At 60.7% G+C, this 55,081-nt stretch carries 58 protein-coding genes (2 of these 58 running past the window's edge); 31 read left to right on the plus strand and 27 right to left on the minus strand.

The annotated features are described in order from the left end of the window. The 8 genes from ACN19L_RS05530 to ACN19L_RS05565 all read right to left on the minus strand — a co-directional run. Window positions 1-885: the 5' portion of a hypothetical protein gene (locus ACN19L_RS05530; RefSeq protein WP_426492529.1), read on the minus strand. 222 nt of this gene lie to the left of the window's left edge; the window shows 885 of its 1,107 coding nt (coding positions 1-885); its start codon is at window positions 883-885; the stop codon falls past the left edge of the window. Window positions 886-1,103: 218 nt separating this feature from the next. Further along, window positions 1,104-2,792: an ABC1 kinase family protein gene (locus ACN19L_RS05535; RefSeq protein ID WP_426492530.1), complete on the minus strand. Its 1,689-nt coding sequence runs from the start codon at window positions 2,790-2,792 to the stop codon at window positions 1,104-1,106. Window positions 2,793-2,982: 190 nt separating this feature from the next. Beyond that, window positions 2,983-3,471, minus strand: coding sequence for a phasin family protein (locus ACN19L_RS05540; RefSeq protein ID WP_426492531.1), 489 nt, complete (start codon window positions 3,469-3,471; stop codon window positions 2,983-2,985). A 209-nt stretch (window positions 3,472-3,680) separates the two neighbouring features. Then, window positions 3,681-4,604, minus strand: coding sequence for an alpha/beta hydrolase (locus ACN19L_RS05545; protein ID WP_426492532.1), 924 nt, complete (start codon window positions 4,602-4,604; stop codon window positions 3,681-3,683). A gap of 129 nt (window positions 4,605-4,733) precedes the next feature. After that, a complete protein-coding gene (locus ACN19L_RS05550; RefSeq protein WP_426492533.1) occupies window positions 4,734-5,894 on the minus strand; it encodes a hypothetical protein in 1,161 nt (386 codons plus the stop codon). A gap of 132 nt (window positions 5,895-6,026) precedes the next feature. Next, window positions 6,027-7,304, minus strand: a complete 1,278-nt coding sequence (locus tag ACN19L_RS05555; protein WP_426492534.1) for a PDZ domain-containing protein — start codon at window positions 7,302-7,304, stop codon at window positions 6,027-6,029. Between the two features lie 123 nt (window positions 7,305-7,427). Next, window positions 7,428-8,495, minus strand: coding sequence for an o-succinylbenzoate synthase (locus ACN19L_RS05560; RefSeq protein ID WP_426492535.1), 1,068 nt, complete (start codon window positions 8,493-8,495; stop codon window positions 7,428-7,430). 142 nt (window positions 8,496-8,637) lie between these two features. Beyond that, window positions 8,638-8,871 (minus strand): KGG domain-containing protein, encoded by a 234-nt coding sequence (locus ACN19L_RS05565; protein WP_426492536.1) that lies wholly within the window; start codon window positions 8,869-8,871, stop codon window positions 8,638-8,640. A gap of 274 nt (window positions 8,872-9,145) precedes the next feature. Here ACN19L_RS05565 and egtB point away from each other — a divergent pair, with 274 nt between their 5' ends. From egtB to ACN19L_RS05595, 6 genes are all read left to right on the plus strand, one after another. After that, a complete protein-coding gene (gene egtB, locus ACN19L_RS05570; RefSeq protein WP_426492537.1) occupies window positions 9,146-10,444 on the plus strand; it encodes an ergothioneine biosynthesis protein EgtB in 1,299 nt (432 codons plus the stop codon). A gap of 60 nt (window positions 10,445-10,504) precedes the next feature. Then, window positions 10,505-11,542: an L-histidine N(alpha)-methyltransferase gene (gene egtD, locus ACN19L_RS05575; protein WP_426492538.1), complete on the plus strand. Its 1,038-nt coding sequence runs from the start codon at window positions 10,505-10,507 to the stop codon at window positions 11,540-11,542. A 76-nt stretch (window positions 11,543-11,618) separates the two neighbouring features. After that, window positions 11,619-12,728 (plus strand): pyridoxal phosphate-dependent aminotransferase, encoded by a 1,110-nt coding sequence (locus ACN19L_RS05580; RefSeq protein ID WP_426492539.1) that lies wholly within the window; start codon window positions 11,619-11,621, stop codon window positions 12,726-12,728. A gap of 99 nt (window positions 12,729-12,827) precedes the next feature. Then, window positions 12,828-14,204: an MATE family efflux transporter gene (locus ACN19L_RS05585; protein WP_426492540.1), complete on the plus strand. Its 1,377-nt coding sequence runs from the start codon at window positions 12,828-12,830 to the stop codon at window positions 14,202-14,204. A 67-nt stretch (window positions 14,205-14,271) separates the two neighbouring features. Beyond that, window positions 14,272-14,829 (plus strand): DUF922 domain-containing protein, encoded by a 558-nt coding sequence (locus ACN19L_RS05590; protein ID WP_426492541.1) that lies wholly within the window; start codon window positions 14,272-14,274, stop codon window positions 14,827-14,829. 106 nt (window positions 14,830-14,935) lie between these two features. Beyond that, window positions 14,936-15,268: a tRNA-binding protein gene (locus ACN19L_RS05595; RefSeq protein WP_426492542.1), complete on the plus strand. Its 333-nt coding sequence runs from the start codon at window positions 14,936-14,938 to the stop codon at window positions 15,266-15,268. Window positions 15,269-15,358: 90 nt separating this feature from the next. On the opposite strand, the gene ACN19L_RS05600 is transcribed toward ACN19L_RS05595, so the two are convergent. Further along, window positions 15,359-15,745, minus strand: coding sequence for a DUF4296 domain-containing protein (locus ACN19L_RS05600; protein ID WP_426492543.1), 387 nt, complete (start codon window positions 15,743-15,745; stop codon window positions 15,359-15,361). Between the two features lie 37 nt (window positions 15,746-15,782). Between ACN19L_RS05600 and ACN19L_RS05605 the strand changes: the two genes are divergently transcribed. The 5 genes from ACN19L_RS05605 to ACN19L_RS05625 all read left to right on the plus strand — a co-directional run bounded on the left by ACN19L_RS05605 (window position 15,783) and on the right by ACN19L_RS05625 (window position 20,064). After that, complete coding sequence (locus tag ACN19L_RS05605) at window positions 15,783-16,682, plus strand: DUF58 domain-containing protein (RefSeq protein ID WP_426492544.1); 900 nt, start codon at window positions 15,783-15,785, stop codon at window positions 16,680-16,682. Continuing rightward, window positions 16,675-17,601: a hypothetical protein gene (locus ACN19L_RS05610; RefSeq protein ID WP_426492545.1), complete on the plus strand. Its 927-nt coding sequence runs from the start codon at window positions 16,675-16,677 to the stop codon at window positions 17,599-17,601. The genes ACN19L_RS05605 and ACN19L_RS05610 overlap by 8 nt, the downstream gene beginning before the upstream one ends. A gap of 223 nt (window positions 17,602-17,824) precedes the next feature. Continuing rightward, entirely contained in the window at window positions 17,825-18,868 is a 1,044-nt protein-coding gene (locus tag ACN19L_RS05615) for a vWA domain-containing protein (RefSeq protein WP_426492546.1), read from the plus strand. A gap of 11 nt (window positions 18,869-18,879) precedes the next feature. Beyond that, window positions 18,880-19,548 (plus strand): YggS family pyridoxal phosphate-dependent enzyme, encoded by a 669-nt coding sequence (locus ACN19L_RS05620; RefSeq protein WP_426492547.1) that lies wholly within the window; start codon window positions 18,880-18,882, stop codon window positions 19,546-19,548. Between the two features lie 138 nt (window positions 19,549-19,686). Further along, entirely contained in the window at window positions 19,687-20,064 is a 378-nt protein-coding gene (locus tag ACN19L_RS05625) for a DUF423 domain-containing protein (protein WP_426492548.1), read from the plus strand. 80 nt (window positions 20,065-20,144) lie between these two features. On the opposite strand, the gene ACN19L_RS05630 is transcribed toward ACN19L_RS05625, so the two are convergent. The 5 genes from ACN19L_RS05630 to ACN19L_RS05650 all read right to left on the minus strand — a co-directional run bounded on the left by ACN19L_RS05630 (window position 20,145) and on the right by ACN19L_RS05650 (window position 25,666). Further along, window positions 20,145-20,684, minus strand: coding sequence for a DUF1573 domain-containing protein (locus ACN19L_RS05630; protein ID WP_426492549.1), 540 nt, complete (start codon window positions 20,682-20,684; stop codon window positions 20,145-20,147). Between the two features lie 208 nt (window positions 20,685-20,892). Further along, complete coding sequence (locus tag ACN19L_RS05635; RefSeq protein ID WP_426492550.1) at window positions 20,893-22,317, minus strand: ATP-dependent DNA helicase; 1,425 nt, start codon at window positions 22,315-22,317, stop codon at window positions 20,893-20,895. A gap of 64 nt (window positions 22,318-22,381) precedes the next feature. Then, window positions 22,382-22,933 carry a hypothetical protein gene (locus tag ACN19L_RS05640; RefSeq protein WP_426492551.1) on the minus strand — a complete coding sequence of 184 codons (552 nt, stop codon included), beginning with the start codon at window positions 22,931-22,933 and terminating at the stop codon, window positions 22,382-22,384. A 1-nt stretch (window position 22,934) separates the two neighbouring features. Continuing rightward, window positions 22,935-25,151, minus strand: coding sequence for an ATP-binding protein (locus tag ACN19L_RS05645; RefSeq protein ID WP_426492552.1), 2,217 nt, complete (start codon window positions 25,149-25,151; stop codon window positions 22,935-22,937). A 95-nt stretch (window positions 25,152-25,246) separates the two neighbouring features. Further along, window positions 25,247-25,666 (minus strand): PaaI family thioesterase, encoded by a 420-nt coding sequence (locus ACN19L_RS05650; RefSeq protein WP_426492553.1) that lies wholly within the window; start codon window positions 25,664-25,666, stop codon window positions 25,247-25,249. 134 nt (window positions 25,667-25,800) lie between these two features. Between ACN19L_RS05650 and ACN19L_RS05655 the strand changes: the two genes are divergently transcribed. The 4 genes from ACN19L_RS05655 (at window position 25,801) to coaD (ending at window position 28,487) form a co-directional block, all read left to right on the plus strand. Further along, window positions 25,801-26,418 (plus strand): DUF4126 domain-containing protein, encoded by a 618-nt coding sequence (locus ACN19L_RS05655; protein ID WP_426492554.1) that lies wholly within the window; start codon window positions 25,801-25,803, stop codon window positions 26,416-26,418. Between the two features lie 50 nt (window positions 26,419-26,468). Beyond that, window positions 26,469-26,975, plus strand: coding sequence for an NUDIX domain-containing protein (locus tag ACN19L_RS05660; protein ID WP_426492555.1), 507 nt, complete (start codon window positions 26,469-26,471; stop codon window positions 26,973-26,975). 87 nt (window positions 26,976-27,062) lie between these two features. Further along, complete coding sequence (locus tag ACN19L_RS05665; protein WP_426492556.1) at window positions 27,063-27,944, plus strand: DUF3822 family protein; 882 nt, start codon at window positions 27,063-27,065, stop codon at window positions 27,942-27,944. Window positions 27,945-28,025: 81 nt separating this feature from the next. Continuing rightward, complete coding sequence (gene coaD / locus ACN19L_RS05670; RefSeq protein WP_426492557.1) at window positions 28,026-28,487, plus strand: pantetheine-phosphate adenylyltransferase; 462 nt, start codon at window positions 28,026-28,028, stop codon at window positions 28,485-28,487. Window positions 28,488-28,579: 92 nt separating this feature from the next. Here the strand turns inward: coaD and ACN19L_RS05675 are convergent, their stop codons facing one another. Both ACN19L_RS05675 and ACN19L_RS05680 read right to left on the minus strand, forming a co-directional pair. Next, window positions 28,580-29,062, minus strand: a complete 483-nt coding sequence (locus ACN19L_RS05675; RefSeq protein ID WP_426492558.1) for a hypothetical protein — start codon at window positions 29,060-29,062, stop codon at window positions 28,580-28,582. A 40-nt stretch (window positions 29,063-29,102) separates the two neighbouring features. Next, a complete protein-coding gene (locus ACN19L_RS05680) occupies window positions 29,103-29,795 on the minus strand; it encodes an NUDIX hydrolase (RefSeq protein ID WP_426492559.1) in 693 nt (230 codons plus the stop codon). 253 nt (window positions 29,796-30,048) lie between these two features. On the opposite strand from ACN19L_RS05680, the gene ACN19L_RS05685 reads away from it, so the two are divergent. Beyond that, window positions 30,049-30,543 (plus strand): metallophosphoesterase family protein, encoded by a 495-nt coding sequence (locus ACN19L_RS05685; RefSeq protein ID WP_426492560.1) that lies wholly within the window; start codon window positions 30,049-30,051, stop codon window positions 30,541-30,543. Between the two features lie 302 nt (window positions 30,544-30,845). Here ACN19L_RS05685 and ACN19L_RS05690 read toward each other — a convergent pair whose 3' ends face one another. Further along, complete coding sequence (locus ACN19L_RS05690; protein WP_426492561.1) at window positions 30,846-31,016, minus strand: hypothetical protein; 171 nt, start codon at window positions 31,014-31,016, stop codon at window positions 30,846-30,848. 99 nt (window positions 31,017-31,115) lie between these two features. Between ACN19L_RS05690 and ACN19L_RS05695 the strand changes: the two genes are divergently transcribed. From ACN19L_RS05695 to ACN19L_RS05715, 5 genes are all read left to right on the plus strand, one after another. After that, on the plus strand, window positions 31,116-32,141 hold the full coding sequence (locus ACN19L_RS05695) for a threonine aldolase family protein (protein WP_426492562.1): 1,026 nt from the start codon (window positions 31,116-31,118) through the stop codon (window positions 32,139-32,141). A 217-nt stretch (window positions 32,142-32,358) separates the two neighbouring features. Then, a complete protein-coding gene (locus ACN19L_RS05700) occupies window positions 32,359-33,621 on the plus strand; it encodes a cation:proton antiporter (protein ID WP_426492563.1) in 1,263 nt (420 codons plus the stop codon). Between the two features lie 89 nt (window positions 33,622-33,710). After that, window positions 33,711-34,193, plus strand: a complete 483-nt coding sequence (locus tag ACN19L_RS05705; RefSeq protein WP_426492564.1) for a GNAT family N-acetyltransferase — start codon at window positions 33,711-33,713, stop codon at window positions 34,191-34,193. Next, a complete protein-coding gene (locus ACN19L_RS05710; RefSeq protein ID WP_426492565.1) occupies window positions 34,190-34,852 on the plus strand; it encodes a metallophosphoesterase in 663 nt (220 codons plus the stop codon). The genes ACN19L_RS05705 and ACN19L_RS05710 overlap by 4 nt, the downstream gene beginning before the upstream one ends. Before the next feature lie 12 nt (window positions 34,853-34,864). Beyond that, entirely contained in the window at window positions 34,865-35,515 is a 651-nt protein-coding gene (locus ACN19L_RS05715; RefSeq protein WP_426492566.1) for a DNA-3-methyladenine glycosylase family protein, read from the plus strand. Between the two features lie 90 nt (window positions 35,516-35,605). Here ACN19L_RS05715 and ACN19L_RS05720 read toward each other — a convergent pair whose 3' ends face one another. From ACN19L_RS05720 to ACN19L_RS05730, 3 genes are read right to left on the minus strand one after another with little or no spacing between them, the layout of a single operon-like run. Continuing rightward, complete coding sequence (locus ACN19L_RS05720) at window positions 35,606-35,815, minus strand: hypothetical protein (protein WP_426492567.1); 210 nt, start codon at window positions 35,813-35,815, stop codon at window positions 35,606-35,608. Between the two features lie 11 nt (window positions 35,816-35,826). Then, the gene (locus tag ACN19L_RS05725) at window positions 35,827-36,084 is read right to left on the minus strand and encodes a hypothetical protein (RefSeq protein ID WP_426492568.1); all 258 of its coding nucleotides are present in this window, start codon (window positions 36,082-36,084) and stop codon (window positions 35,827-35,829) included. A gap of 27 nt (window positions 36,085-36,111) precedes the next feature. After that, window positions 36,112-37,035 carry a DUF58 domain-containing protein gene (locus ACN19L_RS05730; RefSeq protein ID WP_426492569.1) on the minus strand — a complete coding sequence of 308 codons (924 nt, stop codon included), beginning with the start codon at window positions 37,033-37,035 and terminating at the stop codon, window positions 36,112-36,114. 338 nt (window positions 37,036-37,373) lie between these two features. On the opposite strand from ACN19L_RS05730, the gene ACN19L_RS05735 reads away from it, so the two are divergent. The 3 genes from ACN19L_RS05735 (at window position 37,374) to ACN19L_RS05745 (ending at window position 39,412) form a co-directional block, all read left to right on the plus strand. Beyond that, window positions 37,374-37,715, plus strand: coding sequence for a DUF3276 family protein (locus ACN19L_RS05735; RefSeq protein WP_226269532.1), 342 nt, complete (start codon window positions 37,374-37,376; stop codon window positions 37,713-37,715). A 379-nt stretch (window positions 37,716-38,094) separates the two neighbouring features. Further along, window positions 38,095-39,192: a redox-regulated ATPase YchF gene (gene ychF / locus ACN19L_RS05740; RefSeq protein ID WP_426492570.1), complete on the plus strand. Its 1,098-nt coding sequence runs from the start codon at window positions 38,095-38,097 to the stop codon at window positions 39,190-39,192. A 10-nt stretch (window positions 39,193-39,202) separates the two neighbouring features. Continuing rightward, complete coding sequence (locus tag ACN19L_RS05745; protein WP_426492571.1) at window positions 39,203-39,412, plus strand: alkylphosphonate utilization protein; 210 nt, start codon at window positions 39,203-39,205, stop codon at window positions 39,410-39,412. 93 nt (window positions 39,413-39,505) lie between these two features. Here ACN19L_RS05745 and ACN19L_RS05750 read toward each other — a convergent pair whose 3' ends face one another. From ACN19L_RS05750 to ACN19L_RS05765, 4 genes are all read right to left on the minus strand, one after another. Beyond that, window positions 39,506-39,994 (minus strand): Uma2 family endonuclease, encoded by a 489-nt coding sequence (locus ACN19L_RS05750; protein ID WP_426492572.1) that lies wholly within the window; start codon window positions 39,992-39,994, stop codon window positions 39,506-39,508. 7 nt (window positions 39,995-40,001) lie between these two features. Next, complete coding sequence (locus ACN19L_RS05755) at window positions 40,002-41,438, minus strand: M48 family metalloprotease (RefSeq protein ID WP_426492573.1); 1,437 nt, start codon at window positions 41,436-41,438, stop codon at window positions 40,002-40,004. Window positions 41,439-41,517: 79 nt separating this feature from the next. Then, window positions 41,518-42,825, minus strand: a complete 1,308-nt coding sequence (locus ACN19L_RS05760; RefSeq protein WP_426492574.1) for a cation:proton antiporter — start codon at window positions 42,823-42,825, stop codon at window positions 41,518-41,520. A 126-nt stretch (window positions 42,826-42,951) separates the two neighbouring features. Beyond that, on the minus strand, window positions 42,952-44,298 hold the full coding sequence (locus ACN19L_RS05765) for a DUF5103 domain-containing protein (RefSeq protein ID WP_426492575.1): 1,347 nt from the start codon (window positions 44,296-44,298) through the stop codon (window positions 42,952-42,954). Window positions 44,299-44,729: 431 nt separating this feature from the next. Between ACN19L_RS05765 and ACN19L_RS05770 the strand changes: the two genes are divergently transcribed. The 5 genes from ACN19L_RS05770 (at window position 44,730) to ACN19L_RS05790 (ending at window position 47,885) form a co-directional block, all read left to right on the plus strand. Next, the gene (locus tag ACN19L_RS05770; RefSeq protein WP_426492576.1) at window positions 44,730-45,197 is read left to right on the plus strand and encodes a hypothetical protein; all 468 of its coding nucleotides are present in this window, start codon (window positions 44,730-44,732) and stop codon (window positions 45,195-45,197) included. Next, window positions 45,194-45,730: a hypothetical protein gene (locus ACN19L_RS05775; RefSeq protein WP_426492577.1), complete on the plus strand. Its 537-nt coding sequence runs from the start codon at window positions 45,194-45,196 to the stop codon at window positions 45,728-45,730. The genes ACN19L_RS05770 and ACN19L_RS05775 overlap by 4 nt, the downstream gene beginning before the upstream one ends. Then, on the plus strand, window positions 45,702-46,412 hold the full coding sequence (locus ACN19L_RS05780) for a metallophosphoesterase (protein WP_426492578.1): 711 nt from the start codon (window positions 45,702-45,704) through the stop codon (window positions 46,410-46,412). The genes ACN19L_RS05775 and ACN19L_RS05780 overlap by 29 nt, the downstream gene beginning before the upstream one ends. Window positions 46,413-46,480: 68 nt before the next feature. Beyond that, entirely contained in the window at window positions 46,481-47,428 is a 948-nt protein-coding gene (locus tag ACN19L_RS05785) for a hypothetical protein (protein WP_426492579.1), read from the plus strand. A gap of 175 nt (window positions 47,429-47,603) precedes the next feature. Beyond that, window positions 47,604-47,885: an Imm32 family immunity protein gene (locus tag ACN19L_RS05790; RefSeq protein WP_426492580.1), complete on the plus strand. Its 282-nt coding sequence runs from the start codon at window positions 47,604-47,606 to the stop codon at window positions 47,883-47,885. A gap of 70 nt (window positions 47,886-47,955) precedes the next feature. On the opposite strand, the gene katG is transcribed toward ACN19L_RS05790, so the two are convergent. Together katG and ACN19L_RS05800 are read right to left on the minus strand one after the other, a co-directional pair. Continuing rightward, a complete protein-coding gene (gene katG, locus ACN19L_RS05795; RefSeq protein WP_426493565.1) occupies window positions 47,956-50,166 on the minus strand; it encodes a catalase/peroxidase HPI in 2,211 nt (736 codons plus the stop codon). 513 nt (window positions 50,167-50,679) lie between these two features. Beyond that, window positions 50,680-52,590 (minus strand): ABC-F family ATP-binding cassette domain-containing protein, encoded by a 1,911-nt coding sequence (locus tag ACN19L_RS05800; protein WP_426492581.1) that lies wholly within the window; start codon window positions 52,588-52,590, stop codon window positions 50,680-50,682. Between the two features lie 89 nt (window positions 52,591-52,679). Between ACN19L_RS05800 and ACN19L_RS05805 the strand changes: the two genes are divergently transcribed. Together ACN19L_RS05805 and ACN19L_RS05810 are read left to right on the plus strand one after the other, a co-directional pair. After that, window positions 52,680-53,306: a PH domain-containing protein gene (locus ACN19L_RS05805; RefSeq protein ID WP_426492582.1), complete on the plus strand. Its 627-nt coding sequence runs from the start codon at window positions 52,680-52,682 to the stop codon at window positions 53,304-53,306. A gap of 156 nt (window positions 53,307-53,462) precedes the next feature. Next, on the plus strand, window positions 53,463-54,005 hold the full coding sequence (locus ACN19L_RS05810; RefSeq protein ID WP_426492583.1) for a hypothetical protein: 543 nt from the start codon (window positions 53,463-53,465) through the stop codon (window positions 54,003-54,005). Between the two features lie 180 nt (window positions 54,006-54,185). Here ACN19L_RS05810 and ACN19L_RS05815 read toward each other — a convergent pair whose 3' ends face one another. After that, window positions 54,186-55,081 carry the 3' portion of an amidase gene (locus ACN19L_RS05815; RefSeq protein WP_426492584.1) on the minus strand. Its footprint extends 736 nt past the window's final position, so the window shows 896 of its 1,632 coding nt (coding positions 737-1,632); its start codon lies beyond the right edge, outside the window; the stop codon is at window positions 54,186-54,188.

A 55,081-nucleotide genomic window follows, 5' to 3' on the forward strand; every position in this document is an offset into this window, starting at 1 on the left:
GGTGTACAGGTTGAGGTAGCGGCGCCGGCCCCGCCCGAAGTTGCGCGGGTAAAAATCCTGGCCGAAGTTGATGACGAACAGCTCATTCACGAAAGCCGAATCCGTTTTGTTCGTAGTGGTAGGCTTGTACACGCCCAGGTTGAAGTAGCTCTTGCCGCGCGTGAACAGGTATTTGATGGCGTAGCCCTGGTAGCCCTGGTAGCCCTGGCTGGTGAGGCTCACTTTGGGGTTATCCAGCCGCAGATAGGCGTACTCCACGCCCGGCATGTTCACAAAGCTCACGCGCCGGTTGCCCGTGGGGAAGCTGATTTCATCGAACAGCCGGAGCGACACGTAGGCTTGGTTCTCGTGGCTGGTGAGCAGCTGTTGCCGCTGCTGCAACTGCCGCAGCCGGGCTTCCTGCTGCACTATTTCGTTCTGCAGAGCTATCCGCTCCTCGGTTGTCAGCTTCGCTTCCTGCATCCGGGCTTGGCTATTGGTCAGCCGGGCTGCTTCCACTCGCTCCTCGGCTTTCAGCTCCTGCAGGCGCGAGGTCAGGTTGTGCGTGTTCAGGTTGTTTTCCAGCACGTAGCCCAAGCCCGTTACGAGCGAGTCCAGCCGGGGCAAATCGGTAGTGGTCAGGCTGAACTCGGCGGTGAGCTGCTCGGGCGTTTCTTCCTGCTTTTGCACCCGCACCGCCCGCTTCCGAATGAAGCCGGTAAGGGCCGCGCGGGCCTCGGCGTACTTGGTAACGCCCACGCTCAGGCGCTTCTGGGTTTCATAAGTATCCTGGCTGTCAGTGGTCTGGGCCTGGACTGAAAGCACCGCACTGACCAGCAGACCGGGCACCAACAGGGACATATTACGGAAGCGGCACAGGCCAGACGGGGGTATGCAACGGGCCATAGAGCAAGGGGCTTACGGGTTGTTGGTAAACCCCGGCAAGTTGCTCTACCCCGGCTTCCGTTGATAGCCTGAATTTGGTATTATCAGACTTTTAAATCCAACCTCAAACCAACAGTAAATTAACATAAAATATTGAATCAAAATCTGTTGACTCAATTTTGAATTAGACCTTAAAATTCCATCTTACAAGCATGGCTCAGGTCTAACTTCCTGGCATACTACTCCCGCCGCTTCTCCCGGCGGCCATCCAGCAGCAGCAATACCAGCACCAGAAACGCCGCTACTGCCAGGCTCCAGAGCGTAATGCCGGGCAGCCCCTTGTAGTAGGGCATGGCCGGGGAATAATTCCCCAGCAGGCTCAGCCCCGCAAATAGGATAACGGCCACTGTAATAGCCGCTAGGATGCTGCGGCTCACCAGCTGGTCAGCTTTGCGCAGGAGCAGCTGGTAACCGCTCAGCTCCACCCGCACGCGTAAATCCCCACGGGAGATTTTGCGCATGATCTGCCGAATGTCGCCGGGCAGGGTTTGCAGCAGGGCCAGCAGCTGGGTGCCGGTGTACAGGGCCTCGCTCTGGATGTTCTCCATGGAATACTGCTCCCCGATGATGCGCGCACCATAGGGCCGCACAAACTCAAACGTGTTGAAGCGCGGGTGCAGCACCTTGCCAATGCCTTCCAGAATTACCAGGGCCCGCAGAATCAGGAATACGGCTCCGGGCACCTGCAGCTTGTAGCGGTAAATGATGCCCTGCAGCGCATCGGCCAGGTCCGACATGCTCATTTCCTTCACGTCGAGCAAAGCAAAATCTTCAATCAGCTGGCTCAGGTCGGCCTCGAAGGCGCGCATGTCGGGAATTTCGGCCGTGATGGCCAGCCGCCGGAAATTCAGGGCCATGCTGCGGGCGTCCTGCCGGGCCATACCGATAAACACGCCCGCAAAGGCGTATTTCTGCTGCCGTGTGAGGCGGCCCACCATTCCGAAATCAATGAGTACCAGCGTACCATCGGGGCGCACCAGCACGTTGCCGGGGTGCGGGTCGGCGTGGAAGGCCCCGAACTCGAAAATCTGGGTCAGGTAGATGTCCATGCCGGTTTCGGCCACCTTCTCGGGGCTCAAGCCCCACGCCAATAGCTGCGGCTTATCGGTGATTTTGCAGCCGCTCACAAACTCAATCACCAGAATGCGGTTGGTGCTCAACTTCCGGTAGGGCTTGGGTATATAGAAGCTGTCGTAGTCCTCGTAGAGCTTGCGGAACTGCTCCATTGAGCGGGCTTCGGAGGTGTAGTCCAGCTCCTTCATCATACTCCGCTCAAAGGCATCCACAATATCCTGGGGGTTGCTCAGGCCCTGGCGGCGTAGAAAGTTGGCCGTCAGGCGCACCAGCTCATGCAGCAAACTCAGGTCGGTGCGCACCTTTTCCTGCACGTCGGGGCGCTGCACTTTCACCACTACCTGCTCGCCTGTGAGCAGCCGGGCGCGGTGCACCTGCCCGATGCTGGCCGAGCCCAACGGCACCTCATCGAATTCCGAAAACACCTCCTCCAGCGGCCGCCCCAACTCCTGCTCAATAATGCGGCGGGCCTGGGCCACCGGAAACGGCGGTACGTTGCTCTGCAGCTTCTCGAACTCGTCAATCAGCGCTTCGGGCAGCAAATCGGCGCGGTTGCTCAGGGCCTGGGCCAGCTTGATGAAGGTGGGGCCCAGCTCCTCAATTATCATCCGGATGCGCTGCCAGCGGGTGGTTTCGAACACTGCCTGCTCACCTTCCTGCCAGGAGCGGCGCCGGCTCTGGGGCACCAGCCGCCGCAAAGCCGTACTCGTCACCACATCCTCAAACCCGTAGCGAATCAGCACCTCGGCTACCTGCCGGATGCGCGTGAGGTTGGAAATGGTGTTTTTAAACATGCAATACGGAGTTAAACGGACTGAGCGGATTTTATGGATAGGATGCTGCTGGCCGGGCGTTTACCGCTTGATACTGCGGCGCAGCCGCCGCGGGCACGCTGAAATCTTTCCCAATCTGCGAATTAAGCGCATAAAAAAGCTCCGTCCGCTAAGCCGCTGACGGAGCTTTTTTATGCGCTGAGCGGGACAACTACGCGTTGCTTTCCGAAGAAGCGGCGCCGGTGCTTTCCTTTTTGGCGGCTCCGGCTTTGGCAGCGGCCGATTTTTGCGTTTTGCTGGCAGCGGCGCTGGTGGCATCCGCAGCTTTCTTCACGGCACCGGCGGCTTTGCTGGTGGCGCTGGAGGCAGGCTTGGCCGCTTTAGGGGCTGCCGCTTTTTTGGGGGCCGATGCAGGAGTAGCTTTTCCGCCTTTCACGGTGCGCTTGAGTTCCTCCACCTCGGCGTTGGGTGCCACGCCAACCGTTTTCAACAGCCGGGCAGCCAGGCCCTGAGCCTGCTTTTCCAGCTCCTTGCGCTTGGCGTCGGTATTTTTCTTCAGGTCGTCCATGATTTTGGCGCCTTCCTGCTCCGACAGCTTGCTTTCTTTCACCAGCGCATCGATGCTTTTCTGCACCCGGTCACTGGTCAGGGATGCGAAGCCAACGCCGGCGTTGATAAACTTCTTAAACAGATCTTCCATACGGCTGAAGAGTTAAAGGTAAAGGGGGATGAGAATGGAATGAACAGCCAAGCAGGCGGGCACCTGACCAGCAAAGTAGTATGCAAGCCGACTACTTTCAGCAAACCTACGAAAACACAGCTATATAGTTGAAGATGAGTGCAATTTTTTGTGTTCTCATCCAGCAAATTTTGGTTTCGCAACAGGATCAAAGTGACAGCCTATAGCCGCTAAGCTGCTTTGGCGGCTGTTTGTCCCCAAATCTCCGCAGTGAATACAGCCACTTGGTCGAGGGCGAGGCGAGCCTCGGGCAGAAAGCGCCAGAACAGGTGCCACCAGTGCACCAGCCCGTCGAATACCTGCAGCGTGACGGGAGTGCCGGCGGCGCGGGCTTTTTCGGCAAACCGCTGCACATCATCGCCCAGCACCTCGGCGTTGGAAATCTGGATGAGCAGCGGCGGCAGGCCATGCAAACGAGCGTGCACTGGCGACACCAGCGGGTGCGTGAGAGCAGTAGTGGAGGCGTACAGCGGCCCCCACCCGCGAATTTCCAAAGCTTCCAGCACCTGGCTTTCCTCCTGACACACCCGGCGCATCAGCCCCGAGGGAAGCATTAAATCAGTCCAGGGCGACAGGCCAATGGCGGCGGCGGGCAGGGCCTCGCCCCCGTCCCGCAGGGCCACCAGCAGCGACAGCGCCAGCCCTCCCCCGGCGGAGTCGCCGGCTACCATGATGTCCTCCGGCCTGTAGCCCTGGGCCAACAGCCAGCGGTAGGCCAGCAGGGCGTCTTCCAGCGCGGCCGGAAAGGGGTACTCGGGGGCTTTGCGGTAGTTGATGGCCAGAGCCACGACGCCGCAACGCTGGGCCAGCGTACCCACCAGCGCCCGATGCGTGTTGAGGGAGCCCAGCACGTAGCCGCCCCCGTGCAGATATAAAATTACCCGGCGGGTATCAACGCCGGCAGGACGCACCCACTCGGCGGGCATACCCTCCACGGAGGCGTCCTCCAGAAATACGTTCCAGGGCATCAGCTGCCCGAAGGATAGCAGTTCAAACGCCAGCCGCATGGCGGTCAGGCGGGGCCGCCGCCGGGCCAAAGGGCCGGTAGCTGCCGTTAATAACTGCTTTAGCAGCAGGTGTTGGGTGGAGGGCATTGGGGGAATTTTGAAGTAATCAGAGCGGGCAGACGAATGCTGAGAGATGAATGATGAGTTATGAATGCTGAATTGTAGTAAAAGTGTAGCGGTGCTCCTTGCCACCATTCAGCTCTCATCATTCATAATTCAGCTCTTATTTTTTCCCAGGCGGTGGCCTTTGTAGCCCCGAATGGCAATGGGAATCCAGCCTAGTACGGGAATAAAGAATGTGAGGGTGAAGGGGTTGCGCCACAGCATCCGCCAGTACGCGCCGGGGCTGCGCAAATCCAGGTCGAAGTCGCGCTGGCCGTGGCGCAGGTACTGGCGCTCAAACTCCTGAAACAGGGCCGGCCAGGCCCAGGGCAGAAAAAACGGGAAGTAGCGCCAGTTGGCTTTGATACGCTGCCACAGCTCCCGCCAGCGGTACGGGTGCTGCCCGTGCTGCTGCACGGCGGCATCCAGCTCCTGCTGCATGCGGCTGCGTACTTCGTTGGCCAAGGCTTCGTACTCTTCACGCGTCAGCTCGTCGCTAGTTTTTTCCGTCAGCTCGTAGGGCTTGATGCGGGTGCCCAGCACAAACGTGAGCTTGGCCGGAAACGCCATGTAGAAAAACCAGGGCTGCAGCAGCACCAGCAAGATAACCGGCCCCATTGGGATAAACGGAATACCGATTTTCTTGCTCAGCCGGTTTACCCAGGCCCAGCTGTAGGTGTAAGGGTTCAGATACTCCCCGTTGATGGTATAAAATGGAATGATATCGGTGCGGTGCTGGATGCCCAGGCGCACAATGCTGGTGGCCAGCCGCTGCAGCTGGTACTTGTTGTTGAACCCTTTGCCAATGCCGGGCACGCCCTCGGGGTACAGCATCAGGTTGTGGTCGTTGTAGAACATCATGGTTTCGAAGTTCAACGTCGTGGCATCCACGCACCCGGCCCGTTTCCAGAAGTCCTTTACCAGAAACGGGTTCATCAGCACCGACTGGGAGAGCATGGGGGCCGACAGCGGCCGGGGCAGGTCGCGCAGGTTGGGCAGCACGCGCCACAGGTGCGAAAGGGCCACAATGGCATCCCAGGGGAAGGCCATACCCGAGTGGTTGGAGGCAAAAATCAGGGGCCGCTCGGGGTTGTTGCGCTGGGGATACTTCTCAAACCCGACTAGCTGGGAGCGAAACCACACCCGGTCGAGCAGTTGCAGCACGTTGCGGTCCAGGGTTTCCACAAAGTGCTCATCAAAGTAGTCGGAATAGATATGCTGGTTGGCCAGAACGGCGGGCGGCGGCTGGGGTACGGCAGCAGAAGGGTGGGCCATGAGGGAAGCTTACGAACCGGCGACTGAAGCGGCCGGGGTGGGATGCGCTTCCAATGTACTGAATTTGGGCAGGTGCAGGTTACGACCGGGCTACTTGCCAGCAACCGGCCCGGCCGCTGGCCGCAAGGGCGGCTATATCTGTCGCCTCAGCCGTACGGTGGTGGTGTACAGCTCCCCATCGGGGCGCCGAACCACGAACAGGAGTTGGCGGCCATCGGCGGAGTGCAGCAGGCGGCTAAACTGATGTAGAGAGAAAAATTCGGCCGGCATCAGGTTAATTGACACGATTTCGTCGCCGGGTTTCATGCCGGCCTGCGCGGCTGGCCCACCGGGCTCAATGCGCATTACTTTGAAGCGGCGGTAGGTGGGCCCCAGTGCCAGCATATCAAAGCCACACATATCGTGCTCAAAGGGCTCTTTGAACAGGGCATTGGGGCGTAGCAGCAGCCGATTATGGGTATAGTCAATAACCACCCGGAACCGTTTCAGCAGCTCGAAACCCAGGTTGCCGTTGCGCGGGGCGTCCGTCCGCTGGGCTACATCGGCCGCGTCCGGGAACGAGGTGAGCAACGCCGGCAACCGGTAGCGGCCCAGCTGCAGTGCCGGTACCCGCCCCAGGTACCCGTTAATGTTGCCGCTCAGGCCCCGGCCCAGCGACGTGCGCAGGCGGTTTTCCGGCAGCACCAACCGCGCATCCGAAGTAGTTTCCAGGGACAGGGCGTGCCCGGCACCGGTATCCAGCACCAGCTTCAGGGGCAGGGTGAGGGAGCTGCTGACCTGTACTGGCAGCGTCAGGTAGGATTTGCGGCCCTCCATATCCAGCGGCAGGCGGGCCCAGCGTTTGCCGGCAGGGGCTTTGTACCGCTCCGGTTGATGGAAGGTAAGCAGCTGCTGCTCGGGGTCAATTTCTACCGCGAAGCTGCGGAACACATCGGAGCCCAGCAGGCCATGGACAGGCATGCCCACGTAGCCGGACAGGTCCAGCACATCCTCCGACAAGATCAGGAACGACAACTCGGGGGCTTCAATTTCTTTCCCGAAGCGCACACTCACGCCCCGGGTCTGGAACGCCTCCAACGGGCGCTCTTCCCCGGCCCCGGCCACCAGAAACCGGCCATGTAAAGACAGGTTCAGTTCCTGCCCCACGTTGGGGTCGGTGATGAGCGAAGTGCCGATGCCGGTATCCAGCAGAAAATTATACGGCCCCCGGGAATTCAGCCACACCTCCATCACAATCAGGTTGCGCTGCAGCAAAAACGGCATCCGCACGTGCCGGACGGTGGGCTTGACAAACCGGAACGGGCCCGGCTGGGCCTCCACTCTGCCACTGCCCATAGTCAGCACACACAACACGCTCCAGGCCACCCAGACCCGGCCCATGTACAGCCGCATTGCCCGCACAGTCAGCATTTTAACGCAGAGTAGAAGTTCTCTGGTAATTTACTAAAAAAGCGTTGCTCCCGCCCGCGCCTGAACAGGAAATATTCCTACTCCGGGCCCGCACGGAAACAGCGCATGGCGGAGGTTTCGGCCTCAGGGCTGCTCCCAGTAGCCCGGCGCGGCGTAGAACAGCTGTCCGGCCTGAATATGGAGCGGAGAAGCTACGTTGTTGTGGTAAAGCTGACCAGTGCCCAGGCCCTGGGGAAAATCGGGTGGGGCGCACTGGGCCGCCAGCTGGCTGATGGCATTCAGGCCCACGTTTGACTCCAGCGCGGAGGTTAGCCACCAGCCGATGCCGGCCGCTTCGGCCAGCTGCATCCAGTGCTGGCTGGCCCCCAGCCCGCCCAGCAGCGTGGGTTTCAGGATGAGGTAGGCCGGTTGGGTACGCTCCAGCAGCTCCTGCTGCCGGGCAGGCTCGGTCAGACCAATCAATTCTTCATCCAAAGCCACGGGCACCGGCGACTGGCGGCACACCTCGGCCAGCGCTGCCCACTGCCCGGCCCGGATGGGCTGCTCGATGGAGTGGAGCTGGAACCGGGCCAGTTGCTCCAGCTTGGCCAGCGCCTCCTCGGGGCGGAAGGCCCCGTTGGCATCTACGCGCAGGGTCAGCGTTTCGGGCCCGGCTACCGCCCGGATTTCCGCCAGGATGGCCAGCTCGGTGGCGAAATCCAAGCCGCCAATCTTCAGCTTCAGGCAGGTGTAGCCCTCCGTGAGCTTTTTCTCTATCTGCTCCCGCATGAAGGCAGCCTCCCCCATCCACACCAACCCGTTGATGGGAATACCTGCCTCCCCGTGACTGAAGGCATTGGTGTAAAGCTGCCGCCGCCCGCCGTGCTGCCAGTCCAGAATAGCTGTTTCGAGGGCGAAGCGCAGAGCGGGCCACTCCGGCCCCACCAGCTCCAGGGCTTGCCCGGGCTGCAAGTTTTGCAGTTGGCGGTGGTTGAATTCCCGCACAAAACCGGCCAGGGTAGCCGCGAAATCGGGCCGGTGGTCGGGGCTGAGGCCGGCCAGCGGGGCCGCTTCGCCCCAACCTACGCGTTCGGGCTGCTGGTCGTCGGAGAGGTAGAGGTAGTGGGCGGTATGCTCCGTGAGGGCCCCGCGGGAGGTGCGGGCCGGAAAGTTGAAGCGCAAATCGCGCTGGGAGGAGCGCAGCTGAAGCATAAGCACGGCGAAAAGGTGAGCAGGGAGCAATATACGGGCCGGCCGAACACACTACTGCCCCTAGTTGGCCGATGGCCAGCCGGGGGCAGTAGTATAGTTGGCCGATGGGGCCGATTACCGGGCTCCGTCGTGCTGTGTGGCGCTACTCGGCGGAGTTGGCCTGCGGGCCGCGGGTGCGGCTGGCCTGGCCCCCTTTGCGGCCGGCGGCGCGGGCTTCTTCAGAGGTGAACCGGTGGCCCCGGCCGCTCAGGTGCGAGGCCCGGCCACCCTCACTGGCAATGCGGCGCTGGGTGGCAGCATCCATGGCCGCAAAGCCCCGGGGGCGCTTGGCGGCGGGAGTTTCGGGCGTGGTACGGGAAGTTGGCTTGGTCGGCATCTTGCTCAGCGGTGAATGAAGTGGAAAAGGAAAGAACTGATTTGCGGGAAAGTCGTCAGGATACGGCCTAAAGTTGCCTTTTGTCTTGGTTTTATCGACTGAATACCCACTTTTACCGGGCAAAATACCGCTTTGTACTGATGAGCTACTCCGTATTACTACGGATAAACCCGTACTCCTGCCGGGCCAGGGTAACCGGGGCCTTCCTACTGAGAAAAACTACTCCTGCACTTCGCCGTTATGCACTATACTTGTTTGTCCTACCCGATTTTCTATGCTGCCTGTATCTGCCCTTGCTCCGCCCACAGTTTCCGCTTCCAGCCTGTCACCCACTGCCCGCTATGCGGCCGTGCGCCACCAAACCGAAAGCCTGTGCCGGCCGCTGCTGCCCGAAGATACCGTGGTGCAGCCCACGCTGGATGTAAGCCCCCCGAAGTGGCATCTGGCTCATACTACCTGGTTCTGGGAAACCTTTCTGCTTCGCCCCTACCTGCCCGATTATACCCTTTATCACCCCGATTACGCCTTCCTGTTCAACTCCTACTATAACTCCCTGGGCTCCCGCGTAAATCGCGCCGACCGGGGCACTCTCTCACGGCCGGCTTTGCACGAGGTGTACCAGTACCGGGCGTACGTGGATGAGCAGATGGCGCGGCTGCTGGCCTTGCCGGGGGCGCTGCCAGCGGCCGGGCTGGAAATATTTGAGCTGGGCCTCCAGCACGAGCAGCAGCATCAGGAGCTACTGGCCACCGACATCAAGTACATTCTGAGCACCAGTCCGCTGGCCCCTGCTTACCAGCCCGCCCTGCCCCAACCGGCCGCAACGGGAGCTCCCGAGGCCCACTGGCTCCCAGTGGCGGGGGGTGTGCACCGCATTGGCTTTCAGGAAGAGGGCTTCTGCTTCGATAATGAGCTGGGACCCCACGAAACCTACGTAGCCGATTTTGAGCTGCAGAACCGGCTGGTAACCAACGCTGAGTACCTGGCGTTTATGGAAGCTGGTGGCTACCGGGACTTCCGGCACTGGCTGGGCGAAGGCTGGGATTTGGTGCAGCAGCAGGGCTGGGAAGCGCCTCTGTACTGGGTGCTTCAGAACGGGCAATGGCACCGCTTCACGCACGGCGGCCTGCAGCCGGTGCAGCCCAACGCGCCGGTTACACACATCAGCTTTTACGAGGCCGATGCCTACGCCCATTGGCGGGGCTGCCGCCTGCCCACTGAGCAGGAGTGGGAAATAGCCGCCCGCCAGTTTCAGCCAGACCCGGCCGCCGGCACTTTCCTGGAAAGCCAGCTCTACGACCCCCAGCCCCTACCTGCCGATGCCGCCCCCGACCAGTGCCACCAGCTACTTGGGGACGCCTGGGAATGGACCTACTCCGCCTACCACCCCTACCCCGGCTACCAGCGGGCGGCCGGGGCCCTGGGTGAGTATAACGGCAAATTTATGATCAACCAGCTGGTGCTGCGGGGCGGCTCCTGCGCTACCCCGGAAAGCCACATTCGCATTACGTACCGCAACTTTTTTCAGGCCGACAAGCGCTGGCAGTTCACGGGCATCCGCCTGGCCCGGTAGGGCCGCCGCTGCTTGCCTTGCTCGTTGCCGGTTCTGTTTCGCCTCCAGATTTTCTTGTTCATGCCCGTTTCTGCCTTTCCAGCTTCCGCTCTTTCCTCTGCCACCACCGGTAACCCACCGCCCGCCGCTGCTTCACTAGTCAGTCCGCAGCTGGCCCAGCACGTGCAAGAGGGCCTCAGCCGCCCGTTCAAAACCCTTTCGTCTATGTATTTCTACGACGATGAGGGCAGCCGGCTGTTTCAGCAGATAATGGCCCTGCCGGAGTATTACCCCACCCGCACCGAATTTGCCCTGCTCACGCGTCATCAAGTGGCCATTGGCGAAGCGCTACGCCCGCACGACCCAGCCGAGCACTTTTTTCTGCTGGAGCTGGGAGCCGGCGACGGGCTGAAGACCAAGATTCTGTTGCGGCAGCTGCTGGACACGGCGGCACGCTTCACCTACGTACCGGTAGATATTTCGCAGGCCGCCCTGGATGGTCTCACGGCCAGCCTGCAGGCGGAACTGCCGAACCTGCAGGTGGAGCCCGTGGTGGCCGACTACGCCGATGCTCTGCGCCTGATGGCCGCCCGGCCCGGCCGGAAGGCGGTACTGTTTCTGGGCTCGAACATTGGTAATTTCTTCCCCGACGACCGGCTCCGGTTTCTGCGTGACTTGGTTCAGCCCCTCACCTCTGATGACCGGCTGCTGGTGGGCTTTGACCTGCAGAAAGATCCGCGCCGGATTCGGGCCGCTTACGATGACAGCCAGGGCGTAACGGCTGCTTTCAATTTCAACCTGCTGCACCGCCTGAATCGGGAATTGGGTGCCGATTTCGACCTGACCCACTGGCAGCACTACACTGACTACGACCCGCTGAGTGGGGCCGTCCGCTCGTTTCTGGTAAGCACCCAAGCCCAAACTGTGCAATTTGCGGCGTTAAACTGGGCCGTTGAGTTTGCGGCCTGGGAGATGATTCACACCGAAAACTCCTATAAGTTTACGCCCTCGGGTATTGCCGAAACCGCCCGCCAGGCAGGCCTGGCTGTGCAGCAGCTATTCACTGACGACCAGCGCTTTTTTGCCGATGCGCTGCTGCGGCCCATGGACCTGGCCTGATTACCGTTGCGGCCCTCCCACTACGTTAGTTCTTCCTCGGCCACCCTTCTGAAGGAACCGGCCTAACCCGCTCCATATGTCCGATGTTCTTAGCCTGGCTTCCGGCTACGGCACATTTCTTACCCCGGCCGTGGCGGCGCAGGCCGCCATCCGCAGCATTGAAGCGGGGCAGTTGCCCGTGGTGCCCGCTGCCGGCTTACCCGCATTGCAGGAGGCCATTGCCCGCCGCTATCAGCAGTTGGAGGGCACGTACGTGGCTCCGGAGCAGGTAGTGGTTACGCCCGGGGCCAAGGTGGCTTTATCGGTGCTGCTGAGCACGGTGCTTCGGGCCGGCGAGGAGGTGCTGCTGCCTACACCCAACTGGTTTGGCTTCGGCGAACTGGTAGCCCAGGCCGGGGGCGTGGTGCGGCCCCTGCCGCTTCGGGCCGCTGACACCTACACCCTGGACCCCGAGCAGCTACGGGAGGCCCTGTCGCCCCGTACCCGGGTGCTGCTGCTCTCCAACCCCAATAACCCCACCGGACGGGTATATCACCGGGAAGAACTGGCGGCCCTGCTGGCCGTAACCCAGGAATTTCCGGATCTGTACGTGCTCAGCGACGAGATATACGATCTGATCAGCTTCGCCGCCAAGCCTACTCCCTCCCTGCTGGAATTTCCGGACCCGCACGGCCGCCACCTGGTTGTGAACGGGTTCAGCAAGTCCCTGGCCCTGATTGGCTGGGGTGTGGGCTACCTGGTAGCCCCCGAGCCGGTAGCGCGGCAGTGTGCTGCCCGCCTACACGCCGGCGGCGGGGCCGTGGCCGTGCCGGCGCAACAGGCGGCTCTGGCCGCCACGCAGGCGGCCTTCAGCATTGCCAGCGGCTTGGTAAGCCAGCTGCACAACACCCGCCGCCTGCTGCTGGAGCGCCTGGCCGAGCTGCCCGGGGTGCTGCCCGTGGCACCCGAGGCCACGTACTACGCCTTCCCCGATTTGCGCGCCTACCTCCCCCCTGCCCCCGGCCCGGCGGAGGCGGCGGCCCGGTTGGTGGCGCATTTGCAGCGGGCCGGCGTAGAGGTAGTGGATGGTACGGCCTGCGGGGCTCCGGGCTTCGTGCGTCTCTCGTACGCGGTACCCGAGCCCGTATTGCAAGAGGCACTCAACCGGCTGCTGGGTACGTTGCGGCAGCTGGAGCCGGCCGGCTAGTCCGCCCACCTGCCGCGTTGCTCCGGCCTCATAAATCTTCGGCGGCAGCCGTTGCCGGGTGGCTTCCGCGTACCTTTGCGGCTGATTGTTTTTTGCCGTATGCCTCGCTCCGCTTCCTTCCGCTCCCACCTGCTGCCCACCCTCGACTTGGCCTACCCGGTTATGCTCAGCCAGCTGGGGCACGTACTGGTGAATGTCTGTGACAGCATGGTGGTAGGCCAGACGGGCAAGATTCCGCTGGCGGCCGTATCGTTGAGCGTGAACGTGAGCACCGTGGTGATGATGCTGGGCCTGGGTACCACCATGGGCATTACGCCGCTGGTAGCCGCCGCCGATGGCCGCCGCGACGTGCCGGGCCTGGGCCGGCTGCTGGTGAACGGGGTCTGGCTGAGCGTGGGTGCGGGCCTGCTGCTGGCCTGCCTGGGGCTGCTGGTGCCGCTGCTGCTGCCCTACCTGGGCCAGCCAGCGGCCGTGGTGCGCCTGGCCACGCCCTGGGTGCGGGTACTGTTCCTGTCTTTTTTCCCCCTGATGCTATTTCAGGGCTTTAAGCAGTTTGCCGAGGGGCTGGGCCTTACCCGCCAGGCCATGCTGCTCTCGGTGCAGGCCAACGTGCTCAATGCCGTGCTCTGCTACGGGCTGGTGTTCGGGAAGCTGGGCCTGCCCGAAATGGGCATGATGGGCGCAGCCTGGGCTACCCTGATTGCCCGGGTGCTGATGGCCATGCTGATGGCGGCCTACGTGCTGCTGGCCGTGCGCCTGCGCCCCTACCGGGAAGCCGCCGCCCACCAGCTGCTGCCCGATGCCGCCGGTCTGCGCCGGCTGGTGGGCCTGGGGGCTCCCATTGGCGTGCAGATGACCTTTGAAATGGGCGCGTTCAGCTTCGCGGGGCTGATGATGGGCTGGCTGGGCATTACGCAACAAGCAGCCCACCAGATTGCCATCAACGTGGCCTCCGTTACCTACATGGCCGCCAGCGGCATTGCCGCCGCCGCCACGGTGCGGGTGGGCAAATACTGGGGCAGCCGCAACGGTCCGGGAGCCCGCCAGGCCGGCCTGATGGCGTATCTGGTTACGTTCCTGTTTATGAGCCTGATGGGCTTGGTGCTGATTCTGGCCCGCCACCACATTCCGCAGTATTACAACCACGACCCGGCCGTACTTACCCAGGCTGCCACGCTGCTGCTCATTGCCGCTGCCTTCCAGATTTCGGACGGGCTGCAGGTGGTGGGGCTGGGCGTACTGCGCGGGTTGGAAGACGTGAAGGTACCCTCCGTGGTGGCGCTGCTGGCCTACTGGGCCGTGGCGTTGCCGCTGGGGTACGTGCTGGGCTTTCCGCTAGGCTGGGGTGCGCCTGGTATCTGGGCGGGGCTGCTGCTGGGCCTCACGCTGGTGGCCGGGGTGCTGCTCATCCGTTTCCGCAGCCGCCCGGCACTACGGCAGGCGGCCGTGAACGAACCGGCCCTGACGACGCGTTAAGCAGCCACCAGCCCCGGGCGCGGCCCGGGTTTCGGCCTTTATCTTCTGCCTACTCTATACAAGCTACATGCTGTTCTCGCTTGCCCCGCTCTGGCTGTTTAGCCTGCTGTCCGCCACTCCGGCGCAACCCGTGGCCCAGGTGCCCGCCAAGCCGCCCGTGCTGGCCTGGAGCGCCAACCGCCCACTTACCTGGGACGACTTCAAAGCTCGCCCCACCACCGACCGGCTGGAGGCCCTGACTTCCTCCACCATTGATGCCAAAGTGGGCTGCGTGGATTACCAGTTTTCGGCGCAGGTCAAGGCCGTATTTACGCCGTCCGAGTCGTGGGTACGCAACGTGGGCCGGGCCACCCCGGCGCTGCTCCGCCACGAGCAGCTGCACTTCGATCTGACGGAAATTCACGCCCGCCTGCTGCGCCAGAAGCTGAGCTTGGTGAAGCTGGATTGCGAGCATCTGCAGCCGGCCTTCAACAACATCACCAAAATGGCGTTTCTGACCTGGCAGCGCGAAGAAGCCCGCTACGACCAGGAAACCAACCACGGCCTCAATGCCGCCCGTCAGCAAGCCTGGGATCAGCAGATTCAGCAGCGGCTGGTACAGCTGGAGGCGTTTGCGGTGAAGTAATACTGGTTAACTGGTTAGATAGTCAGGCGGCTGGATAGCGAAAACTAACATCTATCCATTCAGCAGTTCAACAAGTCAACCACCTAACTACCCAACCACCCATCCTATGCTTACTTGGGCCGAATTTGAACAAGTGGACATCCGCGCCGGCACCATCCTGGAGGCCCGGGAATTTCCGGAAGCCCGGCGGCCAGCCTACCAGCTCCTGATTGACCTGGGGCCGGAAATCGGCCGGAAAAAATCCAGCGCCCAGATAACCCACCATTACACGCCCGCCGAGCTGGTGGGCCGGCAGGTGCTGTGCGTGGTCAACTTTCCACCCAAGCAAATCGGCCCGTTCCGCTCCGAGGTGCTGGTAACGGGCCTCCCTGATGCCGAGGGCCACATCGTGCTGACCGCCCTGGCCGGCCCCGTGCCCGATGGCAGCCGGCTGATGTAGGATGGTGAGATGGTGAGTTTGACGTTCAATCCGCCCGAACGGCGCTAGTAGAATATCAACCTCACTATTTCACCATCTCACTAAATCACCTTACGGATGCGGGGGTGGGCTGCCGGGCGTGGTGAGGCGGGCTTCGCGCAACGACAGGCTATCAACCACGGCGGCGTAAATAGCGTCAAGGTCCTTGTCGTGCACAGCGTAGTAGCGGTAGCTCTGCACGAAGGTGGAATCATCAATATTGTGCCGCCAGTACACGGCTTTCTGCGCCTGGCGGAACAGGGCCCGGGCCGAATCCTGGGGCAGGGCGGCGGCCTCAGTGCGGGCCTCCAGCAGGTGCATCTCAATCAGCACGCTAATCATCTTATCCTGGGGGATAAGCTTGGCGGGCACGGGCACTTCTTCGGGCTTCTGACAAGCCGTAACCAGCAGAGCCAGCGCGCATAAGCCGCTCAATAGGCGGCGGGAATATCGTTTCACGGTAGCAAAGTTAGGAGGAAGCCGTAGTTTAGAGGAAATGAAGCCTGCCGATTCGCCGTTCCAGCTCCTTGTACGCAAGCTCCGCCAGATGGAAATCCGCATTCTGAAAACCGTGGATGCCCAGCTGCAGGGAGATTTTCACTCGGTGTTCAAGGGCACCGGGCTGGAGTTCGACGACGTGCGCCTGTATCAGTACGGCGACGAGGTGCGGGCCATCGACTGGGCCGTTTCCAGCAAGGGCCATGGCACCTTCGTAAAGACGTATAAGGAAGAACGGGAGCAGCAGGTGGTGTTATTGCTGGACGTGAGTGCCTCCCAGCAGGTAGGGGCCGAAGGCCGGCGCAAGCTGGATGTGGGCCGGGAAATTTGCGGAGTGCTGGCCTTGGCGGCTGCCCGGCAGGATGCTCAGCTTGGCATTCTGGCCTTCTCCGATCAGAAGGAGCTGTACATGGCTCCTGGCAAGGGTACGCACCACGCCTACGGGCTCATCAAGCGGCTGTTTGCCTTGGAGCCCCGCAGCCGCCAAACGGCCGTGGCGGCCGGCATCAAACAAGCCCTGAGCCTGCTCAAGCGCCGCACCATTGTGCTGCTGATTTCCGATTTCATTGATGCTGACTACGAGCGGGAATTGACGATGCTGGCCCGCAAGCACGATTTGGTGGTGCTGCAGCTGCTGGATAAGCGGGAGCGGGAGTTTCCGCCGCTGGGCATCATTCCGCTGCACGACCAGGAATCGGGCCGCACGGTGTGGGTGAATACGTCTTCGGCGGCTTTCCGGGACCGGTACCGGGCCACCTACGAGCAGAACCGGGAGCAGATTGGCCAGATTTGCCGCCGCCACCGCACCGAATACCTCTCCATTGCCACCGACACCGACTTCGTTCCGCAGCTGGTGAATCTGTTTCGGCGGCGTAACCAGCGCGGGGCCCGTGGGTAAGTGGTGGGGGCAGTTGCGCCGGAGCTTGTGGGTGCTGGGCGGCGTGCTGCTGCCTTGCCTGGGCCTGGCCCAGGCCACCGACACCCTGCCCATGGGGCGCTTTCAGCGGCCGGGCGTGCGCGTGGGCGAGGTGCTGGAATATGAGCTTATCTACCGGCACGCACCCAGCCTGGCTGTCATCTTCCCCGATTCGGCGGCCGATTTTGCGCCGTTTGAGTATGTGAGCCGGCGCTACTACCCTACCCGCACCCGCCGGGGCCGCAGCCTCGACCGGGCCATTTACCGCCTGCGCACCTTCCGCCTCGATTCAGTTCAGACCCTGAGCCTGCCCGTTACCATCCTGCGCGGCCGGGATACGCTGCTGCTGCAAACCCCGCCCGCCCAGGTGCGCCTGGTGCGGGTGCTACCCGCCGGAACGGTACCGGAAACTCCGCCGGTGCTGCGCCAGAACCTGCAGCTGCAGCCCGTGGCACAGCAATTTAACTACCCGTACTGGCTGGCGGGGCTGGCCTCGGTGCTGCTGCTGGCCGGGGGGTTGGTGCTGGGTTTTCGCCAGAACCTGCGCCGCCGCTACCGCCGCTACCGGCTGCGCAAAAACCACGCGTACTTCCTGGCCCAGTACGCCCGGCACGTGGAGCGCTTCACCCTGTCCCGCTCTCTTACCAATATGGAGCGGGCCATCACGCTCTGGAAAAACTACCTCTCCACGCTCGAAGACAATAACATCAGCAGCCTGACCACCCGCGAAATTGTGGCCCACTACCAGAACGACGCCGACGTAGGCCTGGCCCTGCGCCTCACCGACCGGGTTATCTATGGCAATCAGGAGTCGGAGGATGAATCGGAAACCGACCTGGCGTTTGTGCTGCTGCGCACGTTTGCGGAGCGGCAGTTTCAGAAAGTGTACGCGGTAAGCTAACGGCGCAACCGGTTGATTAGCGCGCAGTTCCGCTACGCGCACAAGCGAAGCGAGTAACAGGCGTACGGTCCTTACGCTCCGGAACTCGCCGGCGGCTCGTGCGCGAAGCGGAGCTGCGCGCTACCTGTCGTATTGGCTACCCACGTTGCGCGCACGAAGCAGCGCTGCGGCACTGCAACCCGCGTTTCCTGCTTACTTTTGGCTTCTACTCTTTCCCCCGTGCATGCCCTGGCCTACTGCCCTGACGTATTTACTGGATAGTGTGCGCTACAGCACCCTGGCCAGCTATAGTTGGGAGCAGCCCCGCCTGCTGCTGCTGGTACCGCTGGTACCGCTGCTGTTTGCGCTGCGCTGGGTGCTGGCCCGGCGCCGCCGCTCCCGGCTGGGCGTGGCCTTCGTGGCCGGGCAGCTCCCCCGCGACTGGACTACCCTGCTGCGCTTCATGCCCGATGTGGTGCTGGCCCTGAGTCTGAGCTTTGGTATTGTGGCCCTGGCCCGTCCTCAGCGCACCGATGAGCGCGTAGTGCAGAATGGCGAGGGCATTGATATTCTGCTGGTCCTGGACGTCTCCAGCTCTATGGAGCTGCAGGATTTGCGCCCCAACCGCCTGGAAGCGGCCAAGCGCGTAGCCCGGCAGTTTGTGGATGGCCGCCGGGGCGACCGGATCGGGCTGGTGGTGTTTGCCGGCGACGCCTACTCCCTGGCCCCGCTGACCACCGACTACGACCTGCTGCGCGACGACCTGCAGAGCCTGCGCCTGGGCATGATTCCGAACGACGGCACGGCCATTGGCACGGCGCTGGGCGTGGCCACCAACCGCCTCCGCGACTCCCGCTCCCGCACCAAGGTGTGCATTCTGATTTCGGACGGCGAAAATACGGCCGGCTCCCTCGACCCGCTTACCGCCGCCCAGCTGGCCCACGCCTACGGACTCAAAATCTACACCATCGGGCTGGGCCAGGATGGGACTGTGCCCTACGGCACCGACGAGCAGGGCCGCCCCCGCTACGTGGAAACCCGCCTCGACGAAACCACCATGCGCCAGCTGGCCCAGGCCGGGGAAGGCCGCTTTTTCCGGGCCACCGACAACGCCGGCCTGCGCCAGATTTTCACCCAGATCAACCAGTACGAGAAATCCGAAATCAAGCAGACCCGTTACCGCAACACCCAGGACTATTACCGGTTGTACCTGTATTGGTGCGTGGGACTATGGCTGCTGTGGCTGGCCCTTAAAAACACCTTCCTGACGAATGCGCTGGAAGATTAACCCCGTTTCGTATGGCAATTGCCGATAATCTGCAGCAAGTAACCAGCCAGCTCAAAGGCACCAGCGCCCGGCTGGTCGTCGTCACCAAAACCCACCCCGTAGAGCGTTTGCAGGAGGCCTATGCTGCCGGCGCCCGCATTTTTGGCGAAAACCGGGTGCAGGAAATGGCAGCCAAGCAGCCCGAGCTGCCCGCCGACGTGGAGTGGCACCTCATCGGGCATTTGCAGACCAACAAGGTCAAATACATTGCCCCCTTCGTGCACACCATCCAGAGCATCGACAGCCTGAAGCTGCTGCTGGAGATTGAGCGGCAGGCGGCCCGGCACAACCGGGTAATTGCGGGCCTACTGCAGTTTCACATTGCCGAAGAAGAAACCAAAACCGGCCTCACGCTGCCCGAGGCCGAAGAAATTCTACGCTCCGAGGAGTACCGCGCATTGCGCCACGTGCGCCTCACCGGCGTGATGGGCGTGGCCACCTTCACCGACGACGAAGACCAGCTGCGCCGCGAGTTCCGCACCCTACGCGGCTACTTCGACAAGCTCAAGGCCCTGTATTTTGCCGATAACGACACGTTTCGGGAGGTTTCCATGGGCATGAGTGCCGATTTCCCGCTGGCCCTGCGCGAAGGCAGCACGCTGGTGCGCGTGGGCAGTGCTATTTTCGGAGCCCGGGGATGATTCGTTTTTCGGTATTGGCGGTTCGTTGTTCGTATCCGGATAAAGCAGCGTCAATTCGCCTCCTTCCCCGAAAACGAACCGCCAAGAACCGATTACTGACTTGCGAGCATCAATAAACGAACCACCAACAACCCAATAATGACCGCACGACTCATTCTTCAACTGGCCGCTTTGCTAGGAGCCCTGAGTGTGGGCATCGGCGCTTTTGCCGCCCACGGACTGCGCAAGATGCTGGAAGCCGCCGGCCGCTTCGAAACCTTTGAAACGGCGGTGCGCTACCAGTTTTTTCATACGCTGGCGCTGCTGGCCGTGGGGGTGCTGTGGTACCTGAAACCGGAGCTGCGTAGCCTGGGCACGGTGGCCTGGCTATGGCTGGGCGGTATTCTCATCTTCAGCGGCTCCCTGTACGTGCTCTGCCTCACGGGCATCACCAAGCTGGGGGCCGTTACGCCCATCGGCGGGGTGCTGTTCATTGCCGGCTGGATTGTATTGCTGCTGGCGGCCCGGCAGCTGTAATCTGCCCTGAGTACCCAATACAAAAAGGGCTTGCCAGTACTGGCAAGCCCTTTTTGTGTAAAATGCTTGTGAAGCGCTGCTTACGAAGCTTTCTTCTTAGCCTTGATTTTGTTGTCGCCGGCTTTCACTTTCTGCTTGGCGTCCTTTACATCAACGGGAGCCGAAACATCGGTGGTAGCCGGAGCGGCCGATACGGTGGCACCGGCCTCTACCACATTCCCTACCAGGGAAACCATGGCGTTGCCGTCCGCGGAATTCGACTCCACGGTGAGCACCTTATTCTGCATATTCAGCTTGCCGGCCGAATTAAACTTGGCGGTAATGGTGCCCGATTTGCCGGGCATAATGGGCTCCCGCGTCCAATCGGGGGTGGTGCAGCCGCAGCTTACCTGAATGTTGGAAATGATGAGCGGCTGGGTGCCTACGTTCTTGAATTTGAATGTGTGCTCCACCACGTCGCCGGTATGAATGGTACCGAAGTCATACTTCATTTCCTCGAACTGGATCTGGGGGCCAGCTGCTTTGGTTTGCGCGTTGGCAGGCTTTACGGCGGCCGTCTGGGCCTGGGCGCCGAGGCCCATCACCGACAGCGACAAGGCCAGGAAAAGTGCTTTTTTCATGAGTTGCGTGCGTGAATGCAGTTGGAAGGTAAGCAAAAGAAGGTAAGCAAAAATAGACGTTTCGGACGCCCGGCCAAGTTACGTGCCAGTTTTCACGCCGATGCGTGAAGCCACCGTGAAGTGTAACACACAAGCGGCCAATTTGGGTTCTGATTAAGTAGCTGTCCCGCCCCAGCAACTATCCGCCGCCGGGCCGGGATACTACCGGCTAGTCTTCCGGCTGGTCGCCGAGGAGGTTTTTGTTGAAGTTAAGCAGAAACAGCTTTTCCGAGGAGCGGGTAACGGCCGTGTACAGCCAGCGGGCAAACTCCGAGTTCACCATATCCTCCTTCAGAAAGCCGTGGTCCACGAATACGGCCTGCCACTGGCCACCCTGGGCTTTGTGGCAGGTAAGGGCGTAGGCAAACTTCACCTGCAGCGCGTTCAGGAATGGGTCTTTGCGCAGGGCGGCGGTACGCTCCTTTTTGGTTTCGAGGTGAGCATAATCCTCGCTGATGGCATCGTAGAGGGCCTTGTTGCGGTCGGCGGGCAGGGCGGGGCTTTCGGTGTGCAGGGTGTCCAGCAGCAGCTTGATTTCCATGTCCGGCTCGTCGGGGTAGTCCACCAGCCGCACGCGGGCATCAGCGAAGCGGAACCCGAACTCCTCGGTCGTCCGCAGGATTTTCACTACCTGCACAAAGTCACCGTTGGCCAGGAAACCAATGTCGGAATCTTTGGGCAGCCAGTAGTAGTTGTTGCGCACCACCATCAGGTAGTCGCCCGATTCAATTTCATCTTCGGCCTCAAACAGAATGCGGCGGATGTACTGGTTGTACTGGTTGGCGTTCTTGTTGGAGCGGCAGATGATGGTGCTGTTCTCGTGGCCGAAGTTCTTGTAGGCCCAGCGCAGGCCGTCCTCCAGCTTGTCGCCGCCCATCGAGAAAATATCGGGGTAGCCTTTGGTGAAGAATTGAATGTGGGGCTGCTCCTCGCGCAGCTCCTCCCGCAGCACGGTGGCGTTCATCAGAATCCCCGACGACTCGGCCTGGCGCATTACCTGGCGCAGCTCCACGGAGGCCACCTCGGCCCGGAAACGGTGGCGCAGCAGCTCGGCATCCAGGGCGGGGCTGAGCAGCTGGCCCACCGGGGGCAGCTGGGCCGTGTCGCCAATGAGCAGCAGGCGGTTGGATGGTTTCTCGAACACGTAGTTCATCAGGTCGTCGAGCAGGCCATTTTCCCCAAAGGCCTTTTCGTCGGAAATCATGGAGGCCTCGTCCACGATGAACAGGGTATCCTGGGCGCGGTTGGGCTGGCGCTGGAAGGCCAGGCCCTGGGCCGGCGTGCCGCTGGTCTGGCGGTAAATTTTCTTGTGGATGGTGCTGGCGGCCACCCCCGAGTAGGTGCTCATCACCTTGGCGGCCCGGCCAGTGGGGGCCATCAGCACGTATTTGCGGCCCATCTGGTGCAGCCACTGCACCAAGGCACTGATGACGGTGGTTTTGCCGGTACCCGCGTAGCCGCGCAGCACAAACGCCTTCCGCCCCGGCAGCGCATCGCCCAGAAACTTATCCAGCTGCTTGAACAGCGTGGCTTGGTCCTGGGTGGGCTCGTAGGGAAAATGGTCGCGGACGGAAGGAGTTCGGAGGGAAAGCATAAGCGGGGTATTCGGCTACAACAAAGCTACGCCGGTTTAGGCTCCCGATAAGTCCGGACTGTTTTTATTCAGTAGAGGCGGGCACGACGTACGTGTACCGCTCCCACAACCGAAACCCTTGCAGCAGAATCCGCCGCAGCACCTTCAGTTCCTGCCGACGCCACCGGGGCTTCCACGGGTGCGTGTGCGGCCCGCGGAAATCCATCTGCCCTTTCTGATTAAGTTGGATGATGCCGTCGTTCAGGTACAGCTTGTCGAACAGTCTGTTTCGGATGGTGCCTTTCTGATTGCCCAGAAACGGCTTGCCGATGCCGCTGCTCAAGTCATCGAACATATTCCACACCGTGAGAGTCTCCGTTGGCGGATTCTTTGCCGGGTGGCTTAGCCAGTTGAAGACGTCATCCATTTTTTGCAGTAATGGCTCTTCCGGCGCCAGCTGCACGCCCAAACCATCGGCTAGCTGCCGCACTCCGGCCGGTGAGGTGTACCGGGGCACCTGTCCGGCTTCGTCAGCCCACAGCCCGTCATCCTCCTCAGCAGTCCACCACAACGAATACCAATCCTGGCCCTGCCAACGGCACCAGCTGATGTAATACTCGGCGTCTGGTGGCGGCATGTTACTCTACCGGCAATGTAATGGTAAACTCAGTGCCCTGCCCCTCGGCCGACTCTACGCTGATGGTACCACCGTGGCCCTTCACGATGTCGTGCGACAGGGACAGGCCCAGGCCGGTGCCCTCGCCCAGCGGCTTGGTGGTGAAGAAGGCTTCAAATACTTTACGGCGCACTTCCTCGGGCATGCCGGTACCGTTGTCCGACACGCGTACTTGCACGGCGCCGGGCAGCAGGCGGCTATCTACGCGCACCTGGGGGGCGTAGTCGGCCTCGCCGGAGCGGTGGCGCTGCATTACCGCGTAGAAGGCATTGGTGAACAGGTTCAGCAGCACCCGGCCCATATCGGGCGGTACCACGGGCACGGCGGGCAGGTCGGGGGCCAGGTTGGTTTCCACTCCCACCACGGCCGCCGACTCCTGAAACTCCTGGCTCTGGCGGGCCAGGTGCAGATACTCCAGCACCAGGGCGTTGAGGTCGGTGGTGGTGCGCTGGCCGGTGCCGGCGCGGGCGTGCTCCAGCATATCCTTAATGATGGCCGAAGCCCGCATGCCGTGCTGGCTGATTTCCTGCAGATTCTGCCGCAGGCCCACCAGGATTTCGTGTTCTAGCTTTGGGCTATCAGGCTGATGGTCCATATTATCCACCAGCGACGTACTTACTTCCGCAAACCGCTTCATGAAGTTGAGCGGATTTTGCAGCTCATGGGCTATGCCGGCCGATACCTCACCCACAAACGCCCATTTCTCGGACTGCACCAGTTGATTTTGGGTTTGGCGCAGTTGGGCCAGGGTGCGCCGGTTGATGTGCAGCTGCCGGTACACTACTACTCCCAACCCCGAAATCAGGGCCAGGGCTATTAGGCTTATCAGCAGCAGTTGGTTGCGCTGACGCAGGCGCAGGGCCTGCACGGTTTTTTCTTGGCGAAGCTGGGCAATCTGGTCCTGCTGGGCTTGCTCTACCCGCTCGCCCTCGTACTGCGCCAGCAGGTTGTGGCCCTGCATACGGTTGAGCGTATCCTGAAGCGTGAGGTAGGCCAGGCTGTATTGCTGGGCTTTAGCGGGCGTACCGTGGGCGGCTTCAAAACGCACCAGCTCCCGCAGGTACTTGGGGCGAAGCATCTGAAAATTAGCGGCCGTGGCCATGGCGTAGGCCTTTTGCCAGTGCTTTTCAGCCGCGGGATAATTGCCGCGGGCCACGTAATAGCGGGCCCAGGTGGCATCCAGCGCAAACTCGCCAGGACGGCCGGTTATGTCCATTTTCAGGGAATCCGACAGGTATTGAGCCCGGGTGAGCAGCGGTAAAGCGGCGGCGGCTTGCCCCCGGGCCATCAGCAGCTGACTCTGCAGCAGGAAGGCGTAAGCCGTATATGTGCCCTTGTTGAGCGCATCGGCCCGGGCAGTTTGCAGGGCTTTGGCAATGTACTGCTCGGCGGCATGCAGGTTGCGCAGCTGCAAATACAAGCTGGCTACCGCGTGTTCGGAGTAGAACCGCTGCAGACCGGCTATCTGGGATTTATCGTTCCACTGCGCCGCCTGCTGCAGGTAATACAGCGCCCGTTGCGGATTGCCCCACTCGGCGTAAGTGCTGCCGGCCACCATCAGCTCGTTGCTGTACAGGCGGCGGTTGAATTTCTTCAGCAGGTCGGCGGCGTGCAGGTAATGGCTGATGGCCTGGTTGTAGTCGCCGCGGTGGCGGTAGGTACCTCCCAGTACCAGGTAGCAGGCCGCCTCGTTTTCCAATGGGCCGTGCACTTGGTACTGGCGCAGCTTGCGCTGGAAATACGCAAACCGGGTATCGGTCTGGCGCAGCTTGTTATACAAGGGTGCCAGGTCGCTGAGCAGAAACGGAACAGGCTGCCCGGCTTCATCAAACAGCTCAATGGCCTGCTGCATGGCACCAAGAGCCCCCGCGTACTGTTCCCGCTGCCATAGCCGCAGGCCGGTTTGCAGCTTCTGATACGGAGCTGCCGTAGCCAGCTGATGGGTACTGGCATTGAGGCGCAGCAGTTCAGCCACCAGTTCCACGGCCTGCTGCCGACGCACGGGCTCCGATAGTTCTGTGATGAGCACCAGGTGTGCTAACCGGGGTACGCGGGCGGTATCGGCGGCGTGGCGGTACAGTGTGCGGTGCAGCGAGTCATAATCCGCATTCCAATAGTGCCGCTGGGCCAGCCCGGGGCCGGCCAGCAGTAGTAGCAGCAGCACGCTAATCCATTTCATAGTAGCTATAATCTAAGCCTGAAGAACCGGGGCCGGTCAGCAGCAGATAATCAATGTGGGAATTATTTGGCACAATCCGGCCCCGGATCAGGCCCTTAGCTGGCAACCGGCTCCACCACGGCCATGGTAGCGGTGGCTTTAGCTATCAGCAGGTCATCGCACCACACTTCCGCTTCGCAGAAATGCAGCCGACGGCCGGCTTTCAGTACCCAGCCCACGGCCCGCAACTGCCGGCCTACGCCGGGATGAAGGTAGCTGGTTTTTAGCTCAACCGTAACTACGCCGGTACCATCGGGCACCAGTGTAACAGCCGCGAAGCCGGCCACCAAGTCGGCCATGGTGGCCACCAGCCCGCCGTGAGCAAAGCCGACGTGCTGGGTGTGCTGCTGTTGCAGCGTTAGCGCCGCCTCCACCCGTCCTTCTTCAATGAGGGTCAGGTCGGCGCCGATGTGGTGCATGAAATGCTGGCGGGTGAGTTTGCGGCGGATGCGGGTTTCCAGGGATTCAGTAGTCATAGGCCTGCAAAGGTAGCCGGCCTACGGCAGGCAGCCGCCCCGCGTGGCCCCAGGCAAGGAAACCGGCCGGATTGTGGATATTTCTTTACCTTCCCTGTGCCCGGTCCTGCTACTTCCCACCTCAGCTCCTTGTCATGCCGCAACTCGACTTTTTACTGGCCGGTGCTTTCGGCCTGGCCCTGGCCGCCTGCAGTGGTTTTCGGGTATTTGTACCGTTGCTGGCCGCCGCCCTCGCCTACCGCACCGGCTACTTCACCCCCGCGCCAGGTTTTGCCTGGCTGGGGAGTTGGCCGGCCGTAGCGGCCCTGGGTACGGCTACCGTGGCCGAAATTCTGGGCTACTATATTCCGGTGGTTGATAATGTGCTGGATGCCATCACCGGCCCGGCGGCCGTCATTGCCGGGGCCATTCTCATGACGGCGGCACTGCCGGATCTGCCGCCCATGCTGCGCTGGGGCCTGGGCATTCTGGTAGGAGGCAGCACGGCCGGCATCATCCAGACCGGCACAACCCTGCTGCGGGCGGGTTCCACCGCCACCACGGCCGGGCTGGGCAACCCTGTGCTGGCTACACTGGAGAATTTGCTGGCCATTGTGGGCTCAGTGCTAGGGTTGCTGGCTCCGCTGCTGGTGGCCGCCGTGGCCGTGGCCGTAGTGGTGTGGATGCTCAGCCGCCTGCGCCGCTGGCGGCAGCGGCAAGCGGCCCGCCGGGCGGCGCATTTGGCCAGTCTGCGCACTACACCGGCCGAATGAGCGTTTGGGCGGAAGCTCGTAGCTTTGCCCCCCCCTCAACTCCTTTGCGTATGCCTCCTGCCAATCCTTCCGCCCCCGACTCGCTGCTGCAGGCCTATACGGGGGTGGCCCGGGTGCGGGTGTGTGGCCTGCTGGTGCAGGACGGGGCCCTGCTGCTCACGGCCCACCGGGGGGTGCTGGCCAATGAGCTGCCATTCTGGTCGCCTCCGGGCGGGGGCTGGCAATTCGGCGAAACGCTGCAGCAGTGCCTGGAACGGGAATTTGCGGAGGAAACCGGTGTGGCGGTGCGGGCCGGGCGCTTTCTGCACCTGCACGAGTTCCGCAGCCCGGGCCTGCAGGCGCTGGAGCTGTTTTTTGCGGTGGAACCCCTGGAGGCCAGCCCGACGCCCCGGGTGGGCCACGACCCCGAACACCACCCCGATGCCCAGCTGCTCACGCACGTGGAATTTGTGACGCCCCGGCAGTTAGGCCAGCTGCTACCCACGCAGGTGCATCCGGTCCTGCGGGATATTATCAGCACCGACGACGTGTTCATCCCGCAGGTGCGGTTTCAGTAGGCGGGCTTTTGTACCTTTAGCGGCCGGAACGGTGCTGCGGTGCCGGGCCGGCGGTTTTTATTCTGCCTGTTTGCCTGCCCGCTAGCTATGTCCACTGCCACTGTCCCGATGTCTCCGGTTGCCCTGCACCGCCTGCGCGACGAAACCCTGGACCTGAGCACCCCCGCGGCCTATAATCTGTATCTGACAGCCGGCACGGCTGGTTTACGTGTGGGCGTGGCCGATGCCCGCCGCAATAAGTTTGTGGCGCTGGATGAATACGCTGCTCCCGAGGCCGACTCGTCGCTGGTCCAGCAGCTGCAAATGCTAAGCACTGAGTCTGATCTGCTGGGCCTCACGGGCTGGAACCGGGTGCGGCTGGCCGTGCAGAACCGGGCCTTCACGCTGCTGCCGGCCCCGCTGTTCCGCCCCGGCGACGAAACGGCTTATCTGCGCCTGCACCACGCCTTCGCGCCCACCCACGAATCGGTGCACCACTACACCCACGCCGGCCTGGACATCAGCAGTGTGTTTGCCGCCGATACTCGCCTGGCTACCTGGTTTGCCCAGCAATATCCTACCGGACGCCTGGTGCATCAAACCAGTGCGCTGCTACAGGGTGTAGCCCACCAGAGCGAGCAGGGAGCCGGTCGGCGGGTATATCTCAGCATTGGCTTTCAGGAGGTTACCATCTTGGTGCTTCGGGGCAAGCAGCCGGAGTTTCTGAACGTGTTTCCGTTCAGCACGCCCGAAGACCTTATTTACTACACTATTCTGGTGATGCAGGAGCTGCAGCTCAACCCCGACCAGGACACCGTGGTAGTGTGGGGAGATTTGATGCACGACTCCGAGCTGTTTACCATTCTGCGCAAGTACATCCGCAACCTGCGCTTCGGTAACCGCCCGTTTGATCTGAGCTACAGCTACCGCCTCAACGACCTGTTCGAATACCGCTACTTTGAGCTGTACGCCCTCCACCTCTGCGAGTAGAGTAACTGCCGCGGAGGTCCGCCAGTTCGACTGGCTCCTCTCCTCCTTACTCAGATGCTCCCCTACTCAGTTACTCTCCCCATGCGCGTTGCCCTGTTTCCTGGCTCCTTCGACCCCTTCACCAATGGACACCTGGATGTGGTGCGGCGCGGGGTAGATTTATTCGATCAGGTTATCATTGCCATCGGCAACAACAGCAGCAAGCAGCGCTACCTGCCCGTGGAGCAGATGGTAGCCCTGATTGAGCAGGTGTTTCAAGATGAGCCCCGGGTGTCGGTGCAAGCCTACAAAGGCCTCACCGCCGATTTTGCCCGGGAGACCGGGGCCCGGTACCTGTTGCGCGGCCTGCGTAACACCACCGATTTTGAGTACGAAAACACCATTGCTCAGGCCAACCGGCACGTCAATCCCGCGCTGGAAACCGTATTTCTCATCACCTCTCCCACCCTGGCCGCCATCAGCAGTACCATCATCCGCGAGATTCACCGCTTCGGGGGCAACGTGGATGACTTTGTGCCTTTTGCCCTGCCGGCTCCGCACTAGCCTCACGTAGGACCCGTACACGGCGCCGCGCGCTTCTGCCAGCGGTAAGGTTGCTGGCAGAAGCGCGCGGCGCTGTTGGCAGATACAACGGACTACTTTCGAGTCAGTACCCGCATCCCGATGATGGAGCGGCTATCCTTAGGGTCGGCAACTGGTAGCACCATGTAGTTGGGGGCGGTCAGGCTCAGATTGGCATTGCGCAGCAGTTCGTCCTCGTCCGAGCCTACCACCACCAAGTCGCGCACTTTGCGGGTGCGGGCGTTGAAAGTGGCAATAATAGTGGTGCCGTTGCGCTCGAAAGTGTTAATCCAGTCCTCGCCGCGGGTGCTTTTCATCTGCTCGGCGGTGGGCTCCAGGCCAATCTGCTGGGTTTTGGTTTCTCGGGGCGGGCCTAGTGCCCGGCGGACTTGGTCAATGTTGCGTCCCATCAGTTCGGGCACATCTACGGCCGCCGTGCGGGCAGCAGCAGCCGAACCTGCCGCAGGCGTGGTGGATTCGGACACAGACTGTGAGCCGCTGCACGCGGCCAACCCGGACACTAGCAACAAAGCGGGAAAGTAAAGGAGTTGACGCATGCCGAAGGAAGAAAGGGGGCGAAAAAATGACGAAAATTGGTTATTCCTGGGGGGCCGGCGTCTGGCCGGCTACCTCGCTCAAGTAGTGGCGCACCACTAGGGCAATGCTGGCATACGACTCATCAAGCACTTTGAGAGCTTCCTGCGGCGACATCCAGCGCACTTCCTCAATGTACTCCTCGGCCTGGGGCTTCATGAGAGCATCGTTGAGGCAGCGCATGATGTACCAGTTCGTTTTTTTCAGGATTTTGTTGCCGTTATACGCGTAAGAGTGCCAGGTGCTGGGCAGTTTGTCGCCCAGCTCCACGTCAATGCTGCACTCCTCTTCTACCTCCCGCAGAGCTCCCAGAGCCGGATCTTCCTCTTTTTTGAGTTTGCCCTTAGGCAAATCCCATTTACCGAGGCGGTAGATCATCAGTACCTGCCCGTCCTTCACCACTAGACCGCCAGCGGCTTTCACAATTTTGAACTGATCTTTCAGGTGCAGAATGAGCCGCTTTTTTTTGCGGGCCAGCAGCGTCAGCGACGTGAGCTTTTTCAGCTTTTTCACCTCCATCAGGCGCAGCAACCGATCCACAAACACATCCGTTACGTCGCGCACCAGCACATCGCCCACTAAATCCTTAGAAATGAATTCATCCTCGGGATTCAGAATCAGGTCGTACTTGTGCTTGTACACTTTTTCGCTGTTTTTCTTGATAATCAGCGGAATATCGTTGATGAAAACGTTCATCGCGGGGTAATCTGGAGGGGGGCAAAAAGGACTACGGGCGGGGTGCTGCAAAACACAGCATATTTCTCCGGATAGGAAAGCACCGGGGGCCGGGCAAGATACGGGATGTACGCGGTTCAGTTGCTGGCGGGGAGTGATGAGTTATGAATGAGGAGCGTTAAGGGATGAATTAAACGGGTAGCCAATTGTGCCCAACTCATTTCTCATCATTCGTAACTCCGCTCTCATCATGCACACTCCCTACCTTCACCAAATGAAAAAAATCGGTTTGCTTTCCGATACCCATAGTTACCTCGACGAGCGCATCCTGCATCATTTGCGCGGCTGCGACGAAATCTGGCACGCCGGCGACTTCGGCACGGCCGAGGTAATTGACACGCTGGAAACCGTGGCCCCGCTGCGGGGCGTGTACGGCAACATCGACGGCCGCGACGTGCGCCTGACCCAGCCGCTGGTGCAGGAGTTTGAGCTGGAAGGCCTGCGGGTGCTCATGACGCATATCGGCGGCTACCCGGGCCACTACAGCCCTGCCGGCCGGGCGCTGGTGCAGGAGCGGCGGCCGGGCCTGTTCATTAGCGGCCACTCCCACATTCTGAAAGTCATGCCCGATCCGCGCCTGGGCCTGCTGCACCTCAACCCCGGTGCGGCCGGCCGCCACGGCTTCCACAAAGTGCGCACCCTGCTCCGCTTCGACGTAGCCGACGGCCGCGTGCAGAACCTGCAGGCCGTGGAGCTGGGGCCGAAGTGAGTGAGTGAGTGAGTGAGTGAGTGAGTGAGTTGCTGTCATTGCGAGCAGAGCGAAGCAATCCGTCCTTTTCAGGGTGCAAAACACTGGCCTACGCAAAAGTCCTTGGCGTCTGTGCAGAAGTCAGGGGTTTTCTGCTTTTTCGGAGCTTGTCACCTTGAACAGGACGGATTGCTTCGCTCCGCTCGCAATGACAACTGGTATGCACAAAAAAAGCGCCTTCCCTGTTTCCAGGAAAGGCGCTTTTGGAAATTCTGACTTAGGACCCACCGACACCGGGACGGGCAAGTCAGCGGGAAACGCGCTTAGGCGGCGGCTTCAGCTTTGGCTTCGCTCTTGGTGAAGCGCGACTTCAGCTCATCGAGGTCCACGTTCTTCAGAACGGGGGTGAGGAGCAGTTGCTTGATGATGCGCTGCTTGTTGTTAGCGCGGGCAATGTTCTTGCGGTGCTTCCGCTTCAGACGGGTAACGCTCATTTTTCCGGGTCGGTTAAAGTCTTTCTGTAAATGAGGGGCAAAAGTAACGACTAAATTTGACACCGGGAAACCTTTCCCACTTTTCCCTTGCCAACTTCTATGACTACCCCCGTAATCGACCTGCGCTCCGACACCGTGACGCGCCCCACTCCGGCCATGCTGGAGGCCATGTTTCAGGCCCGCGTGGGCGACGACGTGTACGAGGAAGACCCGACCGTGCGCGCTCTGGAACAGGAAACGGCCGACCGGTTCGGGCTGGAAGCCGGCCTGTTCTGCCCCAGCGGCACCATGACCAACCAGATTGCCATCAAGGCCCACACCGAGCCGCTGAGCGAGGTGATCTGCGAGCAGACTTCGCACATTTACCTCTGGGAGGTGGGCGGCATTGCCTTCCACTCGGGGGCCTCGGTGGCGCTGCTGCCCGGCAACCGGGGCCGCCTCACGGCCGCGCAGGTGGAAGCCGCCATCCGGCCCCAGAACGTGCACTACCCTACCACCAGCCTCATCAGCCTCGAAAACACCCACAACCGCGGCGGCGGCAGCTGCTACGAGCTGGCCGAAATCGGGGCCATTGCTGAGGTAGCCCAGCGCCACCGCATTCCGCTGCACCTGGATGGGGCCCGCATCTTCAATGCCCTGGTAGCCACCGGCCAGGACGCCCGCGAGTACGGCCGCCTGTTCGATACCATTTCGGTGTGTCTGAGCAAGGGCCTGGGCGCGCCGGTGGGCTCGGTGCTGCTGGGCAGTCAGGCGTTCATCCAGAAAACCAAGCGCATCCGCAAGGTGATGGGCGGGGGCATGCGCCAGGCCGGCTACCTGGCCGCCGCCGGCCTCCATGCCCTGCACCACCACGTGGAGCGGCTGGCCGACGACCACCGCCGCGCCCGGCAGCTGGGCACCGCCCTGGCCGCCCGCCCCTACGTGGCCGAGGTGCTGCCCGTGGAAACCAACCTGGTCATCTTCCGCCTCCACGACACCACGCCCGCCGACGGCTTCCTGGCCCATTTGGAGCAGCATGGCATCAAAGCATCCTCCTTCGGCCCCCAGATGATCCGCTTCGTGACCCACCTCGACGTGGACGATGCTATGGTTGCGCGCATTGAGGCAGCCCTGGCAGCGCTGTAACTCGGCGCTTTGTCGTCGTTAAGCATTCCGCGCATTAAACGGCCGCAACAGAACCCTATCACGCAACAGCGAGTGGTTGTAGCGTGATAGGGTCCGTTGTTGCTACTCAGGATGACGGGCCATCGTTTCTTTCTCAAATGGGCCCACTTTCCGGTTTTTCCAACGAAGCAGCTCCGGCGTACGTCTGGGTAGTATTCTTTTCCTTTCTGCCTAACGAATGGAGTTATACAACACGCTTGCCCTGCTGCTGGTCGCGGCGGCCGTTTTCGGCTACATCAATCACCGGTTTCTGCGGCTGCCGGCCACCATCGGGCTGATGGTGCTGGCGCTGGTTTCCTCCCTGGTGGCTATTGGCCTGGGCCGGTTGGGGGTGCCCTGGGTGGTAACGGCCAGCCGGCTGGTGCGCGGCCTCGATTTTCACACCATTCTCATGCAGGTGATGCTGAGCTTCCTGCTGTTTGCGGGGGCCATTCACGTGGATGTGCGCACCCTGGGCCGCGAGCGGGTAGCCGTGGCGGCCCTGGCCACGGTGGGCACGCTGCTTTCCACCATCATCGTAGCCACGGCCGTGTACGTGGTGCTGCCGCTGCTCTATCAGCCCGTCGATTTTATCTACTGCCTGCTGTTTGGGGCGCTGATTTCGCCCACCGACCCCATTGCCGTGCTGGGCATTCTCAAGGAAGCCCGCATCAATAAAAGCCTGGAAATAAAAATCGTGGGCGAGTCCTTGTTCAACGACGGCATTGCGGTGGTGGTGTTCGTGAGCCTGTTCCAGATTGCCGAGTTTGGGGCCGAGCGGGCCACAGCGGCCGTTATCGGCGAGCTGTTTCTACGCGAGGCCGTGGGCGGCATTGCCCTGGGTGCGGCCCTGGGCTACGCCGCCTTCTGGGCCCTGCGCACCATCGACCATTACCAGGTGGAAGTGCTCATTACCCTGGCGTTGGTGATGGGCGGCACGGCGCTGGCCGCGGCCCTGCACACCTCGGGGCCGCTGGCCATTGTGGTGGCTGGCCTGATTGTGGGCGACAAGGGCCGCAGCCTGGGCATGTCGGACCTCACCCGCGAGTACCTGGATAAGTTCTGGGAAATTCTGGATGAGATGCTGAACGCGGTGCTGTTCGTGCTCATCGGGCTGGAAATGCTGGTGCTCGACATCAACCGCACGGTGCTGCTGATGGGCGCGCTGGCTGTTGGCATCACGCTGGCGGCCCGACTGGTATCGGTGGCGGTGCCCCTGAGCGTGCTGCGCCGCTACTACCACTTTGACCGGCCCACGCTGCGGGTGCTCACCTGGGGCGGCCTGCGAGGGGGCATTTCGGTGGCGCTGGCCCTTTCCCTGCCCGATTCCATGCCCCGCGACTTGCTGGTGGGCATCACCTACGTGGTGGTGATTTTCAGTATTATCGTGCAGGGCCTCACCATCGGGCCGCTAGTGAAGCGGCTGGGCCTGAGCAGTCCGGAGCCAGACCCGGGGCACTGATTTTCCGTTACAGACCGCCGGAGCCGCCGGACATTGCCACTCCGGCAGATACAGTGGCTTCGGGCTTCGACCTTCTTTCCGTAGTTGCTATGCTCCACCTGCTACCCTACCACGCGGCCACCCATGAAGCGGCTGTGCTGGCCTTGTTTCACTCGAACGTGCCCCGCTACTTCACGGCCCCGGAAGAAGCCGACCTGCTGCGCTACCTGCGCACCGGCCTGCCCTACTTTGTGGCCGTGGAAACGCCGGATGAAGCCGCGGAAGAAGACCCAACCGGCACCGTAGTGGCCGCCGCCGGCTACGCCCTCGACGACGACCAGGTGGACCTGACCTGGGACCTAGTGCACGCCCGCCGCCAGGGCCAGGGCCTGGGCCGGCTGCTCACCGAGTTTCGGCTGCGGGAAGCCGCCCGCCTGTTCCCGCACCTGCCCGTGCAGGTAGAAACGTCCCAGCTAACGGCCGCTTTCTACCAAAAACTGGGCTTTCGGCTGCTGGAAACCCAGCCCGATTACTGGGCCCCAGGCCTCGACCTGTACCGGCTGCAGTACGAACCGCTGGCCCCTACCCGATGAACCTGTTCGTACTAGGCGACGTGCACGGCTGCTACCACACGCTGCGCGAGCTGCTTACGCACTGGCAGCCCGCCACCGAACTGCTGGTGCAGGTGGGGGATTTGGTGGACCGGGGCCGCTTCGCGCCGGAGTGCGTGCAGCTGGCCCGGGAGCTGGAGGCCACCCACCCCGGCCGTACCGTGTGGCTGCGCGGCAACCACGAGCACGCGATGCTGCGCCACTTCGGCCCTACCGGGCCCAATCCGCCCTGGCTGGAGTGGGGCGGCCGCGCCACCGTTGCGCAGTACCGGGGCCGCCCCCAGCTGCTGCGCGAGCACCTGGCCTGGCTGGGCCAGCGGCCGTTGTGCTGGCAGAACGAGCATCTGCTCATCAGCCACGCCGGCTTTGCCGATACGCCCACGCCCCTCGACCCCGACAACCCTCAGGGCGTACTCTGGCGGCGCGGCCCGCTGCACCATCAGCCAACCCAGCGGCAGGTAGTAGGCCACACGCCCACACCCGACGGTCGGACCGTTTTTGATGCGGCCAGCAACACGGTGTACCTGGATACGGGCGCCTACACCGGCCAGTGCCTGACGGCCGTGCGCTTCTCCCCCACTGGCGAGCTGCTGGCCGAGTTTTCGGTTCCCACGTCCCGCCTCGATATTGCGCTGGTTTAACTTCTCCCGCTCATGAGCCCTTCGCCCGATTCCGCCGCTTTACGCCACCTTGCCGCCGCTGACCCCGTGCTGGCCCGCCTGATTGCCCAGGGCCGCCCCATTGCCCCAGCCGCCCACGAGGACCTGTACCTGGCTTTGCTGCGCGCCATTGTGGGTCAGCAGATCTCCACTAAGGCCGCGGCCGCCATCTGGCGCAAGGTGCAGGCCCTGTTTCTGCCCGATGGCTACCCCGAGCCGGCGGCCTTGCTCCAGTTCACGGAAGAGGAGCTGCGCGCGGCGGGCATCTCGCGGCAGAAGGCGGGCTACCTGCGCGCCATTGCCGAGTTTGCCCAGCGCGACCAGCTCGACCACGCCCACCTCAGCCAGCTTTCCGACGACGAATTCACCCGCCACCTCACCCAAATCAAAGGCGTTGGCCGCTGGACGGCTCAGATGCTGCAGATGTTTGCCCTCGACCAGCCCGACGTATTCCCGGAAGGCGACCTGGGCATTCAGAACGCCATGCGCCGCCACTACTGCCTGCAGGAAACCCGCCGCGCTTTACTGAAACGCATGACGGAACTGGCCGAGCCCTGGCGGCCCTACCGTACCCTGGCCAGCAAGTACCTCTGGCAGTCACTGGACAATACACCGGATACTCCGTCGGCTCCTGAACCGGCTTAGGGCATGTCTGGGATTTTATGACGACTTAGTTTTTGTCATACTGAGCTTGCCGAAGCATGACGTTCTACTTAGCCTTTCCGTTTGCCTACGCTAGTCGTTGGTTTCGCCGTTGGCCTCGCGGCGGCGGGCTTCCCGGATGCCCAGCACAATGGCAATGAACGTGGACACCAGCGGCACGCAGAACCCGAACAGCAGCCAAGGCCAGAACCGGCGGCCGTACATGTGGGCAATGTATACCGTCATCAGGGCCGACAGCGGGCAAACCAGGATCAGTAAAAACAGCAGGTCGGAAAAATCCATGCGGGCAAAGGTTAGCGGTAAAGCGGGTCGAGCTGGGTTAGCTGTGGGGCAGGCTCCCAACCGGCCGGCCGCTGGCGCGGGTAAAACCAGGTGGCCCCGGCAGCGAGCCACTGGGCCCGAAACTGCCGGGCCGCCGCGGGCGTCGCGTCGTCGAAGCCAAAGGTAACGCCGCAGCAGCCGCAAGTGCTGAAATCCGGCTGCCGGCCGTCAGGCCCCCAGGGCGACTCGTCGTAATCCAGGCCGCACACGCGGCAAAACCAAAGCGTCATCGTGTAGAAAGATCCATCAGCAGTGGCTCAGCCCCGCACCTTGCCACGCTTTACCAGATAGGCATACAGCACCTTGTCGAACGGCTCCCGGATGTCAACCGGTACGAAGTCGATTTTGTACTGGCCGCAGCGCAGAGCCAACTCCTGCTCGTACTGGCGCATGGTGGCCTGGTACTGCTCGCGCACCTGGTTGGGCTGCAGCTTGATGGTCTGGCCGGTTTCCAGGTCCTCGAACAGGTAGGGCCGGTCCAAGAAGTTAAATTCAGCCTCGGTGGCGCGGTCCATCACGTGAAACAGCAGCACCTCGTGGTGCTGGTGGCGCAGGTGCTGCAGCGCGGCCAGGGTTTCGGTCTGTTCGGCGGGGGCGCGGCCCAGCATGTCGGAAAACAGCACCACCAACGAGCGTTTCGGGATTTGCTGGGCAATGGTATGGATGACCCCGGCCACGTTGGTGCCCGCCCGGCCGGGCGTGGGGGCCCGCTCCAATAGCTGCTGCAGCGTGAGCAGCAACGTGTGGCGGTGGGTGCTGGTGGAGCGCACCGGCGTCTGCAGCTCCACCTCGTTGGCGAAGGTAACCAGGCCCACCGCGTCGCGCTGCTTTTGCAGCAGGGTGGTAAGGGCCGCCGCGCACAGTACCGAAAACCGCAGCTTGTCGTGGTCCGGGGCCGGGTAGTACATGCTGGGGCTCACGTCGAGCAGTAGGTGGCAGCGCAGGTTGGTTTCTTCCTCGTAGCGCTTCACAAACAGCTTGTCGGTGCGGGCAAACACCTTCCAGTCGAGGTGGCGGGTACTCTCGCCGGGGTTGTAAAGGCGGTGCTCCGAAAACTCCACCGAAAACCCGTGGTAGGGCGACTGGTGCAGCCCCGTAATGAAGCCTTCCACCAGTTGGCGGGCCAGAAATTCCAGGTTTTCGAAGGACCGGACAGCGGCCAGATTCAGGGGTTGCGGCATGGTACGGGTAAGCGGCAGTTCTGCTTCCAAGATACAACGCAATTACGGCCCCTGCGGCTGCTTGGTACTGAAAGCAGGAAACTTCCGAGTGCCATTTTCCTATTTATTCAAATTTCACTATCTATTGTCCAGTCTATATAATCTCCCTTCAGTACTATCTCCCCAAATCATCCTGCTGGACCGTTTTTCGGCTTATACCTGGCTCTGGCTAGACTATTCTGATGTCCGTCCCGGAATAGGAAAATACAGTCCTTCAAATTTTTATATCATCCTTAAATCACCTATTTTGCGCTGAACTTAAATCATCTTGGAATAACAAAACTTTACTAGAAGGAACTGTGGAAGACCGTCACGACCAGGAAGAAATTTACTCCCAGCGCATTAAAGCCGGTAAGCGCACGTACTTTTTCGACGTGAAAGCCACCCGCGGCCAGGACTACTACCTGACCATCACGGAGAGCAAACGTCGGCTGCGCGACGACGACACTTTCTCCTACGAGAAGCACAAGATTTTCCTGTACAAGGAAGATTTCCTCAAGTTTGTGGATGCCCTGCAGGATGCTGTGGATTACGTACGTGAGGAGCTGCTGACTCCCGAGGAAGTAGCTGAGCTGGACCGCCCCCGGCCGGCCTATGAGGAGCGGGAAAATAACTTCAACCGCGCCGACGACAATTACTAACCCGTAACCCCGGAAGTCTACCGAAACACGTTTTACGTACTCTCAGCATTTACTTCCCACCGCACGGCGCGCCCGGCTTCGGCTCAGGCGCGCCGTCGTGTTTTGGGGTTGGTTAGCGCGTATAGTACTGGCTGAGTACAAGCAGCACACTCGCTACTACGTAAAGCCCAAGGCGCTGCAGCTTGCGGGCCGGGGAATGATGTTGACACATGGTGGCCTAACAACCACCGGGCCGGGTTCGGTTCAGCAGCCGGGGCTTTAGCGGCGGCATCCGGCGTATATCCGTGCTTTCCTTGGAAAAGCCCCGTACCTTTGCGCCACGAATTGCGCGGCTAGCACGGCAACTCACCATTTCACTAACTCACTACTTCACCGTCATATGGGTCTCCGCTGCGGTATCGTCGGCCTGCCGAACGTCGGCAAATCCACGCTTTTCAACGCTCTTTCCAACGCCAAGGCCGAATCGGCCAACTACCCGTTCTGCACCATCGAGCCGAACGTGGGCGTGATTACCGTGCCCGATGAGCGCCTCCAGATTCTGGAAGCCCTGGTGAACCCCAAGCGCGTGCTGCCCACCATCATCGAGTTTGTGGACATTGCCGGACTGGTGAAAGGTGCCTCCAAGGGTGAAGGTTTGGGCAACAAGTTCCTGGCCAACATCCGGGAGGTGGATGCCATCATTCACGTAACGCGCTGCTTCGACGACCCCAACATCGTGCACGTAGCCGGCGGCGTGGACCCCGTATTCGATAAGGACGTAATCGACACGGAGCTGCAGATCAAAGACCTGGAGAGCATCGATAAGAAGCTGGCCAAGTCGGAGCGCTCCGCCAAAAACGGCGACGCCGTGGCCAAGAAGGAAGTAGCCGCCCTGCAGAAGTTCAAGGCAGCCCTCGAAGGCGGCCAGAATGCCCGCGCCGTGGAAGCCACGCCCGAGGAACTGGAAGCCGTTGCCGACCTGCAGCTGCTCACCATCAAGCCTGTGATTTACGTGGCCAACGTGGACGAGGCCAGCGCCACCACCGGCAACGCCCACACCCAGGCCCTGCAGGCTCACGTGGCCCAGGAAGGCGCCGAAGTAGTGCTGGTATCGGCCGCCATCGAGTCGCAGATTGCTGAGATGGAAGACCCCGAGGAAAAGGAGATGTTCCTAGCCGAGTACGGCCTCACCGAATCGGGCCTGAACCGCCTGATCCGGGCCTCCTACTCCCTGCTCAACCTGATTACCTACTTCACGGCCGGGGTGCAGGAAGTACGCGCCTGGACCATCCACAAGGGCGACAAAGCGCCCCAGGCCGCCGGCGTTATCCACTCCGATTTCGAGAAGGGCTTCATCCGGGCCGAGGTAATCAAGCTGGCCGACTACCAGGAGTACAAGACTGAGGTAAAAATCAAGGAAGCCGGCAAAATGGCCGTGGAAGGTAAGGAGTACGTGGTGCAGGACGGCGACATCATGCACTTCCGCTTCAACGTCTAATCATCTTCTCATGGACGTTAAAGACAGCAACGGCAACCTGCTCGCGGAGGGCGACTCGGTCACCATTACCAAAGACCTCAAGGTAAAAGGCATGGCCCAGGCCCTGAAGCGCGGTACGGTGGTCAAGAACATCCGCCTCACCAACTCGCCCGCCGAAATCGAAGGTCGTGCCGGTGGCAGCCTGCTCGTCATCAAAACTGAGTTTGTGAAAAAGGCCTAGCGCCGCTGTTTCCTCAGCGGCAGCCAGTAACTTAAGCGCCCCGGTCGAATGGTTCGGCCGGGGCGCTTCTTATGTATGATAAACAGCTGATAGCTAACGAAAAAGTGCTTCAAGGTGTACTTCTACCCCGCTGACTGGATCATGTAGCACACCGCTGCTTACGATAGATGGTGCCTGTTGCGGCAAGAACAGGTACACCGTTTTTACGGCGGGTAAAACCAACCAGGCCGACTGCGTACCACTGGGAAAATAACCGTCCCGAATCTTGATGATGAGGGAATCTAGAGACTGGGTGGGAGAAAGGATTTCAATGGCCGTTACTGGTGGAAACGGGAACCGAACAATGTCTTTCTCCCAGTTAACTTCCTGCTTAGGTAGCAAAGCCACATCTGGCTTCAACCGGCCGGCACTAAGCTCAAATTCCAGCTCGGGCAATATATCGTACTGGTCTTCATAACGCGCCAGAAGCACGGTCAGCCGGCCAATCAACCGGGAATGATTGAGTGACATAGTTTCCTCCAGCGGAATTTCAGTTTCGATAATTTCGACGGCTTGCGGAGTCATAAAGCGTGCTTTTACCAAAGATACACTACTTCCCCACCACTTTAAACAACTGTCCGCTGGTCATTTTATCAGTGGTTTTCATGCCGTTGAGGATGGCCAGCTCCTCATACCGCTTGCTGGGGATGCCGTTGGCGGCGAGGGCTGAGGCCAAGGTCTGGCCGGCTTTGGCGGTGCGGATGCGGATACGCTCGGGCTGGCGGTTGATTTTGGCGGCATCGGTGAGGCGGCGGAAGCCCTGGGCGGTGCGCTGGAAGGTGCTGCCATAGGTACCCAGGGTGCCGGGGCCGCAGAGGCCCACCAGGGCGTAAATCGTCTGGCCGTCCTGGATGAGGTAGGTCAGGGTGCTGGCCGTAATGCCTTGCTGCCCTGATTGGTCCTGCCCCACCTGGTCGCCCTGGATAACCACGGCCGGGAAGCTGTTGATAGTGGTTTTCTGGGCCTGCGCGTTCTGGAGCTTGAGTTGCTGGGCCAAGGCCTGGGCAGTTTCATCAAGGCCTTTGTTGCCAGCGGGCAGCAGAATCTGCACGGCTTTGCCGTTGGGTTCGGCCATCTGAAACTGGCTGGGCGAGTTCTGGCTCTGCCACCCTTGCGGAATTGGGAACTGGAATTTCAGGTCGGGGTGATAGAACACGCTGTTTTCCACGTAGCCCTCCCGGGGGTTATCGCCGTAAGGCAGCCCCTCAATCAGGCGCAGGTACTGGTCCCGGTTGATGGCCAACTGGCGCCCAGCCTGCTGTTCGGCCGTTACGGCCAGCTTTTTCACGCGTTGGTACCGGTCGGCGGAGTTGGGGTGAGTGCTCAGGAACGTGGGCACGCCAGCCGCACCGCTTTGCTGCTCGGTGCGGCTCAGGGTTAGGAAGAAGTCGGCCATGTGGGCTGGGTCGTAGCCGATTTTGCTGGAGTACTTCACGCCCAGCACATCGGCCTCATTTTCCGCGTCGCGGCCGTACTTGAGCAGGCCCAGACCCACCCCCTGCTGCACTACCCCGCCTACCGACTGCATTACGCGCGGCGCAATCACCGAGCCCAAAATCAGGCCGATACCCGCAATGGTAGAGCGGGTCTGCTGCTTCTGGCCGTGGCGGGCGGTAATGTGCCCGATTTCGTGGCCCAGCACCCCGGAAAACTGGGCTTCATCATTGAAATAAGCCAGAATACCGCGGGTGAAATACACGTGTCCATCGGGCGTGGCAAAGGCATTGATAACGGGCGAATCGACGACGGTAAAGCCTTTTACATCGGCCGGCCGGTCGGACACGCGGCCCATCTGCATACCTTTCTGGTCGATATAGGCTTGGAGTTTGGTATTATCGAGCAGGCCGAACTGGGCAATTACCTGCGGATCGGGCTGGGCACCCTGCACGGGCAGCGCGGGCCGGACGGGAGCCGGCGAATCAGCCAGCGGAAGCAGCAACGCCAGGGCCGTAGAGGCACCCAGCACGGAGAACGAGAGGAATTGCATGAGCGGGAAAGATGAGAGAGTACAGAGGGAGTAGTCTGCCTGCAACGAGCCTTATCGGTGCAAAGGTTACACCCTCTTCCTATTCCCGGCCCGATGGTGCCGGATGGCCCGACGCCGGGACCTGTTCCGGCTGTTCATCCAGCTCGGCGGCGGTAGGGCGACCGTGTCGCCGGTCCAGCCAATCCATCACGGGCGTAGCCAGAGCGCCGTGCAGCACAATGGAGGTTAACACCGTGAAACCGGTAATGGCCCAGATCTGGCGGGCATCGGCGAAATGCGCTTCGTGAAACGCGTAGCCCAGGTAGAAAAATGAGCCAATACCGCGGATACCGAAAAAGGAAATAACCAGCCGCTCGGGCCAGGTAACGCGGCTGCGCCCCAGCGTGAGAATGCCCCCCAACGGCCGTAGCACCAGCAGCAGAAACAATCCCAGCGCCGCCCCCTGCCAGGTAAGCGGAGCGAACAGCCCCCGAATAATTGCACCCCCGAACAAAATCAGAATCACCACGATAAACAACCGCTCCAGTTGGTCGGTAAACTCGTGCATCTCGGTGTGGTATTCGTGGCTGCGCTCGTGGGCGCGTAGCGTGACGGCGGCCACAAACACGGCCAGAAACCCGTAGCCGTGCAGCAGCTCGGTAACGCCGTAGGCCGTGAGCGTAACCGCCAGGGCCACGAACCCATACGCCTCGGGGTTGATTTTAACGCGGCGCGGCAGGTCAAAAATCAGGAACGACAACGCCTTACCGGCCAGCCACCCGGCCAATACGCCCATGCCCGTACGGTACAGCACATCAAACACGGCCCAGTGCTGCAGTTGCGGCTCAATGTGCACGGAAGTGGCAGCCAGCAATACCAGGGCCAGGTGCACGAACGGAAACGCCAGGCCGTCGTTGAGGCCCGCCTCCCCAGTCAAAGAAAAGCGCACGTTGTCTTCCCGGCCCTCACCGGGTTTACCTACCTGCACGTCGCCAGCCAGTACGGGGTCGGTGGGGGCCAGCGTGGCGGCCAGCAGCACCGCCGATGCCAGGGACAGGCCACCCAGCTTCCAGCTTACCACGCTGAAAATACCAATGGTAATGACCATCAGTACCAACACCAGCTGCAACGGAGCCCGCCAGCGCCACAGAGAAAATTTGCGGTCAATTTTCAGGCCCGTACCCGTCAGGGCCACCGTCACGCAGATTTCGGTGAGGTGCATCGTGGCGGTAGAGTTGGCTACCGGGTCCGGATCGGGCAATCCCAGCGGCAGGCCGAATACCAGCATCCCCAACCCGATAAACAGGATGGGATACGACAGCGGATACTTCTTGAGCAGGGAAGGCAGCCAGGCCACGGCCAGAATGGCCACGCCCAGCACTACCATAATGAGGTTGTATTGCAGCATGCAGTCAGCAATCCGGGAGCAAATGACAGGCCTACGTACGCAGCCTCCCGCCCCACGGATATTTTTATGGTTGAGCTTCCGCAAAACCGCGGCGCACAGCAAGGCTTTAGCTGTTTAACGCATTCCTCACGGCTGGCGGCGGTTCACATCCAAGCGTTGGTAGCCGATAAGCAGGTCGGTGCGGGTGCCAGGCGGGCGGTAGTACACCAGCAGATCGTACTGGTTTTCGGTTTCCTGGTGGCTGCCCTCCCACGGCACGCTGTTGGGGCCCTGGGCTGTCTGGGTGGCGTAGAGGTAGTTGTAGTAGCCCTGCTTGAGCAGCGCGTGGCCGGTGTACAGCTGGTTCTGGGCGTCGTAGGTGAGTTTGAACTCGTCCTTCAGCTGCCAGTCGGTGAGGGCGCCCAGCACGTACACGGGGCCGGGGGCCGGCTGCTCGCTGCGGAGCTGGAAGGTTACATCCAGGTACTCGCCGTAGGTGTCGCCGTTGCCGTATTCCCGGCTCTCAATCACGCGCTGGCCGTTAATGTCGTCGTACTGGGAGTAGCGCTGGCCGTTGCGGGTGGTTTCGGGCTGGAGCAGGGCGGTGCGGGGCGAAGCTCCGGCATCAATGCGCGCCACCCCGATACCCAGGCTCCGGAACGTGCGCAGGTCGAAAAACCGGAACTCGCTCAAACCCGGAAAGGCGTTTTCGAAGTTGAAATACTGGTAATCCAGCTGCCGCTCGGCGTCGCGCACGAAGGTGGGACGCAGGTTGTAGTGGGCATTGTCCCAGCGGAAGTTCTGGCGCAGCACCACCTTCACCTCCTGGGCCGGATTCACAATGTTCAGGTTGTAACGAATCCCGAAATCAACCTGCTGCAACGTGTAGCGCTCCTGCCCGGCCACCGGAATGCCCTGCTTCAGGGCAATCTGCAGGGCTCCCTCCTCGTACACCAGCACCCGGCGACTGAGCAGCGGCGTGCCACCCGGTCCCTGCACCACCCACAGATAGTTGCCCGAGAGCTTCACCCGCGGCATCTGCACCTGATAGTGAAAATACGGCACCGTGGTGTTGATGGAAGCCCGGTAGTTGGTGATGTTCTGCTCGTTGATTTCCGACAGAAACTGCATGTCGGTGAGCAGGGAGGGCTGCCAGTTCACGTCGCAATGCACCAACTTGGCCGTGAGGCGCTGTCCCTGCCCGCCCAGCACGTCAAACTCCAGCACCGGCGGCTGGCCCTGGCTCAGCGGCACCACAGGCGGGCTGAATACCTCATTGACTTGGCCCGTGGGCACGTAGCACTGCACCGTCTGCACGTTGGGGTCGTAGGTAGCGTCGTTGTAGCGCAGGGTTTTGTCGGCGTAGTACTCGGTGGGCCGCTGGCCGGGTGTGGAGGTAGCGGGCCGGCGGGCGGCATTGGGGTCGGTAATGGGCGTACCCAGCGGCACGCAGGCCGTAGCCAGCAGCAGCAGAAGCGGAGAGAAACGAGGCATAAGGGCGAATGTAGTGGGAAGCGTTGGCTTCGTATTCCGTTGAACGGTAAACCACCGAAATCCGCTCACCTTCTCTCCCCGGTATCGTGGCAATACTATGTTGTAGCCTAGTGCCCGGCTGTCACCTGCCGCGCAGGCGCAGGGACGCAGTCTTGTTGACTGTTGAAGTCACTCCCATCCTAGGCGACAAAACCCCAGAATAATACGTCGCGCTGGTCAACGCCAGTTTTTCAATAACTCGCTTGGGAATTACCCTAAATTACATTTACTTTGAAAAACAAAGTTCTTTTTATAACTCGCATTACTACCACTATGCCTTAAAAACCCGACTGCGCCTTCGCCGCTCCTAATGCCAGCAACGCTGCCTACTCCGCGTAATTCCCTCAAAAATGCTCTCCCTTAAGCCCTATCGAACCTACGTCTCCCTAGTCTTGCTTTTTGTTCCGCCTGTTCTGTTTGGACTCTTATTGCTGGTATTTCAGGGCAACGACAAGCTGGGGCTCACCCGGGAGCTGCCTTACCTGCCGTGGCAATTTCTCCTGATGGGTGTTGCGGGGGTGGTTGCCACGGCCGGCGGCGTGCTGGACTGGCGCTACCACCGCAACCCGCTCAACCTGAAAATTCCGAAGAAAGAACGGGATGCCGAAGCGGCGGCGCTGGGCCTGGGCGGCGTACCCATGTTCGGGCTGATGTGGCTGGCTATGATGCATCCGAGGCCCGTCATCTGGCTGATTCCTATTCTGCTGGTGCTGATTTACACCGTAGTGGCCATCAGCTACGATGAGTTCGTTTTTCACATTAAACGCTGTGGCCCATTAGAAACGACCTACCATCGGATGCTGGTATTTGGGAACGGCATTGCCTGGCTGGCGTGGTTTCATTTCATTTTCTGCCGATGACGGTCTGGCGCTTGCTTCACGAAAGCGAAAGGCAATTCAACGAACGGCCTGGGCAAGTACAACCGGTTTTCCGCGGCAACCTTTTTGCCACGGGTGCCCACTGGATGTTCAGGAAGCTACACGAAAATGAGCTGGAAGCTGCCCCGGTGTTTGATGCTGCTACCGATTACAGGTACTACGGCTATTTAAAATACGGCACGAGCTTACTCGCCTTCCTGACTGCTGGCGTCCTCTTCGCGAAGCTGCATTGGTTGCTGCTGCCGCTGGCGGTCCTGGCCTTTTACGCGGTTGAAGTTCACTTCCTGTTTCTGTTTCCTTTGTTACTTGACCAAGTCAAAAAACCGCTGCAAACCAGCATCAGACAAACTTACCGAATCGGTTTCGTCAGAGCCCTGCTGTGGGTCTTGGTCATAGCCGTTTACATGTTGTCAGGACTGCTCAAACTTCGCAATCCGTGGCGCCGCTGGCATATCGGCTGCTTATCAATTATTCTCTGGTATAAGCATGAAGTTAGAGATAGGGTACAATCATGACTTTGAGGTGCGGGCAGAAACCTACCCGACCGCCAACGGGCCCAACTTCACCGTGCTCTACCTCTCCGACCTGCACCTGACGCGTTGGAGCGGCCCCACCATCCGCAAGCTCGAACAGACTATCACCCGCCTAAACCCACGCCTCCTACTATTAGGCGGCGACTATGTGGATTGCGCACAAGGCCTCCGACACTTCGCCCGGCTCCTGGAGTTTCTGGCTGATCGGGAATTTGTCTTCGCGGTGGCCGGAAATCATGATATTTTCTTCGGCGTGGAGCGGCTGAAGCCGCTGGCCGAACGCAACAACGTGGTATGGCTGACGGATACGGCAACTGATATAACGCTCGATGGTCATCGGGTCCGGATTTCATCCAGCCCCGATGCTGTGCAGACTAGTGGTGTGGATATTCACATTCTGTGCCTGCACAAGCCCCTTGATATCAACACGGTGCGCTATCTGCCCGACCTAGTATTTGCCGGCCACTTACACGGCAGCCAGTTTGTGTTTTGGCAGTCTGCCAAAGGCCTGTTCCCTGGCCGACTCTTCTACCGATGGAATATGCTGAAAACGACGGTCGGCCACTGCCTCTACCTCATCAGCAAAGGCTTGGGCGATACGCTGCCGATACGGTACAACTGCCGGAAGGACGTTGTTTTCGTGACCGTCAGGCGCCAGGCCTAAATCAATCAGCCCTCAGTCAGACCCTATTCGCCAAGCAATTAATGCCTCTCACGCTTATTTAAAAGCCTATGAAATTCTTGTTTGCTATTGCTCTGGCCGCCGTGCATGGGTTATTGCTTCGGCTGATGTTTGGCTCTACCAATGGCCTGATGGAAATTATGAGTGTTACGTTCCTGTTTTTTACACCGTCGCTCATTGGGTTTCTGACGGTTATTCTGATGCCGGCCCGAAAAGTAACCACTCGCACCGCGGCCTTCTTCACACCCTGGCTTACTAGCTTGGTGCTCCTGGTCGTTACCATACTGCTGAACATGGAGGGGACCATCTGCTGGCTGATGGCTTTTCCCATTTTTGCGGTGGCGGCCGGCGTTGGGGGGCTAGTGGCCCATTGGCTGCGCAAGCCTAAAGCACAAAACACAGGCAACTGGCAAAAGCCGAACACCTTAAATGTATCATTGGTGTTTCTTGTGCCACTGGTGCTGGGTGCTGTGGAAGGAGAAAAAGCGTCAACTCCTAAGCAACTAGTGATTGAAAGAGTTGTGATACTAAACGCGCCGGCGGCAGACGTGTGGAAAAAGCTAATCAGCAACAAACAGATAGACTACCAAGCAAACAAAACGTCCTTTTCTACACTGCTCGGCTTCCCCAAACATATGAGCACCACTCTGGATACGCTGCGGGTTGGCGGCACTCGCACGGCGTACTACGAGAAAGGCCTGTACTTTAAGGAAACCGTGACCAACTACCAGCCCGAGCGCCTGCTGGTGCTACGCGTTGATGCGAATCCCGCCGCCACTCCGGCCGCTGTCATGGACGAGCACATTCTGATTGGCGGCAAGCACCTGGATATTCTGGAAGATGTGTATGAGTTGCGCACTTTACCCGGGGGCCGCACCCGGCTGGCACTTTCCAGCCGGTTCTACATCAACACACCTTTCAACTGGTACGCGGGCATCTGGGCCCACTACTTGATGGCTGATATTCTGGATAGTGAGCTGGAGCTGATTACGGAATAAGCACCCACTACCTTACAAGCAAGATGCAGCCATTGTGCGAAGCAAACACTTCGTGCTACAGAAACCAGCTGACTCCTTGGTTTGCACTTCACCAACTCTCACACAATAGTTATAACTCTGCTGACGCCCGGAATAACAATGAATCACAAACGAAAGGCCACGAATAGAAGGTGATTTGGATATTTTCATCTATCATAACGAAGAGTCGACAGAGAAATGGAATGAAGTTTTAATCCATGGTAGTCCCGAGGGACTTGAATCTTTGGCCAAGCTACTTATGGAAATAGCGGAGCTTGACCAAGAAAAAACAGATAACACCTACTTACCGCCAGAAGCCAGAGAGCATTATTGCCTGAGGCCCGGCCTCGAATTGTCACGCAGTTCGGTATCCGTACTTATCGGCCGGCTTGATGCTAAAGGAACGGGAGAATTCTACGACCGATACGTACCTAAATAACAAACCACCCCGCCCAAAGCGTATAGCTTCGAGCGGGGCGGTTGGTTATTTATCTACCTGTTCGCTGGTTTTAGCGGTGCAGGTCGAAGCGGTCCAGGTTCATCACCTTGGTCCAGGCGGCCACGAAGTCGCGCAGGAACTTCTCGCCCGCGTCGTGGGTGCCGTAGACTTCGGCAATGGCGCGCAGCTCCGAGTTTGAGCCGAAGATGAGGTCCACGCGGGTGCCGGTCCACTTCACTTCGCGGGTTTTGCGGTCCAGGCCCTCGAACAGCTCGTCGGCCTCGGAGGTGGCGCGCCAGGTGGTGCCCATATCCAGCAGGTTCACGAAGTAGTCGTTGGTGAGCTGGCCGGGACGGTCGGTGAACACGCCGTGGCGCGAGCCGTCGTAGTTGGCATCGAGCACGCGCAGGCCGCCTACCAGCACCGTCATTTCGGGAGCCGTGAGCGTCAGCAGCTGGGCCCGGTCGATGAGCATGGCTTCGGCCACAGCCTCGTGATGCAGGGCCAGGTAGTTGCGGAAGCCGTCGGCGCGGGGCTCCAGGGCCTCAAACGACTGCACGTCGGTCTGCTCCTGGGTGGCATCCGTACGGCCGGGGGCGAAGGGCACTTCTACCGACTGACCAGCCGCGCGGGCCGCCAGCTCGATGCCGACGCCACCGCCCAGCACAATCAGGTCGGCCAGGGACACCTGCTTGCCGCCGGTCTGGCCGGCGTTGAACTGCTGCTGAATGGCCGTGAGCTTATCGAGCACTTTGTCCAGCTCGGCGGGGTTGTTGGCCGTCCAGTACTTCTGGGGCACCAGGCGGATGCGGGCTCCGTTGGCGCCACCACGCTTATCAGAGCCGCGGAACGTGGAGGCCGAAGCCCAGGCCGTGCGCACCAGCTCGGCCACCGTCAGGCCCGAATCGGCCAGCTGCTGCTTCAGCGCAGCTACGTCGGCCGCGTCGATGGGGGCGTAGTCGGCTTTGGGCAGCGGGTCCTGCCAGATCAGCTCCTCGGCGGGCACCTCGGGGCCTACGTAGCGCGAAATGGGGCCCATGTCGCGGTGGGTGAGCTTAAACCAGGCGCGGCTGAAGGCATCGGCAAACTCCTCGGGGTTTTCCAGGAAGCGGCGCGAAATCTTCTCGTAGATGGGGTCCACGCGCAGGGCCAGGTCCGAAGTAAGCATGAACGGGGCGTGGCGCTTGGCCGGGTCGTGGGCGTCCGGAATCAGGCCTTCGCCCGCGTTGTTTTTGGGCCGCCACTGGTGGGCGCCGGCGGGGCTCTTGGTCAGCTCCCACTCGTACTCGAAGAGGTACTTGAAGTAGTCGTGGCTCCACTGCGCAGGCGTGGACGTCCAGGCACCTTCCAGGCCGCTGGTAATGGTGTCGGCGCCGTTACCGGTGCCGTAGGAGTTCAGCCAGCCCAGGCCCTGCTCGGCAATACCGGCGGCGGCGGGCTCGTGCCGCACGTACTTGGCGGGGTCGGCAGCGCCGTGGGTTTTGCCGAAGGTGTGGCCGCCGGCAATCAGGGCCACGGTTTCCTCGTCGTTCATGGCCATGCGGCCGAAGGTTTCGCGGATGTCGCGGGCCGAGCCCATGGGGTCGGGGTTACCGTTGGGCCCCTCAGGGTTCACGTAGATGAGACCCATCTGCACAGCGGCCAGCGGGGTTTCCAGCTGCCGGTCGCCGGAGTAGCGCAGGTCGCCGCCCAGCCACTCTTTCTCCGAGCCCCAGTAGATTTCGTCCAGCGGCTCCCACACGTCGGCGCGGCCACCGGAGTAGCCGAACGGCTTAAAGCCCATCGACTCCAGGGCGCAGTTACCGGCCAGAATCATCAAGTCGGCCCAGGAAATCTGGCGGCCGTATTTCTGCTTGATGGGCCACAGCAGCAGGCGGGCCTTATCGAGGTTGGCGTTATCGGGCCAGCTGTTGAGCGGGGCGAAGCGCTGCATGCCCGAGCCAGCACCGCCGCGGCCGTCGGCAATGCGGTAGGTGCCGGCCGAGTGCCAGGCCATGCGGATAAAGAACGGGCCGTAGTGGCCGTAGTCGGCGGGCCACCAGTCCTGGGAGGTGGTCATCAGCTCGAACAGGTCCTGCTTCACCGCGTTCAGGTCGAGCTTCTTGAACTCCTCCACGTAATCGAAGCCCGGGTCCATCGGGTCCGACAGCGTGGAGTGCTGCCGCAAGATGTTGAGCCGGAGCTGATTGGGCCACCAGTCGCGGTTGCGGGTGCCGCTGCCGGCCACCTGCTTCAGCTCCCCGTTCAGGAACGGGCACTTCGCCACGGAGGTGTCGTTCATGAAGTACTCGGTGGTGTTGTTTTCGGGGGCGTGCCCCTTTTGTTCGTGCGCCATGGGTTGGATTAGGATGGTTTTGAACGTACTGCGAAGAAGAATCCGGGTTTCCGCCAACAGCTGTTGGCTGGGCTTTCCAACCTGGCTTTTCACGGCCGGCTGGTTGTCGGGCTCAAAAGTAGGAAACGACTTCCAGATAAGAATGATTCTTATCTGGAAAGACAAAATATCGTTGTGAATGTTTGCTCACAGGCGGTAGAAGGCCGCAGATTGAGGCTATACATGTTGCGTGGGATTTGACAAGAGGCCAGTCGACCAGCAGTAGCATGAAGCTAGTATTCTGCGCTACTGCCGGCGTATCGCTTTGCCCGAACCGTGCAATGAGGTGGTAGAGATGCTTCGCTCAGCTCAGCATGACGGGCTTCTAGCCAGTATATCTTCTTCCTCAGACAACGCAAAAAAGCCCCGCCAGATGCTTCGGCATCTGACGGGGCTTTGCAATTCAGGGAATCCGTTGGCTTACATCTCAGCCAGCATTTCCCACCGGTCGTTGAGCTGGGCCAGCTCTTTCTTCACCTGCTCGAACTTAAGGGTGGTATCCTTAAGCTGGGCGGCGTTCTGGTAGATCTGGGGGTCGGCGAGCTGGGCCTCATACTGGGCCAGCTCCTTTTCCCGCTCATCAATCTTCTTTTCTACTTCGGCCAGCTCCTTCAAGGCCTTTTTCTGGTCGGGCGAAGGAGTTTTGGCGGGCGAAGCGTCCACTTTCTTTTCCTCCTTGGGCAGGGGCTTGGGGGCTGAGGGTGAGGGCAGGCCGGCTTTCTTGGCGGCCTTTTCCCGGTCTTCCTGCCACTGCTCGTATTCGGCGTAGGTGCCCGGGTACTCCTTCAGCTGGTAGTCCTCGATGTACCAGATTTTGTTGGCCACGTTCTCCACGAAGAACCGGTCGTGGCTAATCACAATGTACGTACCCTGGTACTGGTCGAGGGCCTGAATCAGGATGTTTACCGACTGCATGTCCAAGTGGTTGGTCGGTTCGTCGAGCAGCAGGAAGTTGGCCTCCGAAATCAGGGTTTTGGCCAAGGCCACGCGGCTTTTCTCGCCGCCCGAAAGCACCTTGATTTTCTTGTATACCTCGTCGCCGGTGAACAGGAAGGAGCCCAGCACGGTGCGCAGCTCCATTTCGGTGCGCTTGGAGCCGGCTTGGTTCATTTCTTCCAAAATTTCGTTGTCCACGTTCAAGCTTTCCAGCTGGTGCTGAGCGTAGAACGACATAATCACGTTGTGGCCCAGCTGGTGGTTGCCGTTGGTGGGGGCCTCCTGCCCCGCTACCAGCCGCATCAGCGTGGATTTACCCTTACCGTTGGCCCCGATGAGGGCAATCTTGTCGCCCCGCTCGATGTGGACGTGGGTGTCGCGGAAGATGATCTTCTCGCCGTACTTCTTGCCCACATGCTCCATGCGCAGGATGTGGCGGCCGGGCGTAACGGTGAAGTTGAACTTGATGTTCACGCGGGCATCATCGGCGGCCACGTCCTCAATGCGCTCCAGCTTGTCGAGGGCCTTCACGCGGCTCTGGGCCTGCTTGGCCTTCGAGGCCTTGGCCTTAAACCGCTCAATAAACCGCTCGGCCTGCCGGATCTGGGCCTGCTGGTTTTCGAAGGCCCCCTTCTGAATGGCGTTGCGCTCCTCTTTTTCTTCAAGGTAGAAGGAGTAGTTGCCGGCGTAGGGCACCAGCTTGCCGCCGGTTACTTCCACGGTGGTGTTGGTGGTGCGGTCCAGGAACTCCCGGTCGTGGCTCACGATGATAACGGCCCCTTCGTAGCCGGCCAGGTAGTTTTCAATCCACTTGATGGAGGGCAAGTCCAGGTGGTTGGTTGGTTCGTCGAGGAGCAGCAGAGAGGGTTGCTGGAGCAGGATTTTGGCCAGCATCACGCGCATGCGCCAGCCCCCCGAAAACAGCTTCAGGGGACGCTGCAGCTCCTCGGTGGTAAAGCCCAGGCCTTCCAGAATCTCCTCGGTGCGGGCCTGCATGGTGTAGCCGCCCAGGGCCTCGAAGCGTTCCTGCAAATCGGCCAGCTTCTCCACCAGATCGTCGGTATAGTTGGTTTCGAACTCCAGCAGTACCTCGTCAATCTTCTTCTGGATATCCAGCGCCTCGCCAAACGCCTGCATGGCCACCACCAGAATGGACTCGTGCGAGTCGTAGGAGAGCAAATCCTGGTTGAGGAAGCCCAGGCTCACGTCCTTGCTCATCGAGATGCTGCCGCCGTCGGGCTTGTACTCCCCCACCAGAATGCGCAGCAGCGTGGATTTACCCCGGCCGTTCAGCCCGATCAGGCCAATCTTATCCTTGGGTTTAATGTGCAGGTTGGCCTTGTCGTAGAGGGTACGGGAGCCGAAATGAAAATCGAGGTCGGTAATGGAAATCATCCTACTTTGCTATGAAGCTGCAAAGGTACGAGTTTGCGAGAGGGAAAATCTCTTTCTTTACCATAGCAAATTCTATCGTCTTGTTCCATATGGCTTCCCCGTTCGATCAAAATCTATTACCAGAGTTCGAAAGTATTCGAGGGGAGAAAGAGCAAATTTTGTGGACTGGCAAACCGGCCTTCGTGCCATTTATCACGGGAGGACTGCTCGCAGGACTTCCTGGAATTGGGTTCGGATTAATATGGCTGTTGTGCAACCAAGCTGCTAAAAATGACGCACGTTCGAGCTGGGACTTTTTTTGGTTTATTGGCCTGCTGCCGTTAGGTCAGGGAATCTGGGCTTTTCTTAGCCGCCTTCTATCTTACAGCAATACTATATATGCTTACTCTAACCGACGAATCATAATACGAACTGGATTTTTTGGCACTCATTTCAAGTCTATTGACTTTGACAAGATATCTGACTCGGAAGTCACCGTTAACGCAGTAGAACGGCTTTACAACGTAGGGTCAATTCGATTCTTCTCCGGCCGAACTGAGTCGGACGAGGGCAACGTGAGTAAGATTTATGATTACTGGAACGCCATCAGCCTTCCATACGAAGTGTTTCGCCAGGTTAAAGAAGTAATTCTGGATATTAAGACCGACTACACGTATCCTAATGCCCTCAGACCAGAAGTTAACCCCGGCTATACTACCAGATATTTTAAGGAATAGGAAATATACACGCCTTCCCCACCCTCCGCCCGCTTCATTTAGCGCTTCGACAGTGTGGCCATTGAAATCAGGCCGGGCATACAGAACTCGCTGCGTAGCTGGTAGCGCCGGTTCGCCCTGTATCTTGCGGGCTCAACTTCCCTCTACTCCTGCCGCATGAACCGCCGCCTGCTTCCCGTTGCTTTGCTTCTTACTTTCGCCGCCTGCCGCTCCACGGAGCAGGAAGGCTCCGTGGCCGAAGCCCGGGACCAGAACCTGACGGAGCTGGAAGGCGAGCAGTCGACCACCGAGAAAGTGGGCAACACGGGCCGGGGCCACGCTTACGTGCGCCGCTTTTACGAGCAGAAAGGCCGCTACTACGCCGTGCTTGACTACGTGCAGTTTCTGAAGGGACCCGACGCCGTGGCCGCCGCCCAGCGTCGCGGCGACGCCATTGCGGAAGTGCAGAACGGCGACACGGTGTACTCCGTGCCGAACGACTATTACATCGTGAACGAAAACAAAAAGGAACGCACCCTGCCGCTGCGCAGCGGGGCCACGTTCCGGTTCTGGCAGAATGGCAGCAACGGCCTGGCCCAGCGGCCCTTGTCGGCCGGGCAGGTGCTGGCCGCACCGCCAGCTTCATTACAGTACGCGCCGTTTGTAGTGGTCACCCAGCAGGGCGTAATTGTGAGCCTGACGGAGCAGTTTGTACCGTAGCAACCACCGTCTGGTCACGCAGTTAATCAGGCTGCATAAGCCAGAGCATGGCGTTGAGCTTGAACAGCCCGCCATGCTGAGCTTGGCGAAGTATCTATTACTGCTTCGCAGATGAAACGGTAGAAATCCTTCGGCTTCGCGCTCAGCATGGTGGGCTATACGAGCCTATGGCCTCAGCAATTACCCCACAAACGGGGATTTAAACTCCGGGGCCGCGCGCTTTCTGGAGGCTTGCTCATAGGCGTAGGCCAGGGTCAGCAAGGGGCCTTCCTGATAAGCTCCACCCACAAACGACAACCCCACCGGTAGTCCGTGCACCTGTCCCATAGGAACCGTAATGTGCGGATAGCCCGCCATTGCCGCCGGCGAAGAGAAGCCAGGCCCACCGCCGCCGTCGCCGTTAATCAGATCGATGCAGCGGGCGGGGGAGTTGGTAATGGCGACAATGCCATCCAGCTTTTCCTTGCGCAGCACGCCGTCCAGGGCGGCTTTGGCTCCTTCATGTGACTTGCGCAGGGCAGCCTGGTAGTTGGCGCTGCGGAGGTTTTCCAGCTTATCAGAAGATTCCAGAATTTCCTGCTGGAAAAAGGGCATGGCCTTCGGCTTGTTCTCGGAGTTGAAGCGGATGACGTCGGTGAGCGTTTTGACCCCGGCCCCGGCCGTGCTCAGGTACTTGTTCACACCGTCCTTGAACTCGTAGAGTAGCACGTCATACTCAGCCTGGCCCAAAGGGTCGGTGAGCTTTTCCACCTCTACCTCCACGATGGTGGCGCCCTGGGCCTTAAGCACTTCCAGGGCGGCTTTCAGCAATGCAATGGCATCAGAGGAGCCGGTGAGGTGGTTTTTTTCTACGCCCAGCCGCTTGCCTTTCAGGCCGTCGGCGGACAGGAATTTTGTGTAATCGGGCTGCGCTTTACCGGCGCTTTCTTTGGTTACGGCGTCCCGGGCATCCTCGCCAGTCAGGGCACCCAGTAGCACGGCGGCGTCGCGGACGGTGCGCGTCATGGGGCCGGCCGTATCCTGGGTAGCCGAAATGGGGATGATACCCGCCCGGCTCCACAATCCCACGGTAGGCT

This window comes from Hymenobacter sp. 102 (genome assembly GCF_049949205.1).
Classification (GTDB): Bacteria; Bacteroidota; Bacteroidia; order Cytophagales; family Hymenobacteraceae; genus Hymenobacter.

Bases quoted from the DNA above. Each gene is read 5' to 3' on its own strand.
- ACN19L_RS05535 (WP_426492530.1), bottom strand. From the start codon at position 2,792: ATGTTTAAAAACACCATTTCCAACCTCACGCGCATCCGGCAGGTAGCC.
- ACN19L_RS05540 (WP_426492531.1), bottom strand. From the start codon at position 3,471: ATGGAAGATCTGTTTAAGAAGTTTATCAACGCCGGCGTTGGCTTCGCA.
- ACN19L_RS05545 (WP_426492532.1), bottom strand. From the start codon at position 4,604: ATGCCCTCCACCCAACACCTGCTGCTAAAGCAGTTATTAACGGCAGCT.
- ACN19L_RS05550 (WP_426492533.1), bottom strand. From the start codon at position 5,894: ATGGCCCACCCTTCTGCTGCCGTACCCCAGCCGCCGCCCGCCGTTCTG.
- ACN19L_RS05555 (WP_426492534.1), bottom strand. From the start codon at position 7,304: ATGCTGACTGTGCGGGCAATGCGGCTGTACATGGGCCGGGTCTGGGTG.
- ACN19L_RS05560 (WP_426492535.1), bottom strand. From the start codon at position 8,495: ATGCTTCAGCTGCGCTCCTCCCAGCGCGATTTGCGCTTCAACTTTCCG.
- ACN19L_RS05565 (WP_426492536.1), bottom strand. From the start codon at position 8,871: ATGCCGACCAAGCCAACTTCCCGTACCACGCCCGAAACTCCCGCCGCC.
- egtB (WP_426492537.1), top strand. From the start codon at position 9,146: ATGCTGCCTGTATCTGCCCTTGCTCCGCCCACAGTTTCCGCTTCCAGC.
- egtD (WP_426492538.1), top strand. From the start codon at position 10,505: ATGCCCGTTTCTGCCTTTCCAGCTTCCGCTCTTTCCTCTGCCACCACC.
- ACN19L_RS05580 (WP_426492539.1), top strand. From the start codon at position 11,619: ATGTCCGATGTTCTTAGCCTGGCTTCCGGCTACGGCACATTTCTTACC.
- ACN19L_RS05585 (WP_426492540.1), top strand. From the start codon at position 12,828: ATGCCTCGCTCCGCTTCCTTCCGCTCCCACCTGCTGCCCACCCTCGAC.
- ACN19L_RS05590 (WP_426492541.1), top strand. From the start codon at position 14,272: ATGCTGTTCTCGCTTGCCCCGCTCTGGCTGTTTAGCCTGCTGTCCGCC.
- ACN19L_RS05595 (WP_426492542.1), top strand. From the start codon at position 14,936: ATGCTTACTTGGGCCGAATTTGAACAAGTGGACATCCGCGCCGGCACC.
- ACN19L_RS05605 (WP_426492544.1), top strand. From the start codon at position 15,783: ATGAAGCCTGCCGATTCGCCGTTCCAGCTCCTTGTACGCAAGCTCCGC.
- ACN19L_RS05615 (WP_426492546.1), top strand. From the start codon at position 17,825: ATGCCCTGGCCTACTGCCCTGACGTATTTACTGGATAGTGTGCGCTAC.
- ACN19L_RS05620 (WP_426492547.1), top strand. From the start codon at position 18,880: ATGGCAATTGCCGATAATCTGCAGCAAGTAACCAGCCAGCTCAAAGGC.
- ACN19L_RS05625 (WP_426492548.1), top strand. From the start codon at position 19,687: ATGACCGCACGACTCATTCTTCAACTGGCCGCTTTGCTAGGAGCCCTG.
- ACN19L_RS05630 (WP_426492549.1), bottom strand. From the start codon at position 20,684: ATGAAAAAAGCACTTTTCCTGGCCTTGTCGCTGTCGGTGATGGGCCTC.
- ACN19L_RS05635 (WP_426492550.1), bottom strand. From the start codon at position 22,317: ATGCTTTCCCTCCGAACTCCTTCCGTCCGCGACCATTTTCCCTACGAG.
- ACN19L_RS05640 (WP_426492551.1), bottom strand. From the start codon at position 22,933: ATGCCGCCACCAGACGCCGAGTATTACATCAGCTGGTGCCGTTGGCAG.
- ACN19L_RS05645 (WP_426492552.1), bottom strand. From the start codon at position 25,151: ATGAAATGGATTAGCGTGCTGCTGCTACTACTGCTGGCCGGCCCCGGG.
- ACN19L_RS05650 (WP_426492553.1), bottom strand. From the start codon at position 25,666: ATGACTACTGAATCCCTGGAAACCCGCATCCGCCGCAAACTCACCCGC.
- ACN19L_RS05655 (WP_426492554.1), top strand. From the start codon at position 25,801: ATGCCGCAACTCGACTTTTTACTGGCCGGTGCTTTCGGCCTGGCCCTG.
- ACN19L_RS05660 (WP_426492555.1), top strand. From the start codon at position 26,469: ATGCCTCCTGCCAATCCTTCCGCCCCCGACTCGCTGCTGCAGGCCTAT.
- ACN19L_RS05665 (WP_426492556.1), top strand. From the start codon at position 27,063: ATGTCCACTGCCACTGTCCCGATGTCTCCGGTTGCCCTGCACCGCCTG.
- coaD (WP_426492557.1), top strand. From the start codon at position 28,026: ATGCGCGTTGCCCTGTTTCCTGGCTCCTTCGACCCCTTCACCAATGGA.
- ACN19L_RS05675 (WP_426492558.1), bottom strand. From the start codon at position 29,062: ATGCGTCAACTCCTTTACTTTCCCGCTTTGTTGCTAGTGTCCGGGTTG.
- ACN19L_RS05680 (WP_426492559.1), bottom strand. From the start codon at position 29,795: ATGAACGTTTTCATCAACGATATTCCGCTGATTATCAAGAAAAACAGC.
- ACN19L_RS05685 (WP_426492560.1), top strand. From the start codon at position 30,049: ATGAAAAAAATCGGTTTGCTTTCCGATACCCATAGTTACCTCGACGAG.
- ACN19L_RS05690 (WP_426492561.1), bottom strand. From the start codon at position 31,016: ATGAGCGTTACCCGTCTGAAGCGGAAGCACCGCAAGAACATTGCCCGC.
- ACN19L_RS05695 (WP_426492562.1), top strand. From the start codon at position 31,116: ATGACTACCCCCGTAATCGACCTGCGCTCCGACACCGTGACGCGCCCC.
- ACN19L_RS05700 (WP_426492563.1), top strand. From the start codon at position 32,359: ATGGAGTTATACAACACGCTTGCCCTGCTGCTGGTCGCGGCGGCCGTT.
- ACN19L_RS05705 (WP_426492564.1), top strand. From the start codon at position 33,711: ATGCTCCACCTGCTACCCTACCACGCGGCCACCCATGAAGCGGCTGTG.
- ACN19L_RS05710 (WP_426492565.1), top strand. From the start codon at position 34,190: ATGAACCTGTTCGTACTAGGCGACGTGCACGGCTGCTACCACACGCTG.
- ACN19L_RS05715 (WP_426492566.1), top strand. From the start codon at position 34,865: ATGAGCCCTTCGCCCGATTCCGCCGCTTTACGCCACCTTGCCGCCGCT.
- ACN19L_RS05720 (WP_426492567.1), bottom strand. From the start codon at position 35,815: ATGGATTTTTCCGACCTGCTGTTTTTACTGATCCTGGTTTGCCCGCTG.
- ACN19L_RS05725 (WP_426492568.1), bottom strand. From the start codon at position 36,084: ATGACGCTTTGGTTTTGCCGCGTGTGCGGCCTGGATTACGACGAGTCG.
- ACN19L_RS05730 (WP_426492569.1), bottom strand. From the start codon at position 37,035: ATGCCGCAACCCCTGAATCTGGCCGCTGTCCGGTCCTTCGAAAACCTG.
- ychF (WP_426492570.1), top strand. From the start codon at position 38,095: ATGGGTCTCCGCTGCGGTATCGTCGGCCTGCCGAACGTCGGCAAATCC.
- ACN19L_RS05745 (WP_426492571.1), top strand. From the start codon at position 39,203: ATGGACGTTAAAGACAGCAACGGCAACCTGCTCGCGGAGGGCGACTCG.
- ACN19L_RS05755 (WP_426492573.1), bottom strand. From the start codon at position 41,438: ATGCAATTCCTCTCGTTCTCCGTGCTGGGTGCCTCTACGGCCCTGGCG.
- ACN19L_RS05760 (WP_426492574.1), bottom strand. From the start codon at position 42,825: ATGCTGCAATACAACCTCATTATGGTAGTGCTGGGCGTGGCCATTCTG.
- ACN19L_RS05765 (WP_426492575.1), bottom strand. From the start codon at position 44,298: ATGCCTCGTTTCTCTCCGCTTCTGCTGCTGCTGGCTACGGCCTGCGTG.
- ACN19L_RS05775 (WP_426492577.1), top strand. From the start codon at position 45,194: ATGACGGTCTGGCGCTTGCTTCACGAAAGCGAAAGGCAATTCAACGAA.
- ACN19L_RS05780 (WP_426492578.1), top strand. From the start codon at position 45,702: ATGAAGTTAGAGATAGGGTACAATCATGACTTTGAGGTGCGGGCAGAA.
- ACN19L_RS05785 (WP_426492579.1), top strand. From the start codon at position 46,481: ATGAAATTCTTGTTTGCTATTGCTCTGGCCGCCGTGCATGGGTTATTG.
- katG (WP_426493565.1), bottom strand. From the start codon at position 50,166: ATGAACGACACCTCCGTGGCGAAGTGCCCGTTCCTGAACGGGGAGCTG.
- ACN19L_RS05800 (WP_426492581.1), bottom strand. From the start codon at position 52,590: ATGATTTCCATTACCGACCTCGATTTTCATTTCGGCTCCCGTACCCTC.
- ACN19L_RS05805 (WP_426492582.1), top strand. From the start codon at position 52,680: ATGGCTTCCCCGTTCGATCAAAATCTATTACCAGAGTTCGAAAGTATT.
- ACN19L_RS05810 (WP_426492583.1), top strand. From the start codon at position 53,463: ATGAACCGCCGCCTGCTTCCCGTTGCTTTGCTTCTTACTTTCGCCGCC.